Here is a 55,976-nt window from a genome sequence, read left to right on the forward strand (position 1 = left end):
TTGCCCTTAACACGATTGAAGAGGGAGTCTTCTGTCGGAAAATGATAAAATTCCGAACTTCTACCCACCGGAGACAGCCATATGAAAGGAGTTAAGGTCGCTGACCCTGTCGGAGAAATCCGAACAAGCAGTGATAATCCGGACCAGACGAGAGGGTCAACAATGTTTTTAAACTCCAAAAGTTGAGTTATGAGAACAGCGCCAACCACAATGGCTTTTGTTCAGGTGCAAAAGCCTCGGTGGTACAGACGGATTCTGCTTCGAATCCTGAATCATGTGCGGTTCCAAGACTTGTCTCTGAAACATTGTTCGTAAAACCTGCATCGTCAAAACAAGACGGCGCGCTGTATGCGTTTAGCGTAAAATCAATAATGACTCGTTCCTCAGCATCTGCCTCGTCTTCCACTTGAATAATAAATCCAGTGCTAATAATAAGCACGACAACAATCAATGCGATCCAGCTTTGTTTCATTTTTTATTCGCTTCCTTCCATGTTCGTCCAGATGACCTTCTCTTTAGTGTATAAGGCAAGCTCTGCAGTCGGCAACCCTTAATTTTCGTTCCTGTTCCGAAAAGAAAGTAAGATTATCTCACATCTTCATGTACGCACTTTAAAATCATGTGATATATTGTTACATAAACCTACAAGGCAATGAGGTGGAGTGGAGTGTCTTACAAAGACAAAAAAGTGATTACAATCGGAGTCGTCAGTGAACTCACCGGGTTGTCAGAGAGAAAAATACGCTATTATGAAGAACGAAAGCTCCTCTTTCCAGACCGTTCTAAGGGAGGCACACGTAAGTATTCGTTTTTAGATGTTGAACGCCTCGTTGATATTGCCAACAAAATGGAAGATGGCATGCAGACATTTGAAATTCGCAAAATGGAACAAAAAGCAATGAAAAAAGAAGAAGTGCGAAATCGGATGCTTAGAGGGCAGCTTAATGCAGCGTTTAATATGCGCAAGTAGAAAAGGCACGGACCTATTTGTAACAACAAATCGGCCTTTTTGTGTGTTATATTCCCGTTCGGGTTACGCCTCTGCTCCTCGTTTCGCCGGATTCGCTCGCGTCAGAACCTCGATCGCTGTTCCAAAATCTTCTTCCCTCAATTCTCATTTTTTTGCATGAGTTTTTCCTCTAATAAGCCACACTAACGATATTGAGACACTCGAACGGAGGGAACGTACATCATGAACAAAATGAGCAAACGAGTACTCGCTATTCTTATTCCAGTGCTTCTTATCGGTTTGGTCCTTACCGTCCTCCCTAAGGAGACATCCGCGCCAGATGAGGGACCCACCACTTCTTTGCATCATCATCCAGAACCACTTTCCCTTCAAGCGAAGGACAAGCTCGTGGCCGAGGATTTGGCAAGAACGACGACGTTGTTTATATCCACTCTTTCCGAACAGCTTAAAGCTTGGGGCGAGGACCATGATGGGAATTTGACCGAGGAATTCGCAAGTGAACTTGAGGAGCACCCACATATTACCGGATTTGCGCTTATGGACGGGGATGAGATGATACAAAAGGCAGGGTCAATTACAAAGGTAGACCGAAGCTTCCTTGTCAACCAGCATGAACAAAGCCTTTTTTCCAACCCGTACGAGAAAAACGATAAGCAAATGCTTTTAATGGCGGAGTCAATGGACGATGGCAAGATGGTCGTTGGGGAAATTGATTTAAGCTTTGTTCAATCCTATGTGACTGAGATGGCTGCGATTTCCGATAGCGGTGGAACCTTCTTTGTCTCGGGAGAGCAGCCACACATTAATTGGGAGACAACGTCTGATTTGCCTGAAGCGATTGAAAGGGAGACCGTTCCGGGGCTTGGATGGGACATCTTCGTTCAGTCCGAGGAACAACCCCCGGGTCCAGCCTTTAAAAATCATCAAGCGGTTGTGAAGCTGCAAGAACCTGAGAAGATTGGCGCCTTGCTCGCTGACCATGCAGGACTGACTCTCCTGTCAACTAACAAGCCTTACTTTGTTGTGGCGAGCCATAATCTGGAAGCCGAGGCACTCGCAGACGCCCTTTCTGAAGATGAACGCGTGCTTCTCGCTGAACCCAATTACCACTTTCATAACCAACTCATCACGGACAATGAGGAGGTGGCGCCCAATGACGAGTTCTATGACCACCAATGGAATCTTGAACAGATGGAAATCGAACCAGGCTGGAATCTTGCGGATGGCGAAGACACAACGATCGCCATTGTAGACACTGGCGTCGATCCTGCTCATAAAGATCTTGCCGACAAGATTGTCGATGGCTATAATGCTATTGATGATTCTGATGACTTCCAGGACGAGAACGGTCACGGCACGCATGTTGCAGGCATTGCCGCAGCGATGACAAACAATGTAGAAGGCATTGCTGGTGTTTCGTGGGCAAGCAAAATTATGCCGATCAAAGTCTTAGACGATAAAGGGGAAGGATCTTCCTTCTCTGTGGCAAGAGGCATTTACTGGGCTGTCGACCACGGGGCAGATGTTATTAACATGAGCCTCGGTGATTATTATCACTCGGAAGCGCTCTACGATGCCATTGTCTATGCACACGATCATGACGTGATCCTCATCACCGCTTCTGGCAATGACAACGTCAGCGATCCAATGTTTCCAGCAGTCTATCCAGAAGTCTTGACGGTTGCTGCGGTTGACGATATGCGAAACCGCGCCTTCTTTTCAAACTTCGGCATTCATATTGACGTCTCTGCACCAGGGGAGCACATTCCTAGCTCTTACTTGGACAACCAGTATGTGATCCTCTCCGGCACATCGATGGCCTCTCCTCATGCGGCCGGACTGGCAGCCCTCGTTCGCTCGCTTGAACCAGAGCTTTCCAATGAGGATGTGCTCAATTTGATTTGTGCCACCTCTTCGGAGCTTGGCCTAGAGGGCCATGATCCTTACTATGGCTTTGGAGAAATCGATGTAGAAAACACGCTCAAGCTGCTACAGGAGGATATGGAGGAATAATCTTTTAGAGAAAAAGGGGCTGTCCCATATGAGACAGCCCTTCAGTCGGTTTAGGAACGATCGACGTCGCCCGTCACGTTCTCCACCGCGACCTCCTCTGACTGTGTTTTGAGTTTGACGTCTCCGTTAATATCCAGCAGGTTCACAGCCCCACTCACGTTTTGCACGGAGGCTGACCCGTCGTATTGCTCTATGGCGATATCCGCCTCTCCCATCACAAGCGTTGCAGCACCTCCGGACTCACGCAACGAAAGCGAGCCACTCGTTTTGTGAACGTCAAGCGTCCCTTCGATCTGCTGAATCGTCGCCATTCCTGACCCTCCATCTGTAAAAGAAAGGGCTCCATTCAGGTTGGCTACCTCTGTGTCTCCCGAGCCGTGATAAAGCGTGACGCCCCCATCGACATCTTCAATCGTCAATCGACCCGAGCGATGCTCCACATCAACCGCGAGTGAAGCAGGCATAACGATTTCTACATCTATTCTGCCTTTTCTCGCCTCTTGCCCTTGACGAACCTCAGATATAACGACAATTTGGTCGCCTTCTTGCTCCATGTCGAAAACCATCTGTTCCTCACCGTAGCGAACCGCTTCTTCTTCATCCTTCGCCGTGGCACTCGACGTGGCCCTCGCCTGCACAGAGGTGACCTCATCGCTCCCCGTGATCGTCACACGGCCTTGGTCATGCTTTACCCTCAGCTCGTCTATGCCCTCCGCGGAGACTTCCATTTCCTCTTCGTACTCGTATGTAACCATATTACACGCAGCAAGCATGAACAACATAGCCGCGAGAACGGTTCCTTTTGCCCATCGTTTCATCCCATTTCCCCCCTCTTACTCCCTCTATAGTTTAGAGGGGAATGGTCAAAAGAAGCAAGCGATTCCTGATCTACGCCTCTAGCCTTCGTCTAAAGGGAAGGATGACTGCCGGCGGTTGCTCGTGGTGTCTATATTCTGTGGTGTAGCCTTCCTTCTCTCTTTTTAAAAACGTTTTCTTGCGAATCGGTCGTGGGGCTGACCAAGCAACAGAATCGAGGTTCTGCCAGCTGTCGTGGGTGATGTACTCCTGCTTATAATAGTAAGAGCGGCCACTTGGATAGAACTCACAGATGTATCTAACCGTTTGTTTTGTATGCATGAGCACACCCTCCTTTACCCGTAGTATGAACCGATAGTCTTCCTGATATAACTTGAACTCCTCTATGGCTTTCTTGACAGACGCTTTCAACACCTAGTAGGATAAAGAGGCATAGACTGATTCGGCCGCATGAAAATACTCAAAAAAGAAGTGATTCCTTTGTTCGATACGTTGAAAAATCGCTCCATATCTGACGATGACATTGCCAATTTGATTATTCCATCTGACAAAGTCGCACATGTCCAGCTGAACAACCCGCTTGAGCATGCCCTACTCGTCCTTATTAAATCCGGCTACACAGCAATTCCTGTTCTAGATTCTTCCTTTAAGCTTGCTGGGACCATCAGCAAGTCACTCATCCTTGACTCTCTCCTTGGCGTGGAGAATTTTGAGCTTGATCGCCTGTCTGAAAAAAAAGTAGCCGAAGCCATGGATGTCAATGCCCCTTGCATTTCGCCAGACGCCACATTCTCCAAAGCGCTCTCACTCTCCATCAATCATCCATTTCTATGCGTTGTCGACCATGAGCAAGCCTTCAACGGCATTTTAACGCGTAGGTCCATCCTTGCCCTCATCAGCAAACACCTTCATCAACACTAGAGAAGTGAGTACAGGCCACAAAGATCAACCATCTTCTGGCCTGTCTACTTTTCGTCATCAAAGAGCCTTTGAATTTGAGTTTTTCTCGCTTTAAACATGGTTTTCAAGCCACGTTCTATCAAACGAGCAGGCAGCTTAGAACGAAATGCAATTTCATCTGTGAGGACGATCTCTTCTCCCTCCCTGCGAAAACGATGCGTATGCTTCCAGTAGGAAAAGGGAAACGGAGGTTTTTTTGCTTCATCCGTAAAGAAGTAAGGCGCTCGCACGTCTGTAATCACTGAACTCCATTGAATGCGGAAAAGCAGGAGGTGAATACGAACGTTGACTTCCTCTTCCTCTTTCACTTGAACGGAGACCTTCGGAAAAGATTGCACCGCCTCCAAATTTGTCGGATCTGAAAAGAAATCCCACACTTGCTTCATAGATGCCTGAATTCTCGTTTCATATGAAAACACAAATGTATCCAATCGTCTCCCCCCTTACAAATACAGTTGAACGAGCATTCCTTTTAACTCCCCTATCTGTTCGAGAAGCTCAAGCTCGCTTTTTTGCTCGTCAAACACGTTCTCGGTTAAGGATAATAGCTCTTTATCCACCGTTTGAATCAGCGTGTATGGCTTATATCGTCCATCTCTGAAGCTTCCCGCCTTATCATCAAGCTTCAGTCCGAGCGTCACCGCTTCGTCCATGCAGCGCTTCACCATTTGTTTAAACGCATGCAAGTCCGCCGCGGTGCGTTTGCTCGCTAGACGCTTTCCCTGTTCTTCTAATGCGGACAGGTTTGCCTTTTGCTCCTCTCGCTTTGTGAGCTGTAAGGAGTGATTCATCGCCTCTCGGAACGTTGATGATGCTTGCGGCGCTATCGCCTTTGCCTTCGTCACCATCACAGGGTTCCCGCTCTGTCTCATACGATCTACGTCCACGGCTCTTCTCCTCCTTGACCTGATGCTTTCTCATTTTTCAAGATTCGTTTGAAACTTGCCTAATGTTCGGGTATTATGAGAGTATGTTACATTGATTCGTTTATGGAGGTGTTGACCGTGATTAATGATTCGCATTTATCCAACTCACACACTGTCTATCAATCTTGTATGGAGCAAGTAATCATGTGTCTATACGCGTATCACCGCGAACACCAAAGAGCTCCAACGATCCCAGAAATATCTGTCCGAACGGGCGTGCCCGAAGAATTAATTTTAGAAAGTATGGAATTCAGCCAAAAATAGCGTCTGCCAGCCAACCACGCGCGGCTATAAGCCGCGCGTGGTGAGTGATGAGAGCCCAGCAACATCTTCTACCGTCAGTTTCCCACTTGCGATGCCTGATCCACAATCGCCACAATCGCTTGCGCTGCTTTTTCCAGTTCAGCGATGGCGATCCGCTCGTTGGTCGTATGGATCTGCTCGTACCCAATCGCCAAATTGATCGTCGGGATGCCAAGCCCAGCGATAATATTTGCATCGCTGCCCCCGCCACTTGCACTTAGTGACGTCTTTAAACCAAGCGCGTGAAAAGCGTGTATCGCTGTCTGCACGACTTTTGCTTGCTCGCTTTCCTTATAGCCCGAATAGACCAAGTCGACGTCTACCTCGCAACTTGTCTTCATTTCCGCTGCTGCCGACTCAAATCCTTTTTTCATCGCTTCCACTTGCTTTGTGAGCTTGTCCCGTTCGAGAGACCGAGCCTCTGCCGTAATTTCCACATAATCACAAACAATGTTGGTTTGTGTCCCACCTTCAAAGCGACCGATATTCGCCGTTGTTTCGGAATCAATGCGTCCAAGCGGCATTTTCGAGACGGCTTTGGAAGCAACGGAAATCGCTGATATTCCTTTTTCAGGTTCAACACCAGCATGTGCCGTTTTCCCATAGACCTTCGCTTTCAGCTTTGCCTGAGCAGGGGCTGCCACAATCATGGCGCCCACGGAACCGTCACTGTCCAGCGCATAGCCATAATCGGCGACGATGCGCTCGCGCTCCAGCTGCTTTGCGCCTACAAGACCTGATTCTTCTCCGACTGTGATGATAAACTGAACCGTGCCATGCTCACGTTTCTCTTCATTAATCGTTCGAATCGCTTCAAGCATAGCAGCAATCCCCGCTTTGTCATCTGCGCCAAGGATCGTCCGTCCATCCGATGAAATATACGTTTCATCCAACTGCGGCTCTACCGCTTTGCCTGGAACGACTGTATCCATATGCGAGGTAAAATAAATCGCGTCTGCCCTCTCCTTTGTTCCTTTCCATGTGCAAATCAAGTTGCCGGCCCCGTGTCCGGTCGCCTCTGCGGCTCGGTCTTCATAGACGTCAAGGCCAAGGCTTGTGAACTTCTCTTTGAGAACGGCGGCAATTTCAGACTCAAACCCTGTCTCCGAGTCGATCTTTACAAGTTCAACAAATTCATCGATTAATCGTTGCCTATTCACTATTATCACTCCATTCTTCATCCACTTATTCTATCTCAAAAAACGGATGAAATCACGTTAGTCGCTGCTTTCACTTTCACAAAGTTCGATGAGCACTCCTCCTGAGAACGAAGGATGGATAAAGGCAACGGCGCGTCCGTGACTACCTAAAACAGCCTCGTCTGTTGTAAACCTGAGCCCTTGCTTGCTCAAAGCGGCCATTGTTTGCTTCAAGTTCTTCGTGGCATAAGCGAGGTGATGCAGCCCCTCTCCATACTTCTGCAAAAACCGCCACAGCGCTTTGTTCGACGGCAGCGGTTCAATCAGCTCAATCGAACAGCGAGAAGCTTGAAGAAATGTTGCACGAATGCCATGATCTCGCAACACAAACATCTCTGTCGCTTGTGCTTGAAACCGTTGTTCATACTTTGCGGTAGTGGTCTTTAAACAGGGAGAGGCAAACGCAATATGATCCAATTTCAATTCGTTCCCTCCAATAACTGTCAGAATTCCCCGAATGACCCCCCTTGTCCTGCGGTTCATTTTTATGTAAACTACTAAGAAGAAGTACTCAGGAGCGGGGAGGGGTATGCATGCCGCGCAAAATGCAGCGTGTGATTGTCTATATCATGATTGGAACAATTGTTCTTAGTGGAATCATGATGGGCTTTGTTGGCTTAGGTAGCGGGCTTTAAAAGGACTTTCCGAGAAACAAACCAGGTTGACGTGTCGTCAGCCTGGTTTTTCTAGTTCCGGAGTGGCGCTCACTCCTCGCCCAGAGAGTGTTCCTCCAAAAAGCCCGCTTCCAGACCTAGCGTCTTAAATGACTTCTCACTATTAACCACCAGTACTTTGGAGCCTATATCAACACGGTCGTATAAACGCTCCACGGTTGCGTTCGCTAACCTGATGCAGCCGGCAGAAGCCGAATAGCCGATCGAGCCGGGCCGATTTGTGCCATGCAACCCAAATGTTCGCCCGTCGGTTCCGTTGGCATCAAACCCAATCCACCTTGTCCCCAGTGGGTTCTTAGGATCCCCGCCGGCGATGTCCTTCTTTCTATAATACGGTTGTTCAGCCTTCACCACCACCGTAAATAAACCATCCGGCGTCTCATCCCCCTTTTTCCCTGTCGCCACCGGGTGCACTTCAGCGATATGTCCCGACTCAATCAATGCCAGTTGGTTGGTTTTCACATTGACAATAATCGTTGCTTCGTCCATCTGAAACTCATCAGGAAGGGGATACGAGGTAGTGAGCATGAGCAAAACCGTAAGCAAAAGTGAAAGACGCATCCTATAGGCTCTCCTTTTATAATGATACGTCTAGCTTTCGCTTGTTTGCCGCGTCTTATCCTTTTTGTTTGCCCACAACCGTTCCTTGACATGGAGGTATTGCTCAAATTCATGCATCATGTAATAAAGCGAAGAGCGCACTTCAAATTCCGTTCTTGTTGTAGGAAGAGGCATCTGCCTGAATTCTTCACGCATTTCCTCGAGCCTAAGCAAAAAATACGGGACAGAATTCGTTGGACTTACAGCGGTCGAAAGCTCCTCTAAGAAATCAGCCACCGACTTGCTTTGCGTCACCGCCTTACTCATTCGAGCCAAATAAGGCATCAGCCGCTCAATGATCTCAAGCTGTTTTTCACGCATGTGAAAGTAATGATAGTAGTGGTCTTCTTCGCGCAGCAAATGGTTGTTCAACGATCGCAACGCAAGGGCTTTGCCTCTCTTCAACTGATCATCCAGCTCCGGAATTTCCTCGCCGCTCCAGTCGCTTTCCCCGTTTCGAATAAAAACAGAGAGCTCCCTGAGAATGACTTGCATTTTTTCCTCAATGTCCTTTCGATACTGGCGCAAATCCCTTTCTACCGATGGCATATACAAGTTCATCAAGAGGGCCGTCCCAATACCAATCAAGATCAGTTGCAGTTCGTTCAGGAAAAAATGGACGGAAACGCCTCCTACCACGTATAAATGAAGGACAATCACAGAACTCGTCACAATCCCCTCTTTGGCACCAAGGGGAAGAACTGCAGGAATAAAACAGAGAATGAATAAGCCGAGCGAAAGCGGATGGTACCCAAAGATCTCAAAAATAATCGCGCTAAGCACTAACCCGACCATACAGGCCACAAATCGAGCCCAGGAAACACGCATTGAGTTTTTGCGTGTCACAGAAATGCAGAGAATGGCAATGATAGCAGCAGAGCTAGCGAACTCCAGCCCCATCCACTCAGCTACTGCAATAGCGATCGTAGCCCCTACCGCTGTTTTTAATGTTCGATATCCAATTTTAAATGGCATTCGCATTGTTTTCCAATTCTCCATAGTTTTCCTAAGTATAGCATGAACGCAAACAACCGAAAAGCAGAGGCGCCCTGCTCACGAGCGACAAGTTCTGGAGCGACGGCAGATCAAGTCCGAACTTGACTTGAACTGGCGGCGTGAAGAAACCTCGAGCGAGTGGGCGCCGGAGCTAGACAAACCGAAAAGCGCAGGCGGGTTGGTCAGAAGCGAGGATTTTGGAAGGCCTGACAAAAGAAATCCGATTTTAGATTTCGTTGTCAGGACTGAAAAATCTCGAGCTTCTACCCGCCGGAGCTAGACAATACCGAAAAGCAAAGACGGGTTGAACAGAAGCGCGAATTTTGGAAGGCCTGGACTAGAAATCCCGGTTTTGGATTTCGGGCCAGGACTGAAAAATCTCGACGCTTCTACCCGCCGGAGCTAGACAAAAAAAACGAACGACTAGTGTCGTTCGTTTTTTTGACGTTACATGTCGCCGTCGTCATCCATTTCACCATCGTCCATTTCATCGTCATACATTTCATCGTCCATTCCGCCGTCCTCTTCCGTCGGCGCTGTTGGCTCACCCGGTTCATCCATCTCGCCTTCTCCGCCACATGCCGCGAGAACACCTACACTCATCATACCAGCCATCGTTGAATACAGCAGTTTCTTTTTCATGTGAAACGCCTCCTTCTTAAGATTAGGATCTTTCTTACTCTATGGAATACCCTCTGAGCCTTGAGGAAAACATCCAACGCTTTATTTTAACAATTTTTGAGATTCTGCAAGGTTTTCATAGATTTTACGATGTCAGGACGAAATACTCGAGCTTCGATCCGCTGGAGGGGTAAATAAAGGAGACCCCACACCTCAGTGCAGGATCTCCCTCCGTTACTTACGGTCTTTGCGATCCTCTTCATCTTTCTTAGAATCGCTTACCTTTTCGTAACCATCCTCTTGCAGCTCACTTCGGACTTCTTCGTAGATTTCATCACGAAGCTCTTCTTTAAACTCATCGTAGACATTTTCACGAATCTCATCTTTGAACTCTTCATAGGTATTCCCGCGAAGGTCTCCTTTAATTTCTTCAGAGACTTCGTCTTTTAACTCGGCATACATGTCTTCACGTATTTCTTCTTTAATAGAGCTAATACGACGTGTATTCCGCTTCCTGCGCTCAAACTGAAAATCGCGCGACATCATGATAAAGACGGATAGGACCATGAACAAGAGAATAAATGAAAAGGGGAGAGCCGCTGTAATCGCTGCTGTTTGCAAGGCATCTAGTCCCCCGCTCCCACTACTTAACAGCAAGACTCCTGCCGTACCTGCAATCAGCGCCCCCCACAACACCTTGAGCTTAAATGCCGGATTGTCATTCCCAAAGTCCGTCATTGTTCCAAGCACGAATGTTGCCGAATCGGCTGAGGTGATGAAAAAGATAAAAATCACAATAAGACCGAGTATGCTCATAATCGTTGTCATTGGCAAATGGCCGAGCATCGCAAACAACGCGACTTCCTCATTCGTTTGGGCCACATTGGTAATCGAAGAAATGCCTTGTTCCAACTCAAAGTTCAAGGCGGTTCCCCCGAAGATCGAAAACCAAATCAATGCGAGCGCTGTGGGCACAAGCAAGACCCCAGCCATAAATTCCCGCACCGTTCTCCCTTTGGAAATGCGCGCAATAAACATGCCCACAAAAGGGGACCACGACATATGCCAAGCCCAAAAGAAAATCGTGTTCCCTGCTAACCAGTCTCCGTTATTAAACGTTTCTGTCCCCGTCGCCATCGATACAAAGTTTGAGACATACCCACCCAGTGTGTGCACGATGCTATTTAACACATAAAGCGTCGGTCCAAAAAATAACACAAACATCATAAGAATCAAGGCAAGGGTGAGATTGAGGTTTGTCAGCCGTTTAATTCCCTTCTCGATCCCAACAAGTGCTGATAAGATAAACAGCACCCCTACAACAGCAATAATAACAAGCTGGGTCCAAATGTTGTTTGGGATAGGACTAATATAGGAAAGCCCCCCTGAGATTTGCATTGCACTTAGCCCAAATGTCGTGGCGACACCGGCACAAGTCGCAATAACCGCTAAGATGTCAATGCCTCGCCCTGCCCAGCCATTTACCTGGTTCCCAAGCAACGGATAAAACGCGGAGCTAATGAGCGCCGGGCGGTTTTTTCGATACATCACATACGCAAGCGTCAGACCCACCACTGAAAACACGCCCCACGCGTGTAATCCCCAGTGGTAGACAGCATAGCGAAGGCCGGCTTCTGCCGCGTCTCGCGTCTCGGCCGTGTATTCTGGAGGAGGGTTTAAATAGTTCAACACCGGTTCTGCCACACCAAAGAAAACAAAACCAACGCCAATACCAGCAGCAAATAGCATCCCAATCCAAGATATGTAGGAAAACTCTGGCTCATCCTCTTTCTTCCCAAGCTTCAACCTGCCAAAAGGGGAGAGAATTAAAATAAAGCCAAATAACACAAAAAAGCTCAAAAGAAGCATGTAAAACCAACCAAACCGCTCGGTAATCCAATTTAGAGCCGAGCCAGAGGCAGTTCCTAGCGTGTCTGGGGAGACTGCTCCCCAGAGGACGAATAGCCCCATGAACGTCGCAGAAATAACAAGGACGGGATTCAACGCTTTGTTTTTTGTCGTTTCTTTCATAGATTGCTTCTGTCTTTTCCGCATCCTTCGCGCTCCTATTAAAAGACAGAGTTGCCCTTCTTTCCATATCACTTAGGAGAGTGCGTATTCTTAAAGATAACGATTCGAAGAGACAAACAGGTGAATAAGCCAGCTTCTTTTCCCGTTCATTATCAAACATTATTCAGCTCCGTGACTTCCCTGTCAACCCTATACTATGCAAAAAAGAGTCGTTCTATCCTCTCTACAGTGTATTCTCTTTCGCTTAGAACCCAAACGCCGTCAGCAAAAGGTGGATCAAAAACAGGAACCCAATCATGTACATCGCTGCAGCAACTTCTTTTTTCTTGCCGGCAAAAATGTGAAGAAGGGGATAGGCGACAAAACCAAACGCAATCCCGTCGGCAATCGAGTGTGTCAGCGGAATCAACGCCACGGTGAGGTAAGCAGGAAACCAGCTGAGGATGGACTCAAAGGAGATATTTCCCAAGGACCTCACCATCATTCCACCTACGATCAAAAGCACCGGTGCAATCGCACTGTCGGGAATCTGAGAGACAAGCGGCAACGCAAAGATTGTTAAAGCAAACAAGACCCCCGTCGTTAGTGAAGACAGCCCCGTTCTGCCTCCAGCTGAAATTCCTGCGGCCGTTTCCGCAGTGGCGATCGTCGGACTCGTACCAAACAAGCCGGAGCTCATCGCTGAAGCAGCACTTGCTTGAAGCGCCCGTTTCATTTTCTCATGCCGCTTCAAATCCGTCACATAACCGGAAATCAGTCCAATATTTTCAAAGGTAAGCACCATAGTCATCGCAAACACAGAGGTCCAAAAGGCAACTGTCCAGACATTGGTAAACGCCATTTGCCAGAACACGTCCCCGTACCCGCTAAAGGACAGGTTCACCGTTTCTTGCGCCGTCCCTACTCCAAGAATGTTTCCAATAAAGACGCCACAAACGATCGCCCAAAGAAAGTGACCTGGGACGTTGCGAACATACAGCCAGATCGCCAACGCAAACGTAAGTAGCGAAGCGAAGGGGAGCGGTTCCGAAAGCGTAGACAGCTGTACAAACGTATCTGGATTCGCTTCAATTAACCCTCCCTTTTCTAGACCAATAAAGGCAAGAAAAAATCCAATTCCCGCCGTAACCGCATGCTTCATCACATCCGGGATCGCGCGATTCAGCAGATCGGCAAGCTTTGTGAACGACACCACCGTAAAGAGAAACCCCGCAATGAAGACGACCGCGAGCGCCTCCTGCCAGTGCATCCCCGCTCCGTGCACAAAGGTAAACGTGAACATCGCGTTTAACCCCATCGCCGGCATGAGGATTATCGGTGCATTGGCATGAAACGCCATGATGAGACAGCCTACAAACGACGTTATAATGGTGGCCATGATCGCCCCTTCAAGAGGAAGGCCGGCATCCGCCAAAATCGCACTATTGACAGCGACAATATACACCGCTGTTAAAAACGCAATCACTCCAGAGGTGACTTCCTGTTTCACAGAAGTTCCGTGATTCTGAAGTCGGAAATACTGTTTTATATGTTCCACTTTTTTCACACTTTCAAACTAGCCCTCACCCACCCGGTGCTTTCGCACCATCACACATCGTAGCACAGCTCTTCACAGAACGAAAGCACGGCATTAAGCAGATGATAGGAACTCCCACGTGCGGGCATGTTATACTAGAAATACGCATCTTAGAAAGGGTGAGAGTATGGCGACACACAAGTTGGCTACGTTCGCAGGCGGATGTTTTTGGTGTATGGTCAAGCCATTTGACTCCTATGACGGGATTGAATCCGTGGTTTCCGGCTACACGGGCGGCCACACCGAGAACCCCACGTACAAAGAAGTGTGTAGCGAAACCACCGGCCATTTTGAAGCCGTTCAAATTACGTACGATCCTTCCGTCTTTCCTTATAGCAAGCTGCTAGAAACATTCTGGCAGCAGATTGACCCTACCGATCCCGGCGGGCAGTTTCACGATCGAGGCGACTCGTATCGCACAGCCATTTTCTACCACGACGAAGAACAGCGTAAAGAGGCCGAAGCCAGCAAGCAAAAATTGGAAGAAAGCAATCGCTTTGACAAACCCATCGTCACCCTCATTTTGCCGGCAGCTCCCTTTTATCCGGCAGAGGACTACCATCAAGATTATTATCAAAAGAACCCGTTCCACTATACGATGTACCGAAAAGGATCTGGCCGAGAAGCCTTTATACAAAACCACTGGAAGGAGTCGATCTAAATGGCTGAAAACAAAGACGCCCTCAAAAAAAAGCTCACGTCCATGCAGTATCATGTCACACAAGAAAACGGAACCGAACCTCCTTTTAAAAATGAGTACTATGACAATACCGAGGAAGGCATTTACGTCGATGTCGTCTCCGGAAAGCCGCTTTTTTCTTCTACGGACCAATACGACGCCGGGTGCGGCTGGCCGAGCTTCACGAAACCAATCGTCGACGAAGAAGTGCTGGAAAAAGAAGACCGCAGCCACTTCATGGTCCGCACGGAGGTTCGCAGCAAAGAAGCCGACTCCCACCTCGGCCACGTCTTCCCAGACGGCCCGGGCCCAGATGGCCTGCGCTACTGCATCAACTCCGCAGCCCTGAAGTTTATCCCGAAAGAGAAGCTTGCAGAGGAAGGGTATGAGGTTTACGAGAAGCTGTTTGACTAATGACTGAACACTTGAGGCATGATGCCTCAAGTGTTTCTTTTATTGATTTTGGTTCATGCTAAATTCTCGTTCAACCGTTCCGAGTCCTTCACACACATCCGCACTTTTTTCACGCACATCCCTCTCACGCATATCCGAGCCCTTCTTACGTACATCCGCCCCCCTCTCCCCCGCATCCGCGGGCTTCTCACGCACATCCATGCCTTCTCGTGCACACCCGAGACTCGTCGCCATTGATTTCGACATTCCCCTAAGAAAACCGTGTTCTTTCAACATTTTTCAATTGAGCTTTCCGAGGAATCTGGTATGATTAAAAAGGATACTATTTTGCTTTAAAAGGATGATGAAAATGGAAACGCGTACAGAGCGAGATACGATTGGTGAAATTGAAGTTCCAGCGGATCGCTATTGGGGAGCGCAAACACAGCGTAGCCTTGAGAACTTTAAAATTGGGACTGAAAAGATTCCAGTAGAAGTCGTACATGCCTTTGCTCAGCTGAAAAAAGCAGCAGCGGTTGTCAACGGTTCTTTGAAAGGACTTGACAAGAAAAAGGTCGAGGCGATTTCACATGCCGCCGATCGCGTGACTAGTGGCGAAATTGATGACCACTTCCCTCTTGTGGTTTGGCAAACGGGGAGCGGGACACAATCGAATATGAACATGAATGAAGTGCTTGCTTATCTAGGGACGGCTTACTTAAAAGAACAAGGCAGCGACCTCACTATCCACCCAAATGATGACGTCAATCATTCTCAAAGCTCAAACGACACCTTCCCTACGGCAATGCACGTAGCGACGGTCGTTTACGCTGAAAAGGAACTTTTGCCAGCGATTCGTCGTTTTAAAGGAACGCTTGAGGAGAAAGAAAACGCATTCCAAGACGTCGTGAAAATTGGGCGCACACATCTACAAGACGCTACTCCTCTGACATTCGGTCAAGAGATTAGTGGTTGGAAGCATATGCTCGCTACGTGTGAGACGATGATCAGCGAATCGCTTGAGCATGTTCGAGCGCTCACCATCGGCGGCACAGCTGTCGGGACAGGCCTCAACGCTCCGATCGGCTTCAGCGAAGAAGTGTCCAAGCAACTTTCCGAACAAACCGGTGCGACGTTTAAAGCGTCGAAGAACCACTTCCATGGCCTGACAAGTCATGATGAGCTTGTCCATTTTCATGGCGCTCTCAAAGGACTGGCTGCTGATGCCTTTAAAATCGCGAACGACATTCGCCTACTCGCAAGCGGTCCGCGCTGTGGAATTGGAGAAGTCCTGATTCCTGCCAACGAGCCAGGAAGCTCGATTATGCCGGGCAAGGTTAACCCTACGCAAAGCGAGGCGCTGACTATGGTGGCTGCTCAGGTGCTAGGCAATGACGCCACGGTCGGGTTCGCAGCAACGCAAGGACATTTTCAACTCAACGTGTTTAAGCCGGTGATCGTTTATAATGTGCTTCAATCAATGCGCTTGCTTGCGGACGGGCTGAACAACTTCCACGACAAATGCTTGATTGGGCTGGAAGCAGATGAAGAAAAAATGACGCAAAGCTTGAACGAGTCCTTGATGCTTGTGACGGCACTGAACCCGCATATCGGCTATGAGAATGCGGCAACGATTGCGAAGAAGGCTCATGCGGAGAATACGACGCTAAAGGAAGCAGCAATTGAATTCGGGCTGCTAACGGAAGAGCAATTTGACGAGTATGTCATACCAAAGGAAATGATCTCACCAAAATAAACTCAGGGGAGAGACTCGAATCCCACAAAAGAGAAGTGGTGTCGCCCTAGAAGACTAGGGCAACCCAACCGATTCATTATACATTGGGAAGTCCTACAGAAGATCAACCTCAAAAAAGCCATCGCCTGCTGTTTGTTATTAGTCTGCCACAGGCGATGGTTTTCATATATAGCATTACGGCAAGTTGTCAGCCATGCCATTTAAAACGTTACATTAATCCAAATTAGCTGTGTTAGCATTGTTTCCAGGAGGATTAACCCAATCCGGTGGACCACCTCTGCCTGGTGGTTTCACCCCACTTGGTGGGCCTCCCCCTCTTTTTGCCTCTACCACTTTCAAGCCTTGCCCCATATCAGAACCAAGGATGTAATTTTTGTGCAAAAACACCCCCCAAACGTTGGCAGATTCAGGAACATAGGACGCCATTTCCTTCGGATGATGAGGGTTGGTGATATCTACCATGCGAATACCGTCCGAGTAATGAGACAGATACAACGTGTTGCCTCTTACTTTCGGGTCGTGAACTGTGTAAGTGCCTGGCAAACGCTCATCAGGATCAATTTGTTCCGCTGAATTTTCCGTTTTGAAATCACTGATTAGTTTCGGATTGCTTTTATCCTTAATGTCATAGATGCGTGTATATCCCCAACCGCGTTCAAATTCCTCATCGGCCGGATCGGGATTGAATACTTCGCGTGTCTCAATTAAGATGTTTCCCCCTCGTGCGAGTGCGGCGGAGTGCGCTGCTCCTTGCACGTGACGCTCATAACTTGTGTTCCCTACAACCTCAGGATTTTCGGGATCACTGATATCCATGATAACTGTGCCAAGGTCCCAATAAGAGATGTAGGCGTATTTCCCTGATGGATCAGTAATCACACTGTGGGCAAAAGCGGTTCTGTTAGCCCCTTCATCATCCGTATAATTTAGACCATTGAAGTCTTCAGCATCGATTAACTCACGGGGATCCCAGTTGTACAATTCCTCAGGATTGGTGGGATCGCTGACATCGACGATGGAGAAGTCATGAAAGTCTCCCTCCGTATAGTAATCCGCGTAAATGTTTGCTGTAAGTAATAGTGCACGATTTCCCTGGGTTGTTAGATACAATTCATGTGTACCGGTAGCAACTTCTTCAGGCAGTGCGTAGTATCCCAGTTTTTGCGGCTCTTCAGGGTTGGTAACATCATATAGAACCGTCCCGCTTTGTTTTGTTTCATCCTGCGTGTACTTTTGAACGCTGACTACAGCCAGATCTCCCTGGAAATGAGGTGTATCGACACTCTTTACAATCACTTTCTCTTGCCAGGTACCAGGGATGTCATTGGCAAATACAGCCACTTCTTCAGGGTTTTCGGGGTCACTCATGTCAAACACCCGTACCCCTTCATTAGATCGGGCTCCTACGTGAGTTCCCAAGTAGGCGTAATCTTTATAAGCATACACATCAGCGGTCGTTACAGGAACTCCTTTAACTTCTTCCAATTCAACGGCCGCCTTTTCTTCCAGTTCAGCAATTTGTCCATTATTCGGTTTCACTTCCATTTTTGCTACTCCGCCAAAATTAGCTGGACCAGCCTCTACAGGTTTTGATAAACCTTTGGCATGTTCTTCAGGTCCAAGGTTACAGGCATAAGCAATAGGCGCACTGAACATCAAAGCCGCTAGTGAACCAACAACAAAAACACTCTTTAACGTTTTTTTCACCCAACCTTTCCCCTTTCAATCGTTATTAGACTGCAGCATGTAGACGCTTGTCCCAGTCTTCCCTTCATGATACATAGTGAAGGTAAGATTTAAAATGGTAAAAATTCAGTATTTTTATACCCGAAATATATTTTTTACGGTTATATAAACCCATTACTTTAGATTTATTTCAGGCAAGACGAAAAGAAAAACTTCAATGTCTTGGTTGTTTCGTGTTTATAAGGGTTTCACGGTGAGCTTAAAGCATCATCTACTTCGTAACCGTTTGTCATGTTTATGGCACTAAGGGGTTGACCAAAGGTGGGACACCCCTTAGTGTTTTTCCATTCAGTTAACGGGAGTCAAGATAGAAGAATCAAACATAAGGAGGTTGCATTCATGGATGTTTTTTCGCTTTCGCTGTATCTCACCTTCATCCCTGTTGGCGACTAATGATCATCATCGTCGTTAACATGAACAAATCCCGCAGTCCTGAGAAATAGCCGACGTTTGACATTAACCTAAGTTGCTAAGTTTATAGCGGGTGGCAGTGAACAATTCCTCACGCTTCGTATCATATAGCGTGGCGATTTTCTCTGCCAAATCTGAGCTCACATGCCGTTTTCCAGACTCAATCTGTGACATATACCCCGTTGAAATTCCCACTTGCTTGGCTGCTGCCTCTAGGCTGTACCCGTGTTGCTGTCGTAAGATTCGAATTTCATTCATGGTTACTCCTCCTTATGTTGGGCGTACTGACGTTCTATTATTCATTTTACTACGCATATTGCGTAAATAGCAATTCTTTTTGCGTATTTGAGCGAAATTTTACAAAATGAAAAGTATAATAACCGCATGAACGCTTTTCTAAGAAAGGATGAGCAGCGGTTATGTTTGCTACCCGGTTAAAAGAATGTCGCATTCAACGTGGACTGACGATGAAAGAGCTTGGGGAGGCCCTCAACATGTCCCCCTCCACCATTTCTGGTTATGAAACGGGCAACCGAATGCCCGACTTAAGTAGTTTAAAACAACTGGCAGACTATTTTCATGTAAGTACCGATTATTTAATTGGCCGGGCCCCCAAGAACAAGCAACCTTTCCTCTACGAAGAAACGATGTCCGATGAAGAACTTGAATTTCTAAGAGAATCCTTAGCGGCGTTCCGAAAGCACCGCCGCTAGAGTACCTCATCGTACGTATAGCGAACCACATACTTGTCCGTTCGCAACTTTTTCACTTCAACGAGTGGCCCAATTTCATAGCCATGTTGCCAGTTGTCCTCAAGCTTCGCCTTTAGGCAGCCTGCTTGAAATTTCGAACGAAATACTTCCTTATAGTATACCCAATGGGGCTTATACCTCTTTTTCATTTTAATATGAGCTAGCAGAGACTCGTGACTTCCGTCATGAGAGGGGCCAGCCTACTCTTCCTTTCTTTTTTGAATTTGAATCCTGTTTTCTTAAAGCCGAACATTGTGCTGCCAGCCAAAGGCCTTTCGATCTCAAATCATCCCTCCTGCCGACTATACTGTTGAAGCGGTTCCATTTCATCCTTATTCTCTGTTTTAGGCAAGCATCCATTCTTTCGACGTCGGCTTACATGTAGAAGAAGCTTACGCCCGTCGATCTCTGCGATGCTCTTCCATTTCCTCCACATTCGGCCAGCCTTTTCTCATGCCTGTCCCACAACAGTAGTTAGACTTCCCTTCTGCCTTTATTTTATCACAAGCCGAGACTACTCTCATCCTCTTTTTGACAGTAGTTTTCATTTGCTCCTCACTTGAAGAACAAACGAAGGTGGGAGAGGAAACATGGATGTGATAAAATAGAGAAAATAGGCAGTTTGTATAGAAAGGACGTTGGAAATGGCTGGACTAGAAGGAACTCTTTCTGAGCTTACAATTGAAAGCTCTTATTTAAAAGACACGATCAAACTTTCGGTCTACAAACCGGCAAACTATACGCCTTTAAAGAGCTATAGCCTCCTTGTTTGTCAGGACGGAAGCGATTATTTTCAACTCGGGCGCATCCCGCGCCAAGCAGAAGCACTCATAGAAGAGATGGAAATGCGAGAGTCTATCATTGTTGGCGTTCCTTATCCTGACGTCCAGACGCGCAAAACGTGGTATCATCCAGATAGCGAGCACGCAAGCGATTACCGACGATTCCTCGCTTGTGAACTTCTCCCTTTTCTGGAGAAGGAATTACCGACGGAACCACTCAGTAACGGACGCACACTTGCCGGGGACTCCCTTGCAGCTACGGTTTCCTTGCAAACAGCACTGGAATACCCAAGCTTGTTTGGTCAAGTGATCATGCATTCGCCGTATGTCAATGAAACGGTGAAGAGCGCCGTTCAATCGTACAATAAAAACGATTCATTGACGATCTACCATGTCATTGGCACAGAAGAAACCGTCGTCAAGACCACGGACGGAAGCAAAGAAGACTTCCTAACTCCGAACCGGGAGCTAAGAGCATTATTGGAAGAGACTCATTTCTCATACACCTACCACGAGTTTGAGGGAAACCATACATGGACGCATTGGCAAAAGGATTTGCCACGAGCGCTTAAGACCGTGCTGCCGTACGCGTAAAACGAAAAGGAGGCCTTTTTATGAACTACGGAATCGTATTATTTCCTTCAAAAGCAATGCAGGATGAGGCGAACGGCTACAGACGCCGATATGATGCACATTACGCAACGATCGAACCACATATTACTTTGAAAGAAAAGTTTGAAGTAAGTGATGACGCATTGCCGCGTATCGTACAAGCGATTCGTCAAGTAGCAAGCGACCACACACCGGTGCCCATTGACGTTTACAAGATTGATTCTTTTTACCCGTTATCAACGACCATTTTCTATAAAATTCGTGAAAACGAGGCATTAGTGTCGCTATATGAGGCTCTTCATAGGGAGCCATTCCCCACTGAACGGGAACACCGGGCGTTTATCCCTCACTTAACGATCGCCCAAAAGTTGACGCAGGATGAGCACGCGGATGTTGTCGGACAGCTAAAGATGAGTGACGTTGCACATAGCGAAACGATTGATCGAATGCACCTTTTGTACCAGCTAGAGAATGGGTCGTGGACCGTATATGAAACGTTCCTGCTTAAAGGAGAGAGCTGAACATGCACGCTGTCGTGGTCTCCAATGAAAAAGAGCGGAAGGATGCGTTTTCTGTCCGTCAACACGTTTTTGTAGAGGAGCAAGAGGTACCTCTCTCCCTCGAGCAGGACGCTTTTGACGCGACGGCAACTCATCTAGTGCTTTATGAGGGGGAAGTGCCGATTGGCGCGGGAAGGATCCGCTCTCTTGAGGGCTATGGAAAAATTGAGCGCGTCTGTGTCCTCGCTACCGCGCGCCATCAAGGGGCGGGACGAGCACTCATGGAAGCGATTGAAGCGGCTGCGTCCAGGAGTCACTCCTCTTGCAAACTAAACGCCCAGACCCACGCTGCTCGGTTTTATACAAAGCTTGGCTACGAAGTTGTCTCAGAGCCATTTCTTGATGCTGGAATTCCCCATGTAACGATGGTGAAAACGCTAAAAAACTCGACCTGAGGAGGTCGAGTTTTTCTTGCTCTATTTAGCTATTCTCCAGTTTCTTTTGCACGGAGGCCCGTTTCCCTTTCATTGTTGAAGCTTTGTCACGACGATCGTCAATACGAATAGTCGTCGCCACTCGCTCAGCCCCCTCTTCAAAAGGAACTTCGTGAATGGTTGCAATGACATCTAGCAGTGTCGATAGCTCTGCTTCAATGAGCGTGCTCATTGGCGTCATCTCATACGTCATCGTCCCCTCATAGGCCTCCAGCACTTTTTGTATGCGTGCTACATAAGCACTAACACTCGGGGAATTGGTGCCCACAGGGATAATTGTCACATCGGCAATCGCCATTTTCTTCCTCTCCTTTTTTACGAAGTCGAGACGCTTATGAACAAGCCTTTTGGAAAAGACCGCATAGCCAAGCTGGCGATACGAAGCTACTGCCGCAAGCAAATGCTTCCGGTCAGGCTCAGCGGTCGTCACATGACGCTGCAACCAAAACGATACGCGCAGCAAAAAACGATCCAGGCTTCTCCACCTCCCACTACGGCGAAATGGCCCGTATAAACCAACGGGAATGAGCGCCGCATACGACCCGATCGAAAGGGCCCAGCTCAGACCTTCCCTCGCTAGCAACAGCACAGCCGTCAGGCAGAGCACGCTAAGAAAATAGACAACGACAACGTTGGTTGAACAACCGCGGTTGGTGATCGCCGCTTGCTGGATGGCGCGTAGCCGCTCTTTTTTTACTCGCCCCTTCACGCTGAACACTTTATGTTCCGCTCCGTGAAACTGTTTGAGCGTGTGAGGAAATAGAAAATGTGTGCCAAACAACAAGTAAAATAGGCTATAGAAAGGGAGCCCGTCCCACGGAATCGGCAAAAATGGAGGAAGAACAATCGCTAGAATGACAGCGACAATCATCGCATTGAACCAAAGCGGAGCGGTCTTCGCCACAACCCAAAAAGCTTCGGCAAATGTCCCCCCACTAACGGGCTTGACCCACTCGTTGAGCTCTTCTTTATGATAGTAAGCACAAGCCAGATGGCCTTTTCCCATGAAAAAGACGCCGCCATTAAAAGACATTCCTCTAACGAACATGTTCTTCGCTAAGCGGCTCTGTTCGCACCCAATGGCTTACACCGGTCGCTTCGCCGAATTTCGGTGCCTCAAAGCGAGCATCTTCAAGGGTTAGTTCGCTATGGTTCGTCCACGTATGCAGCATGCTTACAGTGATTTCGTCATAGCTTGCGACCGAGTCAGGAACGAAGAGCTCAATTTTCCCTGTCGTTCCGTAGCTTTCATATTCATCTAACTCGGTCGGATACGCAAAAATAATGCCATTAGGAACAACCGTCCCACTATCTTCATGAATCACTTCTTCTCCCCTGTAAAGTTCTAAAGAACCGGAAGCAAGGGTGTCATCTTCGCTTATAGGAAACTCAACCCCGATGTAGTCTGTGCCATAAGCCCCTTCCTCAGGCAACTGGGGCCAGTTCCATTCAACGGTAAGTTGGGCACCGTCGTTTTCCACCTCGACAGCGGTGGACCACTCCATCTCTTCTTTCAACTGTTCGTTTGTCAACGTATCTTCTTGATTCAGATAATAAAAACCGCTTGCACCGATGACCACCATTAGTATCACAGGCAATATGAAAACCACCGCATGTTTTTTCACGCCAAAACACAAACTCCTTTATTCGCACAGCTCTCGGTACGCGAAGTGATTCGTGGGCCCCGTCCCTTTCCCAAGGGAGAAACCTTGAGAAATCGCTGTTGTGATAAAGCGTTTCGCGGTTTGCACCGCCGCTTCGGGGCTTGCCCCTTTAGCCAGTTCTGCGGCAATCGCTGCCGCAAAGGTACAGCCAGTGCCATGAGTGTTGGTCGAAGAAAGCCGCGGATTTCGTAATTCTGTCAACGTCTCTCCGTCATAATACACGTCCACAGCCTCGTCTCCTTCAAGATGGCCACCTTTTAGGACCACGGCTTGGGGGCCCAACTGCTGTAATTGTACAGCAGCCTCATGCATCTCCGCAACGCTTCGACATTCCTTTTGTTCAAGGATCTTCGCTGCTTCGCTTAGGTTCGGCGTAAACACCGATGTAAGAGGTAGCAGCCGCAATTGCAGGGCCTCCAGCGCTTTCTCTTGCAGTAGCGTAGAGCCACTTGTTGAACTGAGCACTGGGTCCACAACCACCTGTCCGACTTCAAATGTCTGAATCATCTCAGCAACAACCTCAATTGTTGCCGCATCCACAAGCATTCCTGTTTTCACGACATCAGCGCCGATATCTTCAAGCACCGCTTCGATTTGCCTCTGCACAAGCGCCGGAGCTAGAGGTTCAACACTTTTCACTCCGCATGTATTTTGGACCGTAATCGCTGTGATTGCTGTTGTCGTATAGACCGAGAGCTCCTGACAGGTTTTAATATCAGCTTGAATCCCTGCCCCTCCTCCGGAATCAGAACCGGCGATCGTTAGTACCGTTGGCATGGTCGATTCCCCTTCCTATGTGAAACGCTCTGGTCGAAAAGAAGTGAGCGGAACCGACGCCTGTTCTCCGCTGAGTTCTTCGGCAACAACTTTTGCCGTAATCGCGCTAAGCAGAATGCCGTTACGGTAATGACCACAGGCAAAGTAAACATTCGGTGCCTTCGTAAGGGGCCCAATAAACGGATAGCCGTCCTGAGTGGCAGGCCGAAGCCCCGCCCATGTATGGAACGGTTCACGCTCAGCAAGAAATGGCAAAATATTCGTGTTCCAGTTAATAAGACGCTGAATTCCCTTCTCCGTCACGTCCGTTTGAAAGCCGGCAATGTCTTCTGAAGCGCCGTTGACCAGCGTGCCATTCGCTTTAGGAACGAGATAGCCTTGGCTTGTGTACAAAATATGATTTACCTGCTCCTCTTGTCGTTCGTAGGCACAAATTTGCCCGCGGATGGGGAAGATGGGAAGGCTAAGCTCAAAGAGATCCTCCAACTCTTTGGCCCACGCCCCCGAGGAAACGATGAGCTGATCCGCCGTGTACTCGTTTTTGTTCTCCGCCTGCAAGAGAACCCCTTGCTCATACTGCTCGACGGAGACCGCTCCTAAGTTTTCTTCTATCCTTACACCATGTTGCCTGCACGCCTCTTCTAGCGCTTTCACATAATCAGGGGAATAGACGTGCGCTTCCTCAGGGTACTGAATCGCTCCAATAATGTCATCCGATAGATGGGGCTCTACTTCTTTAAGCGCCTGTTGATCAAGGACGTTCACAATCGCCCCGAATTCTTCCTGCCACGCCTTGCGCGTCTGCAGAGAAAGCAGATCGGCTGGATGATACACACAATGCAAACTGCCACTTTTTTCATACTCAAAGTCTAAGCCAGAGAGCTGTTTGACATCGTGCTGCCACTCCTCAAACAAGCGCAAACTCGCCAGACACAGTCTGAAAAAATCATCTGGATCCTCGCCAATTTCTGAGTACGGCGCAAGCATACCAGCGGCAGCACCAGAAGCCTGTCCGCCGCATGTATTTTTCTCAAGAATTGTTACGTCAAACCCTCGCCTCGTAAGTTCCAGGGCGATCGAGAGCCCGATGACGCCCCCTCCAAGTACCGCTACATGTTTCATAGTTGTCCCCTTCTATGTTGAAATCAAGTCTTCAAGCTGACTGCTCGCCGTCGCGTAGCGCTTTTTCGGAATACGGCCGGCTAAATAAGAAAGGCGTCCTGCCTCAATCGCAAGCTTCATCGCTTTCGCCATGCGAGCAGGGTCTTTCGCCTTTGCTACAGGGGTATTCATCAGCACGCCATCGACGCCAAGCTCCATCGCTTCCGCTACGTCTTTGGCTGATCCGAGACCTGCATCGACGATGATCGGCACGTTCGCCTCTTCTACAATCAAGCCAAGATTGTACGGGTTCAGGATGCCAAGCCCCGTCCCGATTGGCGAAGCCCCGGGCATCACCGCCGCAGCGCCGGCTTCCTCAAGTCGTTTGCAAAGAATCGGGTCATCGGAGGTATACGGGAGCACCGTGAACCCTTCCCCGGCGAGAACCTCTGTGGCCTTAAGCGTCTCCACTGGGTCAGGAAGAAGCGTCTTTTCCGATGCACTAATTTCCACCTTAATCCAATCGCTAAGCCCGCTCGCTCTGGCCAAGCGAGCGATACGAATTGCCTCTTCGGCCGTATGGGCTCCTGACGTATTCGGCAAGTATTGAAAACTCTTTCCTTCTAAATGCTGTAAAATCGCATCCTCACCTGGATGCTGCAAGTTGACACGGCGAATCGCGAACGTCAGGACATCCGCACCGGAAGCGATGATCGCTTCGTTTTGCACAAATGGGTTCGGATAACGCCCCGTCCCAATAAAAAAGCGCGAAGCCAATGGTGTCCCTGCTATGATGAGTGGATCGTTTGCCATGGTTCAACCTCCTCCTACAAAGTGAACAAGCTCGATTTTCATATGGTCTTGAAGCTCGGTCGATGCCCAATTGGCTCGATCGACAATTTGACCATCGACTTCTATAACAACAAGCTGAGGGTCCAATTGAAAATGACCTACCACTTCATCGAGCGTAGCGAGATCAAGCTCATACGCTTCCCCATTGACGATTAGCTTCATTTTTTCGCCTCCTTTATAACCGCAGCAAGCTCCGCGCTGACCGCGCGAACGTCTTCGGCACCCACAATTTCGCTTATCACGCAAATTCTCTCGGCGCCAGCATCTAGCACTTCCTGAACATTGTGCCGTTTGATCCCTCCAATCGCCACAAACGGGATCTGAATTGTTTTCTTTACTTCCTGAATATACGAGGTGGTCACCGGATCGACGACATCCTCCTTGCTTTGCGTCGAAAAGATCGGGCCGACCCCAATATAATCCGCCCCGTTCCGCTCGGCCTCTAGCGCTTCCTCAAGCTTATGAGTCGAGACGCCAATGATGGTGTCCGGCCCGACAATCCGACGAACTTCCTGCAATGGCAAATCATCTTGACCAACATGGACGCCGTCCGCGCCAACAGCAAGCGCCACGTCAATATGATCATTAACAATAAATGGCACATTATGCTTCGTCGCAAGCGCCTTAAGAGCTTTCGCTTTCTCCAATAGGACCTTCTTCGAGCTTTTCTTGTCACGGAGCTGGATGATATCCACGCCCCCAAGAATCGCTTCTTCCATAATTTCAGTAAGGGATCGTCCTGGATGAAACGCTTCCCCTGTAATTGCATATAAGCTGAATTCTCTCAAAAAGTATACACCCTTTCTTTTTAGCTTGAAAAGCGCAGGCGAGTTGATCAGGAGCGAGGATTTTGGAAGGCCTGCACCAGAAATCCCGACCTTGGATTTCGGGGCAGGACTGAAAAATCCCGAGCTCCTATCCGCCGGAGCTAGATCCAGAAAAGCGCAGGAGGGTTGCCCACCAAAAAAGCCACACACCACCTAGGGTGGAGTGCGGCCTTGTTCACACGTTCCGACTTCCCTACGCTGGCATCATCCAGATCAGGTGCAAGGGTATGATCTCAGCCCAGTTCCCATGGGCACCCCTAGTCTTGTTCTATAGTTTTAGTATGGCATAGTTTTGTGTTTATTTAAAGACAGAGAGCTTAGAACTTTAACAGTTAAGCTTTCAGGCGGGCAGTAATACGACGCGATAAACTGCCCTGCGCGACATCCCTATGTGCGCAGACTTGAGGTTCCAACAGCAGCCAATCTCCATGGACTGGCACCGCTTTTTAAGTACCCCTCTTTTCCCTATTGCGGCATAAACTTGGAACCAGCGATCCCCGGATTGGTCATTTCCTTTGGATCAAGAATTTCATTCAGCTCTTCTTCAGAAAGCATGCCGCGTTCAAGGCAAATGTCTCGCACTGATCGGCCCGTTTCCACTGCTTCTTTGGCAATTCGTGTCGCCACCTCATAACCGACGTGAGGATTGATGGCTGTGATCGTGCCAATACTTCCTTCCACAAGCCCTAGACAATGCTCCACATTAGCGGTAATCCCCTCAATCGCATAGGAACGAAAGACACCCATGCCGTTTTTCAGCACGGAGAGCGACTGCAGCAAATTAAAGACAAGCACCGGCTCCATCACGTTTAGCTCCAACTGCCCAGCCTCCGACGCTAGGCTGATCGTATGGTCATTGCCAATTACCTGAAAGGAAGCCTGATTGATCACTTCACACATGACAGGGTTGACCTTCCCTGGCATGATGGAAGAGCCCGGCTGACGCGGTGGTAGATTAATTTCGTTTAATCCCGTTCGCGGTCCAGAGCTCATCAAGCGCAAATCGTTCGCCATTTTGGATAGGTTGATCGCCAAAATCTTCAACGCACTTGAAAGCTCTGTGTACGCATCTGTATTCTGCGTCGCATCCACGAGATCATCCGCCGTTTTAAAAGGAAGCCCTGTAATCTTTGCTAAATGCTCAGCGACCTTCACAATATACTCCGGCTTCGCGTTGAGCCCTGTCCCCACCGCTGTCGCTCCCATGTTAATTTCAAACAGGTGAGTGGCTGACCGATCAATTCGCTTCAAGTCTCGGGTCAGCACACGACGGTACGCCCCAAACTCCTGGCCGAGACGAATGGGAACCGCATCCTGTAAATGGGTCCTCCCCATTTTTAAGATGCCATCAAATTCTCGCTCCTTGCTCTTCATCGCTTCTACCAGCTTACGCAGCTCCCCGGAGAGTGCCTGCGTCAAATGAATCGCGGCAATATGAATCGCCGTTGGAAAGGCGTCGTTGGTTGATTGCGCCATATTCACATGCGTGTTCGGACTTACCTTTAAGTAGTCCCCTTTTTCACCGCCAAGCAGTTCGATCGAACGGTTTGCGATGACTTCATTGGCATTCATGTTAAACGATGTCCCGGCTCCGCCTTGGATCGAATCGACAATAAATTCATCATTCAGCTTGCCAGCGATCACTTCCTCACTTGCCTCGACAATCGCCTCGGCTAGATGAGGACGAAGAACGCCCACATCCCGGTTTGCAAGCGCCGCGGCTTTCTTTACGTAGCCAAATGCACGAATCAACTCTGGATGAGGCGGGTACCCGGTGATGGGGAAATTATCCTTTGCTCTCATTGTCTGAATGCCGTAGTAGGCTGATTTTGGTACTTGTTTTTCTCCAAGCAAATCTCGCTCGATTCGATAGTCACTCATTCATTCTCGATCCCCTTTTTAACTCTTGCCTTTTCTATTTCCCAGCCCTTTGCTCACGCGCTTCTTTGGCAATCCAAACGGCTCCGTAGATACCTGCGTCGTTGCCAAGATGCGCAATTTTAAACTCGGCACTCTCCGCTACGCGAGGCAAGGCATAGTGTTCAAAGACTTCACGTAGTGGCGAAAGCAGCGTTTCTCCTGCTTTCGAGACGCCTCCACCAATGACAATCTTGCGCGGATTCAGCGCATTGCTCAAATTCGCAAGCGCAATTCCTAAATACGTCATCGCTTGCTGGACAACACCTTTAGCCAGCTCATCGCCTTGATCACAAGCGTCAAAGACAGCTTTTGTCGTTAGTTCCGAACGAAGCGTATGAAGCGTACTCTCTCGATTTTGGTCGAGAGCTTCTTTGGCTAAACGAACAATGCCTGTTGCGGACGAGACCGTCTCAAGGCACCCAAAATTCCCACAGTTGCAAGGAGCCCCGCCTTCAAAAACGGAGGTGATATGACCGATTTCTCCGCCCATTCCACTAGCCCCGTGCAAAATTTCGCCGTTGGTAATAATGCCTCCACCCACGCCTGTTCCAAGCGTGACAAAGAGAACTTCATCCGAACCATCCCCGGCGCCACGCCACTTTTCCCCTAGTGCTGCCAGATTCGCATCGTTATCAATCTTGACGCCAACACCTAATTCGACTTCAAGTTCTTCTCTTAATGGGTAGTCACGCCAGCCGATATTTACGGCGTGATAAATGAAACCGGTTTCCAATTCAATAAAGCCAGGGGCTCCTACGCCTGCCCCTACAATGACAGCACCCTCTTCAAGGTTCTCACGAATGCTCGCGGCAATTTCCTTTGCCACATGTCGCCCTTCATCCGCTCGATTGGTCGGTATCTCCCATTTCTTTAGGAGCTCGCCCTCTCCTGTTAAAAAAGCGAGCTTCACCGAAGTTCCCCCAATGTCCATTCCTGCATACCATTCTTGTTTACTCACACTGTTTCCCCCTAAGCCTGCCGGACCGTTGCGCCCTCCCGCCTGATGACGAGAAGAGCGTGTTGATATGTTTTTCCATCAATCATTCCATATCCATAAAGCTCGTTGATTTCTGCTTCCATCAGATGCACGTCCGTTAGCCGGTCCTTTGTATAAACAATCGTTCCATATGTCTTTATCAACTGCTGCACATCATAAAAGGTCTTCACTACCTTCACCTCTGGAGCCATTATAACAGCTTAAACATCGCAATTAAAAGAAAGCCTCCTAGCGGCAAAAAAGCAGCCACGTAGACATTTCGCACCCAAAGTACAATTGAATTATACAGCAAATATCCTAAAAAGACTGCCCCTCCGAAGAAAACAGTGACGAAAAGTGTAAAAAACGTACGATAGCCAAACATGCCCCACTGAACGCCCATAAAAAAGAACAGGATTCCGAGCACGAGGAACAACGGCTTGCCATAGGGCTGATAGCCTACCGATGGATGATACGAACGGACGCAGGCTATAATAAAAACGAACGACACTATAGCGAGAACAACCTCTAGAAAGCGAAACCCTAGCCAAGATGGGCTAATCGCCGCTAAAAACATCCCCACATACGAGCAGAGTAGAAATTGACCAACGACAATGCCCAAAGGCAAAAGCGGTGGTAGCAAGCGCATCGTGCCAATCACTCCTCCGAGCGTAATCCCTAGCGATACAACGAAAAACACCATGGAAACTAAAATCCACATGTTTTGCCCTCCTCTGGTCGCGGTATTGAACATGATGTGAACGGTTGTTTCATGTCTATGTTTTTACTTGAGGAAACAGGACAAGAATGCCAAGATTAATGAGAGAGAGAAAAGGAGTGAGGAAACTTGGCTAGAGATGTAAACGAAGTGATTGAGCGTGCAATCTACGGAACGCCTGAAACAAAGCCTGGCGAACGGCGGCTTTTTTTAACGACCATTTTAGAACGAATTCATGTGGCGCTCACATTGAAACAGGTACAAACAAGTGCCCCTTATGAGAAAGTGACGCACGTGATGAAAACAGAGAGCAACCTGCACCTTTATTTAAATGGAAACCTTGGCTACCAAGCATACGCGGACTATATGCAAGCGGCCAACCAAAACGGCATCCCTTTCACGGTCGTGACGCCTCATCAAGAGACGCCGTTCGGCCTTGTGCTCGCAAATACGTCCACGCCCGTTCATGTTAGCGATCCCTTCATTAAAGACGCACTTCATGAACAAGACATCAAGAATTTCTAAGGTGCTCCGCCTCAAGCCGCCTCCTTTGCATAGGGCGGCTTTTTTTCCAGTTTCAACTTGAACAAGAAAATGCTCCCTCGTTTTGGAAAGCAAAATTCTCAGCTTCTGAGCGACCCGTTACGCTTTCGAACGACCAGGGTGTTGCGGATGAATGAGAGGTGGTCTTCGGTTTTCCAACGGCATTGGCGCACGGATAGGGGGCACGCGCCTCTTTTAGACCAGGTCATTGCTCAAGCTGTTGCTCAATTTCTTGCTGAACGGTTTGGTAGTCCTCCTGATCTGGCTCCTGTTCCAGAGCGTTCGTCACTGCTTCGTGCGCAAGCTCCCACTCGTCAAGCTCTCCATAAACAAGCGAGAGATTATACCAGCCCTCATGAAAATCGGGACGGACCTCTGTGGCACTCTCCAAATGTTCTCGCGCCGATGCAAAGTCCTGGTCGAGCTCAGCATCAATATACGCTTGCATGAAGAGAAGCTCAGGCATCTCCCCCTCCTGCTCAAGCGCTTCGCTAACAATTGGTCTCGCCTCTTCGAACTGCCCCGCCTCAAAGAGCCTCTGCGCTTCAAACGCCTGCATCTGTGCAGAACTGCTGCTTGAGGTTTGTCCCCAAAAGATGAGTCCCGCAGACGCGATTATATATCCGAGGGTCGCAAGCAATGACCACAAGCGCCCAGGCTGCTTTTTTTCAGAAGGGAGGCGCGTCATACAAGAAGCAAGGAACCCCCCAATCAAACCACCGACGTGAGCCCCGTTATCAATCATTGGGACCATGAAGCCAAAAGCTAGATTAATCACAAGCAGCACAATCACATTGCGTCCAAGCGTGCGAAAGAAAAGCGAGCGGTGCTTCAAGCCAAAATAAAGCAAGGCGCCGAAACAACCAAAGATGGCTCCAGAAGCCCCCGCTGAAAGATTGTCGTTGAAGGCAAAGCTCACGATCGACCCAAAGATACCTGCAAGGAAATAAATAACGACAAACCGCCGCGAGCCATAAATTTGTTCCACCGCACTCCCTAGAAAGTAAAGCGCAAGTCCGTTCATAAATAAATGAAAAAAGCCAATATGTAAGAACATAGAGCTAACGATCCGCCACCACTCACCCTCTATCATGAGGGGGTTGTATTTGGCCCCATACTCAATGAGCGTTAACATGTTTTGGCTGCCGCCGTTTTGCTCAAGCACAACAAACATCGCCACCATCGCTAGGAGAATGACAAAGAGAGCCCGAGGCTTGCCGAAAAACAGCGTCTTCTTGTCTGTGTTTTCCCGACCTTTCCCTGCTGAGCGCACCTCCTGCCGCAGCCTGTGCACCTCTTGTTCCATCTCCTCCTCACTGAGAGAAGAGCGCAGATCTGGCAACTCATCCGCTGTCAGGTGCTGATCAGCAAGCTCTTTGTAGGTGCTTGCGTTCGAATGAAGCGCGATGTTTTGAACAGCATTTTTTTTATTGCCTATCTGAAAAGGAACAAGTGCACTTTCCCATTCATCCACCGGCGGGTAGCTCATGATGTAAATATTCTCCCCGCGTAGCTGCCAGACGCCAAGCTGCTTATACATCTTTTCAAACTGCTGTCTGGCATGACCGATGTCTCGTTTTAAACGATTTGCCCAATCCACTTCTGACTGAACCAAGCGAATCACTCTTCGTGGTTTTGCCGTATCATCTTCAAGCCAAACTTGAGTGGGATGAATAGCAAGAACACGGAACTTTTGATGACGCACATAGTGGTGCACAATTTTCCAGAAATAATAAGTATGTTGGATTGAATTCAAATTGATTGCCCCTCCCCATCTCTATGTATTATACCAAGATTGGCAAACGATGAAACGCTTAAGAGCCCTGACGATTGTCAGAGCTCTTTTTTGTTTAGCTCCGGCACCCACTCGCTCGAGGTTTCTTCACGCCGCCAGTTCAAGTCAAGTTCGGACTTGATTTGCCGTCGCTCCAGAACTTGTCGCTCGTGCCCAGGGCGCCTCTGCTTTTCTCTGTCTAGCTCCGGCGGGTAGAAGCTCGGGATTTTTCAGTCCTGGCAACGAAATTTAAAGGCAGATTTTTTTCCAGGCCTTCCAAATTCGCGCTTCTAGGCGACCCGCCTACGCCTTTCGGTTTTCTCCTTCACGCGGCGAACCTGGGAAGGCAAACAGAGACCCTACCAGCTGTTTTCGAAAAAAAGGAATACGCAAAAGCGTTGTAATCGCAAGCTTTCGAAGCAGCTGGTAGCGCAAAATAACGTTCATCACTCGGTACCTGTACTTCCAGAGAGCGAGAACAGCCACCCCGGCAGAAAAAATGGACAGAATTTGACGCATGATCGTCACCCCCGTCTTACTATGCGTGAGAGGGCTTGTTTTTATCCAAGGACCGAGGATTCCCCCTCTCAGGGCTTCCACTAAGGAGGGTACGGGAAGCACTGCTAATGCACGGTGCCGAAACGAGCAATCCGTCCTCCTTTCAAAGGGACGGCCTCATCCCGTAAAGCTGGCTTTCGCCGTTCCAGGGATCGTTCTCGACGTTCCACCGCTCACTCTCGGCGTTCCACGGCTCCCTCTCGGCGTTCCACGGCTCCCTCTCGGCGTTCCGCGGCTCTCTCTCGGCGTTCCGCGGCTCTCTCTCGGCGTTCCACGGCTCCCTCTCGGCGTTCCGTTGCTCTCTCTCGGCGTTTCGGTGCTTTCTCACACAAATACGAAAGTTCATTGCGTGACTCACTCTTCTATCCAACCTTAATCCCCAATGTACTTGCTGTAAAGCGTCCTCGCTCGCGTCAGATCCTCTGTCCCTTGGATAAGCACGCGCCCATCAGCAAATAGCACGAGGCGCTCGCCTTCCGAAAGGAGAACACGAACGAGAAAAGGGGTCTCGTGTACATCAGCGACCTGCGTGAGGCGCTTAGCCCACTTTTTCAAATCAAGCCGCTGGTTTCCGCGGATTTGCACCGTTTCTCGCCCGCAGAGAGTCGTTGCCGCTTCTTCTTCCTGACGAAGAGCCGGATACTCCTGCATTTGACACGTAGGGCAGTCCTTTTTCGGCTCCTTAAACGCGAGATTGTAGGCATGATTGTGCCAGATATCAACTGTTTTCAACGAGCGCGTGAGCTTGTCCTTGGCTTCCACGAAATATTTGAGCGCCTCCACAGATTGATAGGAAGCGACGATGTCAACAATGGGAGCGATGACACCAACTGTGTCGCATGTCTCCCCTTGCGTGTTGCCGCTACTAATGAAGCAGCGCAGACAAGGGGTTTCTCCTGGAACAAACAACGCGTTCATCCCCCGGGCACTTACCGCTCCTCCGTAACCAAACGGACGAGCCCATTTAAAGCAAGCGTCATTTAACAAAAAACGTGTGTTGAAATTATCGGTCCCATCCAAAACCAGGTCAACGCCTTCCATCAATCGTTCAATATTTTCCGTGGTCACGTCTTCCACCAAAGCTTCTATGTGAATGGATGAGTTGACCTTCTCTAGCTTCTCTTTCGCCGCAATCGCTTTTGGTGCAACAGCCTGCACATCGTGTTCATCAAAAAGCATCTGCCGCTGTAAATTGCTCGCCTCTACATAATCCCGGTCAACTAGGCGTACATGTCCGACACCAGCTCGAACCATGTGGTTCGCAAGCACCGTGCCCAGCGCTCCAACGCCAACGATGAGCACTCGTTTTTCGGCGAGAAGTTCTTGACCCGCTTCCCCAATGCCACTAAAAAGCATTTGCCTTGAATAGCGCTCTCTCTCCATCACCTAATCCCCCTTACTTCTCTCACACATTAGAAGCGCGTCCCAACGATGGCGCCAAGAAATGCTCCTGCTAACGTACATGTTACATTTACGAAGTCATTATTGACAAATGATCGTCCTTTGACTCTTTCACTCGGGACCCCGCAATGAGTCGTTCGCTCGGTGAATTGTCCACATACCGGGCAACGGTAAACCACTTGTAGACTCGCTCCGACCAGCGTATCGACGAGATTGGCGAGAAACCCGATAGCCGTAAAAACCATCAACCAGATATGGGCGCCAGAGAGTGAGCTCCACCAAAGCATAATGGCGATCGCTGAAATGAGAAAGCTGCCAGCAAACGCTGCCGCTATCCCAAGGCTAGTGACCGCTCCCGAGACTCCACGAGAAACGCGCTTTCGAGTGAGAATATGAAATGGCCGTTGTCTACTTTTTGAACCGATCTCAGTGGCCCATGTATCCGCTGTCGCGGCGGCCAGACTACCGACGAAGGCAGAGGTCCACATAAGCGAAAACTCCGGCCAAATCCAGACGAACAATGCGCAAAGAGCGGCTGGCCCTCCATTGGCCAACACTTGCCAGGCATCACGTTCCCCTCCTTTTTCAGTCACTGCCTCTCTGTTACTTATGTCACTTTCTCTGCCGCCCCAAAAGGCAGAACTCCCAAAAAAGACCGCCAGAAGCACAAGCCCGCCAATGCCGAGACCTAGAGCAATCAATACACCAACAATGATCGCCGCCCACATGCCAGAGAACGTAAGCGTTTTGTGGCGGCGGCTAAAAATGGCCACCATAAGCACACCAAGAATGAGGACCCATTCTATCATAAGAGGTCCGCCTGATCATAAAGGATGGTATCAATGATTCGATCATGGTCTTCGGTTGGGAGTCTCTCAAAAAGCTGTTCCGTAAAACAAAGCGCGATCGTACTCCCCTGGTAATGCTGAAGGTAGCGATCATAGAATCCGCCACCGAGTCCTAAGCGCTCTCCGCCTTTTGTGAAAGCGACACCTGGGACGAGCATGAGATCAAGCTCCTCAGGGCTAACCGTCTGGCAGCGAGCAGGGATTGGCTCTCTAAGGTCGTAGGAAGAGTATTCTAAATCATCCCACTTCGTCACTTTATAGAACTGCATTGTCTTCGATTTCATATGTATTCGTGGCATGGCCACCAGCTTGTCCGCTTCCCAGGCTCGCTCTATGATTGGGTGTGTTTGGACCTCAGGAAAGCGAGCCATCGTTACACCAATCGAGCGGGCGTGGTGCCACTGCGGAACTTGCACAAGCAAAGCAGTCACGTCTAGAGAGCGCGCCTCATACTCATGCCTTTCCATTTCCATAAGACGCTTTCCTACCTTGTTCCGTAGCTCTTTCTTCGTTTCCACTGTTCTTCACCCCGTTCGTCGTCTCCCAATGTCCAGCTGCGGCGGGAAGGAGCTTCGAGATTTTTCGCCCTGCCAACGAAACCCAAGTTCGGGATTTCTTTTGTCAGGCCTTCCAAAATCCTCGCTCCTGAGCGACCCGCCTCCGCTTTTCCTGATCCAGCTGCGGCGCCCACTCGCTCGAGGTTTCTTCACGCCGCCAGATCAAGCCAAAACCGGGCTTGATACTACCGTCGCTCCAGAACTTGTCGCTCGTGTGCGGGGCGCCTCCGCTTTTCAAATAAAAAAATAAGCAGCGGAAAGTCCGACTGCTTACTTAGTTTCGCGATGAAGTGTGTGACGCTTTAAGCGCGGGCTATATTTTTTAAGCTCAATTCGCTCTGGGTTGGTTCGCTTGTTTTTTGATGTGATGTACGTACGATCACCTGTTTCCGTACAAGCCAGTGTAACTTGAACACGCATCTTTATCCCTCCAAATTCGGATTCCATACCCATCTATGATAGCAAGATTTTCGAGGGAGTTCAAGTTCTTTTTTCTCAAAGTCCACTGGAACGCCTATAGGCTTCACTCAAATAGCTATGGGCTTCCTGTACAGAAGTGAGCTGCTCGCCAGCAAGCATCCAAGCATGGCCCTTCGCCTCTTGCTCCGGCGCAAGCGTGAAACTTGCTGTAACCATGCTCTCAATGGTCTGGGCCGAAAAAGGAGCAAAAAACAGGCGTCCTTCTTCTGCGCACCAATTTTTCTCTAAGCTTCCTGCACCGTATTGCAAGTGCGTTGTCGTCGGCATATGTACGGAGAACAGAGCAAAGCTCTCCTCAAGATGATGAATGAGTGCTCTTTCAGCAGGCGCATAAAAGGTGACCCCTTCATAAAACTGCGGATTTTGCTGATGCATGAGCAGCTTGATCCTCTTTTCTTCCCTTGACTGATTTTTAATGGAGAGCTCGCGCACAAAACCAAGCCCGGTGGCGTCCTTTCGGTCAAAACTCGTTAGCAGCAAATCCCACTCCTTATGATAAGCTTGACTGACAACCGCTGTGGGCGTCTCGGAAAACGCGGGGCTTACGACCCAAGAGGAATCGCCAACCCAGGATGCTCCCCCTTTCTGCCAAACCCCTAGCTGAACAGGCGGACTGCTCCCATTGGTTTTAAGTCGAAGTCTAGCGTCAATGTCAACAGAAAGTGAAGAAGAAGTGGTTAATTTTTCAGAAAGTCGATTCGATAATCCCGGATTCATTTTCATATATAGGCTCTCCTTTGGATGATGTTTGATTGCACATTCGAAAGTGGTGGACATAGGTTGTCCGAGTCGATTCTTTGAGAGCGAGAAGGCTTCGTATTGTTGCCTGGTGCTTAGTTAAAAGCATACCGTCTTTCGCAGCTTCTCACAAGAAGTGGAAATTGTATGTTTTTGTAGAATCACCAACCGCCGCCCGTGATCGGGGATTTGCTTCTTTTATCAGCTTCTTAGGTCTAAACTATCAGTCGATGTGTCTCTTTTTGTCAGAAACTAGGGCTTGTCGCTAGATTTTCCGATTTTGAATCGAAAAAAGGCTTAGATGATGTATAATACATAGATAGGTTTTTTAGATTTAGGAGTGGGAGGGGAACGTGATGGAATGGACATTAGCCATTTTATTTGGTGCTGCGATGTTACTGCTCATTCTGTCGTTTTTTAAAACAGAAAAGCAAACGAAAGCAGAAGAACAAATTGAACAGTTATCCATTTCCTTTATGCAGGAAGTGTATCAGCTCAAAAATCAGATTCGAAACATGGAGCTCGACGCCGAGATCGCTGCCGGAGAACCGGGGATTCAAGGCCGCTCCTCCTCACAGCAGAAATTGCTTCGTGAGGTGCTTGATTTGCACAAACGGGGGTATTCCGTTGAAGGCATTGCGACGGAGACAAAACTTACTGACTATGAGGTCGAGCGCTTGCTTACACCTTATGTGGAACTAAACCGAGACAGAAAGAAGGCTGCCAATGACGCCTAAAACGATGCGCAGCTTTGCAGGAGGTCTTCTCGTTGCGGCAGGAGCTCTTGGGGCAACGTACTATTATTCAGGGGACGAGCAGGCAGAAGCACTTACTGAAGAAGAAATGAGAGAACAGTTGATACAATCAGGGTTCACTGTGCAAACAGAGGAAGAGCGACAGGAAGACATTTCAGACGCAGTGAGTTTGGCGGAAGAGGAATGGGCGGAAGCGAATGACGATGACGATAACGACAATGAAATCATTTACCGAACCATTATTACGGTTACAGCCGGGATGACAAGCATTGATGTCGGTGAACAGTTGGAGACGGCCAACATTATCGACGATGCTTATGACTTCTTTGCCGAGGTGGAGGACCGAGGCCTTGCCAACGATATTCAACCACAGACCGTTCAAGTTGATAGCGACATGAGCCTTGATGAGGTCGTTTCCGAGTTTTTCTAAAGTCATTATTCGACAGGAACGACCAAGGTTCCTGCCTATTCCTCAAATTTTTTTAAAGCCGAAAAGCGGGAGCGGGTGGCCCACCGGCCGGAGCTGGAAAAAAGAAGGTCGACGTCCTTTAATTGGGACGTCGACCTTCTTTATACGATGCTTAAAACTGTATAATCCCTATTAAAATACCGGCAATGACTAGTAAAATACTGAACCCCCACATCCAGAAAAAGGAATAGCGAATATGTTTGCCCATCTCTACACCAGCGAGTCCAATGCCAAGCCAAAGTGCTGGGGAAAACGGACTAACAAACGTGCCAATGATATTGCCGATCAGCATGGCATAGGCTGTCGACATCGATTCAATCCCGTTCGCAGAGGCAATCCCGTCTACAATAGGGAGAAGAGCGAAATAGTAGGCATCCGTGCTTGTAAGGATATCGAGCGGAACACCGATCAAGCCAACTCCTATATGGATGTACTGCTGAGCCACGGCAGGGATCACAGCAATTGAGTCAAGCGCAATCGCTTCGAGCATCCCGGTTTCGCGGATCATCCCCAGGAAAACTCCTGCAGCCAGAATCACAGCCGCCATTGAGAGGGCATTTGGAGCATGGTGCTTCAGTCGTCCCATCTGTGTGCTAACATCTGGATAGTTAATAAGGAACGCAACTCCGAGCGCGACCATAAATATTAACCCCGCATCCCATTCACTAAAAACAAGCATAAGAATCACACCAAGAAACAATAAAAGATTCACCCACATCAGCTTTGGTCGCAAGAGTTCATCGCTATGATCAACCGCTGCGGCCGCTTCTGCGTCTGGGTTCTCTTTAGGCATTTCGGACATGTCTCCGGATTCTATTCCTTTCTTAATGCGTCTCTTTTCACGTACCCCTAAAAAAACCGCTAAAAGAATCAACAAGGCAAACCCAATCCCTTGAATGGGGATGAGCGGTTGCCACACATCACTAGGATCCATGGAAAAGACCGAAGCAACTCTTCCCGTTGGCCCTCCCCACGGCACCATATTCATAATCCCGGCACTCAAACAAATCAGTAGCATAAGCAAGTAGGGACTCATATGCAGTTTTTTATAAAGTGGAAGAAGCGCAGGAATCGTGAAGAGGAACGTCGTAGCCCCTGCTCCGTCCAGCTGAGCAAACGCTCCCACAATGGCCGTCCCGACCGCTACCGCTACGACGTTCCCTTTTGTTAGACGAATCATGCCGGAAACAAGCGGATTCAAAAGTCCTGTGTCTTGCATGACACCAAAAAATAGAATCGCGAAAATAAACATTACAGTCACGCCCATCACCGAATCAATCCCGGACGCAAAATACTCACTAACTTCTTCCATCGAAGAACCAACCGCAAGCGCTCCAATAATCGGAATAATCACCATCCCAACAATGGGACTGATCTTCCCCCACATAAGAAGCGCGACAATAGAAATAATCACCGCTAGTCCGACGATTGTAAGCATACTCATAACAAAACCCTCTTTCTCTTGATGACATACGCTAGGATGTCACTTCTTAAAAATGAAAGCCCTTTCTCTTTGTAGGTACTTTACATGATAAGAGCGAACGGGTTCAATTTTTGTTCATAAAGAGCATTAAAAATGATAATGTATGAGTTTCAGGACTAAAAAACACGAACGGAGAAATCCTCCATTCGTGTTCTGTATGACCTATTATTCTGTTGCTTCCTCCAAATTGCTCACGTCTTCTAGGATTGTATCGACTTCCTCTGGACCATTGCGCTCTTCTTTGAGGCCGAAGTAGCTATCAAGGAGATCCTCGCCGATCAATTGTGGGATCGCCATTGAACCAGTTGGTTGGTTCGCATTCATCCCCGGGGCGACGATCGCAAAAGCAATTTCCGGATCATCAAAAGGGGCGTAGCCGACGAGCGTCTGGTTGTGGGCCTCATAAATCTCGTTCTCCCCATCACCAGGCGTTGGAAAGACCAAGGTCGTCTCTGCCGTCCCTGTCTTAGCCGCGAAGCCTCCTGGCACATCTACGTCCATATTTCGCGCGGTCCCTCTTGAGCCGGTCACAACTTGACGTAAACCATCCTGCACCATGGAGATATGTTCACTTGACATGTCTATCTGGTTAAGCATCTCAGGCTGCTTTACTTTCTCAACAACATAGTCGTCACCATTGTTGGACGGTTCGAGGATTTCCTGTACGAGTCTTGGCTTCATGCGAACGCCATCGTTGGCAATCGTACTTATATATTGTGCAAGTTGCAAGGTAGAGTACGTGTCATACTGACCAATGAACAAATCCATTAACTGACCAGGATCTGAAGTTCCTCCAGTAACACCAGTTGGTGCTCCAGGTAAGTCAACATACGGGTCTACACCAAGACCAAATTGAGAGAAATAGTAACGTGCTTCATTGTAAGCATCTCTGATCGCGTTCAAATCGGTAAACGGCTTTGGATTGTTCCGATCATACGTATAATCCATCATTCGCATCGCTATATAAAACATATACACGTTAGAGGATCGCTCAAGCGCTGACAGGTAATTTACAGTGCCCATATTGCTTACAGATGCTTTATCATCGGTGTCAGGAAATTTCAGAGGCTCGTCGTAAATTGTCTCAGCTGGACTCATCATCCCTGTTTGAAACCCTGTCAGAACGGAGGCGCCTTTAATGGCTGACCCCATTTCATACGTATTATTAATGGCTCCAATTTCATTACTCGTTGGATCTTCGCCAACCGCGTCGAGGAACCCACTCATCGCAAGAATATCTCCCGTTTTCGGATTCATCGCAATCGCGTACGCTTGGCTGTCACGAATGTAGCGACCAGAATTTGAGCGCACAATGTCTTCCACGGCCTCATCCAGCAGCTGTTGATACTCCATATCGATGCTTAGCCTTAAATCCGAACCCCGGCTGCCTTCTTTTCCATTATTAACGGTTTGCCCCTCGCCGCTGGAGGTAGTCTCTACCTCCGCTTTGACTCCGCGTAGAACATCTTCGTATTGCGCTTCTAAGTAGCTTGTGCCGACTAGATCAGAACGCTCATAGCCCTGGGAAAGATAGGCGTTGATCTGATCTGCAGGAATCGGACGAACATTGCCGAACAACCCACGCAGCGTCTCTCCATACGCAAACGAGCGTCTGGAATCACGCGTAATGTCGATGCCTGGAAGCTGATCTAGATGCTCGCTGACACGATGGGATTCTTCTTCGTTTACGGCTCGTTTAATATGTTGCGGGGAACCAGCATAGCCTTTGGACATTTGCGTGAAAATGGCCATAACGGTTTCCTCTTCCTCGGGAATCTCATCAAGCAAGCCCTCGTCGATGTGGTCCATAATAAGCTGATACTCACTCTCACCCTCTTCTTCTGGATCAAGGTGACTGATGAGTGCCTGGCGTTCTTCTTGCGTGTGCGTCGCGTACCAATATTCCTTGCGATCCCGCTCACGCAAGTTTTCGGTGTCCATCTCTATCAGGTTGTCTAATTCCCTAGCAATTTCAAGCATCTCGTTAGAACTCGTACCCTCCGCTGGGTTGGTGTATGTAATCGAAAGTTCCATTTCATTATCAACCAGCGTGTTGCCATATTGATCAAGCATTTTGCCGCGTGGGGCATCGAGGCGCGCTGTCTGCGTGGACGTTTCGTTCAGCTCTTCCTCATAATTCTCCCCTTGAACAATTTGCACTACTCCAAGACGTAAAATAAGTGCAGAAAACAGCAAAAAGACAATCAAAAAAAGGATATTCAGCCGTACCGACACATGTCGTTGTTTCTTTGGTTTCTTTTTCCCCAAAATGTGCCCTCCTTTTACATTCTATGTACATACAAGAACAGACACCCAAAAAACGGATGCCTGATGATTGTTAAAAGGAAATACCCGCGATGCCGTTGCTTAGAATGTTTCATGAACCTACACTCGTAGGTGGGTGTTCGCAAATGCCTTTTTTCAGCGTCCATTTCGATCAATGGCTTGCTGGCACAGCATTAATATAGAACTCCCTTTGTCACATTCAAGGTTCGAAACATCATAACGCTCACGAACACGGCAGGTGATTCAATCTATAGTATAATACGGACACCTTTCTTTGTCAAAGCGCTAGACCGTCCCTCCTGTTCCTTTTTCTGTTTCGCCCTGGTTGGCATAATTGATCGCTTCATCGTCATCGTCAGGGGCACCAAGGTGAATTTTGCGAACAAAAAAGTAAATCCAGAAATGCCCCGACCCGACCACGAGTAAAATCAGAGGGATCACCTTTTCTTCAGGAAAAGCGGTCACAGCAGCAATAAAGATGACAATCGACATGATGCGTCCAGCGTTGAGAAAACATTCGCGCACCACAATGTACTCCACGCGAAGCTCGCCCGCCTGGTGGCTCCTTCCGATCACATCAAATGTAAGTGAAATGTAGGGGATCAAAAGCGCGGGATAGGCAATTGATACGAGTACGCCGTAGCTAATGAGCTTGCCGAAGTTTAAATCAAAAACAAGCAGGAAAATGGCCCCGTACAGAAGTATGCCACCGAAGAGAATTGCCTTTTTCCGGTAAATGGGCTTCAGCAACCTCGTTATCAGATAGTAACAGACCAGCTGAACGCTTGATGTCACAAGACCATATGTACCAAGCGCCAACTCATTGTTTGTCACAACATAGACCCAGACGACAATCACAAACACGAACGTCCCTTCACGGAGCCCCTGAAAAAAATGAGCGTGCAACACTCGCCTCCAGTTCATGTTTTTTTTCCGTTCCTGAATCACCGTTCGAATATGAAATTGACCTTTGGCATTGCGCTTGGTCAGGGCTGTCGTTAAAAAGACGGCCACTAAAAACAAGACGAGAGAGATGCCAAAGATAACAAAATAGCCGCTGAAATTGTTCATTTTGGTAATCAAAAGCCCCGCCCCAAAAGGGCCTAGCATACCGGCAAAAGAAGTGAGCAGACCTAGAAAACCATTGAAAAAATCTCTTGTATCCGGCTCTGTCACTTCAAACGTAAGCACATTAAACGCAAGCCAGTAGCACCCGATCCCCATGCCAAGAAGTGCTCCAAGAAGAAGCAAAAAGGAGGAGGCATTTTCCCCCACAATCAGAACCGTGATATAAAAAAGCGAGAGCAAGCTAACACCAATGCGCAGGACAATGACGCGGTCGACCCGTTTCGTTAGCTTCCCCGCAGCAACGAATGCAAGAGGTTGAAACATCACAGACATTAAATTGTACAAGGCGAGGTCGAGAAATTCCCCTGACTGCTTCCATAAAAAGACGTTCACGAAGGTGTTCGACAAAGCGACGCTCATGGCATACAGACCACCAATGATTAGGAGTAGCCGCAGATCTTTGGATACCTCCACTTCGCCCAATACCTTTTTGACAACATTGCTTTGCACGACCTCACCACCTTATTTGGTAGTGTGTCTTAACAAAGTGGAGCTATTCACAAATCCGAAAAGCGCAGGCGGGTTGGTTAGGAGCGAGAATTTTAGAATAACTAAAAAAAGATGCCCCAGTCCAAGGGCACCCTTTATTCAATGACTTATTTTGCCGCGTCGTAACGCTTCGCCACTTCGTCCCAATTCACTACGTTCCAGAACGCAGCGATGTAGTCTGGGCGACGGTTTTGATAGTTCAAGTAGTACGCGTGCTCCCATACGTCTAGGCCAAGCACTGGCGTTTTGCCTTCAGATAGAGGTGTGTCTTGGTTCGGTGTGCTCATGATTTCAAGCTGACCGTTGTTCACAACGAGCCAAGCCCAGCCAGAACCGAAGCGACCTTTGGCAGCATCGGCAAATGTTGTTTTGAAGTCTTCAAGGCTGCCAAATGTAGACTTAATTTCTTCTGCAAGAGCACCTGTTGGCTCTCCGCCACCTTGTGGGCTAAGGATTTGCCAGAAAAATGTGTGGTTTGCATGGCCGCCGCCGTTATTACGGACAGCTGTGCGAATGTCTGCAGGCACATCCTCCAAATTGGCAACGACATCCTCTACGCTTTTGCTCGCCAGGTCACTGTGGCCTTCAAGAGCGGCGTTTAAATTTGTCACATATGTGTTGTGGTGCTTTCCGTGGTGGATGTTCATTGTTGTTTCGTCAATGTGAGGTTCGAGTGCGTTTGCTGCATACGGTAGTTGTGGTAGTTCATAAGCCATGGTTAGAATTCCTCCTCAGAAAGATAAGTATCATTTTCATACTTTCGAAACATTGACGTTTCGAAAGTGTGAATAAAGCGTACCAAATATTTCATACGCTTGCAACTGATAAGCGCTGCGCCCTATAGAATGGCTTCCCTTTTTGAAAAACTTTAAACCTATTCTAGCTGTAAAAGGTAGAGTCCTGACCAATTCGTCTCCTCTTTTCCAATATTGAAAAGCGCAGGCGGGTCGCACAGAAGCACGAACTTTGAAAGGCCTGTACTAGAAGTTCCATCCGGGCAGGACTGAAACATTCGCTGGTTCTACCCGCTGGAGCTAGACAACTTGACAAAAAAAAGACACTTCTAATGAGTGTCTTTTAAAACGGAGGAAGAGGGATTCGAACCCCCGCGCGGTTTAACCCGCCTGTCGGTTTTCAAGACCGATCCCTTCAGCCAGACTTGGGTATTCCTCCAAATTGGATGTTAGCTAGCAGTAAGATGTTAAAAAGTTCTTTTCTACCTTGCTACTTCCCGCCTCTAACTTCTAAAATGAGTGGACCCTGTAGGACTCGAACCTACGACCGATCGGTTATGAGCCGAGTGCTCTAACCAACTGAGCTAAGGGTCCCTATGTGATCAATGGGGCGACTGATGGGAATTGAACCCACGAATGCCTGAACCACAATCAGGTGCGTTAACCACTTCGCCACAATCGCCATAATTATTCTTATGTAAGAGTTGGTAGCGGCGGAGGGGATCGAACCCCCGACCTCACGGGTATGAACCGTACGCTCTAGCCAGCTGAGCTACACCGCCAAAAAGTTTTGCCTGATGAAGCATCGCAAAGACAAGAATTATATTACCATGCTTTAAACAACTATGCAATAGGTCCTTCTGAAATTTTAAGACCTATTATGGAACGTAGCATGAAGGAAGAAAGAGTGGGCGCAACAAGAATTCGAAAAGCGTAAGCGGGTCGCTCTGAAGCTAGACAATACCAAACAGCGCAGGCGGGTCGAACAAAAGGGCGAATTTCGGAAGGCCTGCTACTTAAAATCCCGGCCTTGGATTTCGGGGCAGGACTGAAAAACCCCAAGCTCCTCCCCAGCGGAGCTAGACAAAAAGAGAGCAGGCTCACCCTACTCTCTCCCCCTTAGTGATCCTCATCAATGACGGCTTCGGCAATATTCACCGAATGGTCACCGATCCGCTCAAGGTTTGAAATAATGTCGACAAAAATGATTCCCGCCGCGCCGCTACACTCGCCTTCGTTCACCCGAGCGATGTGTTGCTTACGAAGCTTGCGTTCCATCTTGTCAATTTGCTCTTCTTTCTCAAGAACATCATGTGCTTTATCTAGATCGCCTTCTTCAAGTGCGTGAATGGCCTCCTGTAGCGTAGACGACGTTAACTCAAACATTTCATTCAAATCGTTAATAGCAACGTCGGAAATATGCACTTTGTTCGCTTTCTGATAATCCTTTAATTCGACAATGTTCTCCATATGGTCACCAATTCGCTCAATATCACGAACAGCGCTTAGGAGTGTGGAATGCAAGTCCGAATCGTGTTGCGAAAGGGAGCGGGACGATACTTTTACAAGATAATCGGTTATTTCTTTATCCAAATTATTAATGGCTTGTTCGTACTGGAGAGCGACTTCTGCATCCTTCTTATCGCCGCTTCTCATATAGCGAATCGCTTGTTCTAACGCCTTTTGCGAGTAACCCGCCATATGAAGCACCTCTTGCTTCGCTTGACCGAGAGCAATGGCCGGCGAGTTGCCGATAAAGCGCGTATCGAGATGTTTTGGTTTGTAATCCAGCGCAAGTTCTTCCCCAGGCACTAACTTTGTAACAATGAGTGCAAGCACTGCAATGAAAGGGAACTGAATAATGACATTGGCCGTATTATAAAGCCCGTGTGCCACCGCTATTTGCATAGGCGGGTTTAAATTAAGTTGTACAGCCAAAAACTCAATGACATTCCTGAAGATCGGAAACACAAGCATCACGAGCGTGACACCAATCAAGTTAAACATCACATGCGTCAGAGCTGCCCTCCTCGCAGCGACACTAGCCCCGATCGCCGCAATGACGGCTGTAACCGTTGTCCCAATATTGTCCCCAAACAAAACCGGAAGTGCCACGGCCAGATCAAAAGCTCCTTGATTAAAGAGCTGCTGCACGAGACCAATGGCGGCAGTTGAACTTTGAAACACTACAGAAAGGATAATTCCAGCGATAATGCCAAGTAGTGGGTTTTCGCCCATTGACACTGTTAAATCAGCAAAAGCCTGCATTTCAGTTAAAGGACTTAGCCCATCCCCTATCAATCCCAATCCATAGAAAAGACCACCAAAGCCAAAAAATACTTGTCCATAATTATTCACTTGTTTTATCCTAAAGAAAAAGAGCATAAAAGCACCGAGAGCCATAATGGGCAAACTGATCGCTTGCATGTCAAGACCGATAATAAATGCAGTCGCGGTCGTTCCGATATTGGCACCCATAATGACACCAATCGCTTGACGTAAGGTCATAAAGCCAGCATTCACGAGTCCAATCGTAAGCACGGTTGCTCCCGTACTGGTTTGAAGCAAGATTGTCGTGAGCATTCCGGCTAACACACCCATAAATGGGTTGGTTGTAAACCGGTCAAGCAAATCACGCAACCGGTCACCGGCGGCTTTTTGAAGTCCGTCCCCCATGTACTTTATGGAGAAAAGAAAGATCCCTAGACCCCCTATAAACGTGAACAGCACTTCTTGTAACTCCACAAACCTTCATCCCCTCATAGAAAACAGTTTTTTACTCTTTTCGACATCCCTCAACATTACTTGCCGAGTCTATTATTAATCAAAGGTAAAGTGTTTGTAAACAGCCTTTTTTAATCCTGAACAGTTTTTTTTCATATCAACATAAAAGCGCTTGTATTCCTTATGAATCACGTTAATTGACGGCTTTTGTTCGGATAAATACGTCTGACCGCTTCCGACTCATTCAGCGTTGCACTTAGCTTGTACCACCACTCGTTTCTTCATGCTTCCTTCTTCAAGTCTCAAAACCAAAAAAAAGAGCAAGTGATGGGCTTCACTCGCTCGCCGTCTCTTCGGTTTTCTTTACAAGAATTCTCGTCCCGTCCACTGAGATCACTTCAATTTCTGTCTCAGCAGGGATCCACTGGCCTCCACTTGTGGCACTATAAGGCTTGTTGTCAATTTCCACTGTGCCCGTTGGTCGAAATGGATTCAGAGTCTTTCCTTTCTTACCGACCAGTTCTTTATAGTCTTCATTCATGGAATTGTAGCCTTTCTCCGAGGTTAACTGATCTTTAAGAACCATCTTCGACCACATGTTTCGGTGCGGAAACACTTTCAAAAATAAGAGCGCTAATAGCGCACCTACAAAAACACCCATGGCTACCAATATGCTGTAGATCAGGGTTGGTGCTGGAACCGCAAGTCCGATAATCATGAACACAATTCCAATAATGGAGATGGTTCCTTCAGAGGTCACATTTCCATCAAAGATGATCAGAGCCAGCCCAACGACATAGAACACAATGACCCATGTTCCTACATCCCCATTCAAATGGTGGATGAAGTACATAGACATGAGCCCCATCCCAAGCAGAGCAAAAATTCCACGCGCGCGCACCATCAACTCGCCAAGTAAGAACATCGTCCCAAGCGTGACAACGAGGAACCCGACTGGTGCCGCATTTAACCACTCCAACATGATAAAGCCTCCTTACTTGTACGTTCTCTTTGAGTTACGTACCCGCCTTCAAAAAGGTTTCACTAAAAACCGTTCCCGATCCTGTTAAAAAAGAGAGAGGTCCCCCTCCCTCCCATTATGAACGAAAAAAGTCTCGAATGGAATCAAAAAGCCGTCTTAAGCTGTCAAGAAAGCTTTGAATAAACCCTTGTGCTTCCTCGCTTTCAAGGTATTCCCCGAGGTTATCACGTACATTTGAAATTTGATTCTGCACTCGTTCCCAATCAATATCGATCTCTTTCATGCGCATAAACAGCGACACAAGCCCGTTTAGCTCCTCTTCCGATAACGTAATCCCCAGCTCTTCAGCAAGGCGCTGAATCAACTCCCGCATTTCATCCTCGGAATCAATGTTGGTTTGGGCCACCTCTTCCTTGATACGGGTCATAAGTTCGGTTGCTTCCTTCTCGCCGATCGAATCGCCAAGGTTCCCGGTTTTGACCATCTCTTCCGCCGCTACGTCCTTTTGCTCCTCGGGAATGTCAAAGTCAACAGCTTCTTCGTACGCTTTAATGACTCCCGTAAGCGCCCCTGTTCCCGAAACTGAAAACGGTGCGGTCACATACACGTCGGCATCCTCGACACCAGCCGTAATCAACGCATTGGCATACATCGCGTCGGAGACCCAGTTGATATTGTCACTCGTTACATCGATTCCTGTTCCACTTTCGGCAATGGTAATCTTAGATGAGGAAAGAGCTTGGTTGCCAATTTGCTCCGGGCTAATGTATTCGCCGAGGTAGAGATACTCTTCATCGTTGGTGACTGTGAGAATCTCGGCTTCCGATTCAACAACATCCATTCTTTCCAGTATCTCTTCGCGCTCCCTCGGAGATAAATCATCCCCTAAGGTCACCACCACTTCTCCAGGAACAGCCTCCGCCTTCGCTGTCTCGGGGACTACAACAGCAGGAAACATGAGCATAGCAACAAGCCATGCAGCCATCCATTTTTTCCATGATTTTGATTCCACCATAGGATCTCTCCTTTTTAAAAACCTCTCCACATAGATAACCGCTTTTGGCGTTAAATGAAAAGGGATAAAAGTCCTATTATCGTCACGAATGCTTGACTCTTCGTACCGGGACCACCCATGTGGTCAGAAGAGCAAGCACCGCTATGGCGAGACTTCCAGCGCTCAGTAGACCGTGAGCGTGATTCATCCACTGCTCATAGACAACCGGAGCCAGAGCAATACCTGCAAAACGTACAATGGAAAGAAACGACAGGGCCGCATTTCGTACCGAGGCATCGGCTTTTTGTGATATAAACGTACTGGACGTCGGCATGGCCATACCGGTGCTCACAGCACAAAGAGCGAGAATGAACATAAGCAAGACATTCCCCCCTTCAAGAAAAAGCAGAGCGGTCGCTCCAGCCAAAAGAGCCGAACTTAGAACAAGCATTTGTGAATACGAAATTCTCACCCGTTCTACGATTTTATGACTACGAGCAGAAACCAGCGCCATGACCGAGAGCGGTAGTGCTAAAAGGATTCCTTTACTGGCAGGAGAAAATGCTTGCATCTCGAAACTATAAGAGGCATAGAACAGAAGCCCATATAAAACAAACAGCACCGCTGCACTTAACACAAAGGCCGGTAAGCAAACCATCAATTGAGCCTTTCTCATTTTTTCCTTTTTCCTTATCGACTTTTTCCTCTCCCGGCTTGGCGGTTCACTTGGAAGATAAAGCAGCACAAATACAAAAGCCATGAGGGAAACAGCAAGGAAAACCACAAAGCTGTAGGTCCAGCTAAGATACAGAAGTAGGCCTCCAATTAACGGACTTAACGCTTTGGCAAGAGCATTGGCAAGCTCCACTTGCCCAAAAACCACTTGCTGGTCTTCCTTTTGAAACTGCTCTGGCACAAGCGTCATGGCAAGCGCGGCAAGACTTCCCGCGCCAATCCCTTGGACGATGCGCATAGAAAGAAACCAGAGATACACACTGTCCGCATCAAAAAAGCGTGTAAGTCCCGCGCCTAGGCTACCTACCACCACAAACAATGTCCCGAGAAGAGAAGCCTTGCGCATCCCTCTTCGCCTAGCCACCAATTGCCCTAAAGGAATGGCGCAAATTCCAGAAAACGTAAAAACGCTAAGAAACCAAGCTGCCTGCCCTTCGGTTAGAGCAAGCGAGTGCTGTATGCTTGGCATAATTGGTACGAACATTGCGTTGCCAATCACAATCATCGTCGGCAGCACACAGATCGCCACAAGCTTTTTATACTCATGCATCGAACCTTCACCACTTCTCGCATAAAGACGTACGTCATTTCATATCCTTAAAGTAGTGTATATAATGTCGCTCAAAACCATTCGTCAAGGATAAGGAGGGACAGGCTTGAAGCGAATGATAGCGATCATCGTCTCGTTGACCATTACTCTTGGTATCTACCATGACTTAACAACTGGCACCCTTGCGCAAGAACCACATACAGAGGAAACATCCGTTGCGAACGAGGAGCGCAATGAGGAACTGAACGATTCGCCCGCTTTGAGGGAAGGACTTTCATACCAGGAAGTGATCATCCAACCGGGACAGACCGTCCTGTCTGTTGTTGAACACTTGCACTCCTCACAGATAGAAGCCTCCATTGATACAATTATTGAAGATTTTCGTACGTTGAATAATGGACTTGAACCAAACGAGATACAAATCGGTCAAACGTATTTGTTTCCGCAATATGAAGAGTAAGTAAATTTCCTTGCCATTCTTCCCTATTCATTGATAGAATAAGTATGACCTCCACAGGAGACTACAGACAGGCAAGAGCGCCTCAAAGGAGCGATAGGTCCATGACCGAATTGGTTCACCGTACGAATACCCGACCCGTCAAGGTTGGTAATTTGACCATTGGTGGCAATGATGAAGTCGTTATCCAAAGTATGGCGACGACAAAAACGCACGACGTAGAAGCGACGGTCGCTGAAATTAACCGTTTGGAAGAAGCAGGATGTCAAATTGTTCGTGTCGCATGTCCAGACATGCGGGCTGCTGAAGCGATCGCAGACATTAAAAAGCAAATCAACATTCCACTCGTTGTTGATATTCACTTTAACTACAAGCTCGCGCTTAAAGCCATTGAAGGCGGCGCAGATAAAATCCGCATTAACCCAGGGAATATTGGGAAACGAGATAAAGTGGAGGCTGTCGTTAAGGCCGCCAAAGAAAAAGGCATCCCCATTCGTATTGGCGTGAATGCGGGGTCCTTGGAACGCCATCTTCTTGAGAAATATGGCTACCCTACTGCCGATGCCATGGTGGAAAGTGCCTTGCATCACATTAAAATTCTTGAAGACCTAGATTTTCATGACATTATTGTGTCAATGAAAGCCTCAGACGTTCACTTGGCGGTAGAAGCGTATGAAAAAGCGGCGCAAGCATTTAGCTACCCGCTTCACTTAGGAATCACTGAGTCTGGGACGCTATTTGCTGGAACGGTAAAAAGCGCTGCGGGTCTTGGAACACTCCTAAATATGGGCATTGGCAATACGCTCCGTGTTTCTCTCTCCGCTGATCCTGTAGAAGAGGTAAAGGTGGGCCGCGAGCTTTTGAAATCATTTGGCCTTGCCTCCAATGCAGCAACATTAATCTCCTGCCCAACATGCGGGCGGATTGAAATTGACCTGATCAGCATTGCCAATGAAGTTGAGGAATACATCTCAACTGTTAAAGCACCGATTAAAGTCGCGGTCCTTGGCTGTGCTGTGAACGGTCCCGGGGAAGCAAGGGAAGCCGACATTGGCATCGCCGGCGCGCGCGGAGAAGGTCTCTTGTTTATGAAAGGTGAGATTGTCAGAAAGGTTCCGGAAGAAACCATGGTCGAGGAACTTAAAAAAGAAGTCGATAAGTTAGCCGAAGAACATTATGCAAAGCAGCAGCATGAAGCTCAGCTTAACTAAACGAACTGTTTTAGGCAGGTCGACAGAAGCGAACCAAAAAGCCGACTCTTCATGAGCCGGCTTTTTCTAGCTCAGGCTGAAAGGAACGCGCCTTCGCTTTTCGACTGATCCAGCTGCGGCGGGTAGAAGCTCAAGATTTTTCGCCCCGATAACGAAAACCAACACCGTGATTTCTTTTATCGGGTCTCCAAAATTCTCGTTCCTGACCAACCCGCCTCCGCTTTTCGGTTTGTCTAGCTGCGGCGGGTAGAAGCTCGAGATTTTTCAGTCCTCCCCTGAAATCCAAAACCGGGATTTCTAGGGCAGGCCTTCCAAAATTCTCGCTCCTGACCAACCCGCCTCCGCTTTTCGGTTTGTCTAGCTGCGGCGCCCACTCGCTCGAGGTTTCTTCACGCCGCCAGATCAAGCCAAAACCAGGCTTGATTCTGCCGTCGCTCCAGAACTTGTCGCTCGTGTGCAGGGCGCCTCCGCTTTTCGGTCTAAAAATACGGGGAGAAGAGAATGGTGCTTACGATGGAGACGGCGCCAATGGAGATGGCCCAGATGCCAAGCGCTCGCGCTCCTCTCGTCAGCGTCACGACGCCGCAAGCAATGCCGGCAATCCCAAGTAAAACAGGTAAAAAGAAGAGAGATAAAAGCGAGAGAACGATGGCAAAGGTACCAATTCCCTTCCCTCTTGAGGTTGGGCTTAATTCATCCTCGTGTTGTCCGTTCTCCTCCTTACCAGATCTCATTCCATTCAGCGCAGGAAATTCTGCCGCCATTTCTTCATTATTTATTCGATCGTTTTTACCGGAGGCCACATACTCGCTTCCCTTCTCTTCATCATGCCCTTCAACATGGGTGTTTAAAAAGGTGAGCGACGGATCGTCTTCGTCCACCAATTGTACCGGTTTGTCCTTGGATTTTCTTTCGGCTCGGTTCTCTGTCATCTACCTTGCCTCCTTTCTATAGATACATTTAGTGTGTGTGGAAAGCCGTTCATTTAGTGGTGACAATGTTTGCATGTACGAATTAGAATTTGATAACGAGGTGAGCGTATGAAAAAACGGCTTGGTCTTGACATTGACGGCACCATTACCGACCCAGCGACCTTTATCCCTTATTTGAATCAACACTTTAATCAGCACTTAACATTCAATGATTTGCTTGAATATGATTTAACGACGGTTTTAAAAATCAGTGAGATGGAATTCTCCAAGTGGATGGATGAACATGAGCCGACCATTTACTCCAATGCTGAATTTGCCAAAGACGCAGAGGAAACACTGCGCGAGTGGAGCAAAAAGCATGACTTGGTTTTTATCACCGCACGTCGCAAACACCATGAAGAAGTCACCACCGCCTGGTTCAACGAGCGATCGCTTCCTTTTACACACATCGAACTCGTCGGAGGCCACAATAAAATCGAAGCCGTCAGGGAGCAGCAGGTGGATGTGTTCTTTGAGGACAAGCACGATAACGCTGTAGCGATACACGAGGAGTTCAACATTCCCGTCATTCTTTTTGATACCCCGTACAATCGAATGCCTGCCCCTGAGGGCGTGATTCGGGTAAGCGGATGGAAGGAAGCAAGAGAATGGGTCAACAAGTGGCTTCTTGCCACTACCAAACCCTAAAGTAATGTGCTGGCGACCGATCCGCACATTTATCCACCCTAAACGAGCCAAAGACACCGATTCCCGGTGTCTTTGGCTTGCCTTATTTTTCAGCTAGACGGAAAGTATGGCAACATGTCTCGGCGCTTTTCTTCGCTTTGTCTTCATGCTTCACTGACAGCTCGGAGCTCGCCTCCGTATCAAAATCGATATGCGCATGGGCATCAATTTCAACAAGAATCTCATCAGCACCACAACGGTTCCCCGATTTCCAGAACGTACAGTTCGCAACATTGCATTTCACCATCGTTTTGCTCACAAAATCCCCTCCCTGAGAATAGTGTGAGCCAATCGCTAAGGGATATGAGTGGAAGTCCGTGGCATGTCCTTAACTGGGGTCCGAAACTTTTACAAGCTGCTTCCCTAGGTTTTCGCCCGAAAAGAGCCCGAGAAACGCTTCTGGAATCGCCGTAAATCCCTCGTGAATCGTCTCTTCAAATTTCAACTCGCCTTTTGAGACAGCACTTCCAAGCACTTTATACGCTTCGTCATACTGCTTCGCAAAATCACCAACAAGAAACCCTTGCATCTTTGCACGCGCCTTGATAAGAAAGCCCTGCACACGTAACCCTTTATCCAACTCCCCTTCCTCAAGATTGTAGGAGGAGATCGCACCGCAGACGGGGACGCGAGCGAAAGTGTTTAGCTGTGGCCAAACAGCATCAGAAATGTCACCGCCAACATTCTCAAAGTAGACATCAATGCCATCAGGACACGTTTTTCTTAGCTGTCCGAAGACATCGCCGTTTTTGTACTCAACAGCACCATCGTAACCAAGTGTTTCTGTGATGTAGGAGGCTTTTTCTTTTGAACCGACAATTCCGATCACGTGCGCCCCCGCTTTTTTTGCGAGCTGACCAGCAACTTGACCAACCGCTCCCGCTGCCCCAGAAACAACCACCGTCTCTCCCTCTTTTGGCTTGCCAACGTGCATCATCCCGAAATAAGCAGTTAATCCGGGCATACCAAGTACTCCAAGAGCGACGCTCGGACTTAGTCCGTACGTGTCAACTTTGCGAACCCTGTTTGCCTCGACTACATTGTACTCTTGAAACGCAAGGTTTCCAGTCACCAAATCGCCCGTTGCAAGTTTCTCATCGTTTGATTCAACCACTTGCGCAACCACGCCACCGTTCAGCGGCGTACCTACTTCGAAAGGCTCTACATATGAGGGACCCTCTGACATTCTTCCGCGCATATACGGGTCAACAGAAACATAAAGCGTTCTCAGTAATACTTGATTCCCTTTAGGGCTTGCGACTTCTACTTCCTTAAATTGAAAGGTGTTCCCATCTGGTAGCCCATTTGGTCGTTCCTGTAAGATCAATTGCTGTTGCTTCATCATGATTTCGCCTCCTACGCTTTGTCTGCATTTCTATTCCCTTCCCTTTTTCTTAACAAACACGAAAAGAGCGGGTCCCTAAAAGGATCAGCTCTATCGTTCCACATTTTGACAATTTTCGCATGTACCGTAAATTTCAAATTTATGACCTGTTACTTGAAAGTCCGGAAATTCGCCTTCAATCGAAGCATCCATCGGACAAGAATGAAAGTGTTTGGTCTTTCCACATTCTAGGCAAATCAAATGATGATGGTGGGAAGCTGTTTGACAGCTAAAGCGAAAGCGCTTTTCCCCCTCCAGCTCTGTCGTCTCAAGAATATCAAGCTGTGCGAAGAGAGACAGATTCCGGTAGATCGTGTCAAAGCTTAACCCCGGATGCACATCCTGCATGGCATCAAGAACATCTTTGGCTGCGAGATAACGCGCGTCTCCCGC

The 55,976-nt window shown here is 48.3% G+C and carries 64 protein-coding genes, 4 tRNA genes, 1 other RNA gene, 1 pseudogene and 1 riboswitch (1 of these 71 running past the window's edge); of the genes and pseudogenes, 17 read left to right on the top strand and 53 right to left on the bottom strand.

Features of this window, described 5'->3' with window-relative positions; genetic code table 11:
• Positions 1-187 precede the first annotated feature (187 nt).
• Positions 188-472, bottom strand: a complete 285-nt coding sequence (locus AVZ68_RS00005) for a hypothetical protein (RefSeq protein ID WP_059102505.1) — start codon at positions 470-472, stop codon at positions 188-190.
• A 195-nt stretch (positions 473-667) separates the two neighbouring features.
• Between AVZ68_RS00005 and AVZ68_RS00010 the strand changes: the two genes are divergently transcribed.
• Both AVZ68_RS00010 and AVZ68_RS00015 read left to right on the top strand, forming a co-directional pair.
• The gene (locus AVZ68_RS00010) at positions 668-970 is read left to right on the top strand and encodes a MerR family transcriptional regulator (RefSeq protein ID WP_059102506.1); all 303 of its coding nucleotides are present in this window, start codon (positions 668-670) and stop codon (positions 968-970) included.
• A 222-nt stretch (positions 971-1,192) separates the two neighbouring features.
• Positions 1,193-2,983 carry a S8 family peptidase gene (locus AVZ68_RS00015; RefSeq protein ID WP_059102507.1) on the top strand — a complete coding sequence of 597 codons (1,791 nt, stop codon included), beginning with the start codon at positions 1,193-1,195 and terminating at the stop codon, positions 2,981-2,983.
• A gap of 50 nt (positions 2,984-3,033) precedes the next feature.
• On the opposite strand, the gene AVZ68_RS00020 is transcribed toward AVZ68_RS00015, so the two are convergent.
• Together AVZ68_RS00020 and AVZ68_RS00025 are read right to left on the bottom strand one after the other, a co-directional pair.
• The gene (locus AVZ68_RS00020) at positions 3,034-3,801 is read right to left on the bottom strand and encodes a DUF4097 family beta strand repeat-containing protein (protein WP_059102508.1); all 768 of its coding nucleotides are present in this window, start codon (positions 3,799-3,801) and stop codon (positions 3,034-3,036) included.
• A 70-nt stretch (positions 3,802-3,871) separates the two neighbouring features.
• On the bottom strand, positions 3,872-4,120 hold the full coding sequence (locus AVZ68_RS00025) for a hypothetical protein (protein ID WP_059102509.1): 249 nt from the start codon (positions 4,118-4,120) through the stop codon (positions 3,872-3,874).
• Positions 4,121-4,249: 129 nt separating this feature from the next.
• Between AVZ68_RS00025 and cbpB the strand changes: the two genes are divergently transcribed.
• The gene (cbpB, locus tag AVZ68_RS00030; protein WP_059102510.1) at positions 4,250-4,720 is read left to right on the top strand and encodes a cyclic-di-AMP-binding protein CbpB; all 471 of its coding nucleotides are present in this window, start codon (positions 4,250-4,252) and stop codon (positions 4,718-4,720) included.
• A gap of 44 nt (positions 4,721-4,764) precedes the next feature.
• Here cbpB and AVZ68_RS00035 read toward each other — a convergent pair whose 3' ends face one another.
• The 4 genes from AVZ68_RS00035 to AVZ68_RS00050 form a co-directional block, all read right to left on the bottom strand.
• Positions 4,765-5,190: an SRPBCC family protein gene (locus AVZ68_RS00035; protein WP_059102511.1), complete on the bottom strand. Its 426-nt coding sequence runs from the start codon at positions 5,188-5,190 to the stop codon at positions 4,765-4,767.
• A 12-nt stretch (positions 5,191-5,202) separates the two neighbouring features.
• Positions 5,203-5,646: a YaaR family protein gene (locus AVZ68_RS00040; protein ID WP_059102512.1), complete on the bottom strand. Its 444-nt coding sequence runs from the start codon at positions 5,644-5,646 to the stop codon at positions 5,203-5,205.
• 377 nt (positions 5,647-6,023) lie between these two features.
• On the bottom strand, positions 6,024-7,151 hold the full coding sequence (locus AVZ68_RS00045; protein WP_059102887.1) for a M20/M25/M40 family metallo-hydrolase: 1,128 nt from the start codon (positions 7,149-7,151) through the stop codon (positions 6,024-6,026).
• A gap of 54 nt (positions 7,152-7,205) precedes the next feature.
• Positions 7,206-7,610, bottom strand: coding sequence for a VOC family protein (locus tag AVZ68_RS00050; RefSeq protein WP_059102513.1), 405 nt, complete (start codon positions 7,608-7,610; stop codon positions 7,206-7,208).
• A gap of 110 nt (positions 7,611-7,720) precedes the next feature.
• On the opposite strand from AVZ68_RS00050, the gene prli42 reads away from it, so the two are divergent.
• Positions 7,721-7,822, top strand: a complete 102-nt coding sequence (gene prli42 / locus AVZ68_RS20075; protein WP_157404535.1) for a stressosome-associated protein Prli42 — start codon at positions 7,721-7,723, stop codon at positions 7,820-7,822.
• A 69-nt stretch (positions 7,823-7,891) separates the two neighbouring features.
• Here prli42 and AVZ68_RS00055 read toward each other — a convergent pair whose 3' ends face one another.
• The 5 genes from AVZ68_RS00055 to AVZ68_RS00075 all read right to left on the bottom strand — a co-directional run bounded on the left by AVZ68_RS00055 (position 7,892) and on the right by AVZ68_RS00075 (position 13,646).
• On the bottom strand, positions 7,892-8,422 hold the full coding sequence (locus tag AVZ68_RS00055) for a L,D-transpeptidase (protein ID WP_059102514.1): 531 nt from the start codon (positions 8,420-8,422) through the stop codon (positions 7,892-7,894).
• A gap of 30 nt (positions 8,423-8,452) precedes the next feature.
• On the bottom strand, positions 8,453-9,436 hold the full coding sequence (locus AVZ68_RS00060) for an aromatic acid exporter family protein (RefSeq protein ID WP_082676246.1): 984 nt from the start codon (positions 9,434-9,436) through the stop codon (positions 8,453-8,455).
• 468 nt (positions 9,437-9,904) lie between these two features.
• Positions 9,905-10,099 (bottom strand): hypothetical protein, encoded by a 195-nt coding sequence (locus tag AVZ68_RS00065; protein ID WP_059102516.1) that lies wholly within the window; start codon positions 10,097-10,099, stop codon positions 9,905-9,907.
• A 213-nt stretch (positions 10,100-10,312) separates the two neighbouring features.
• Positions 10,313-12,133, bottom strand: a complete 1,821-nt coding sequence (locus AVZ68_RS00070) for a BCCT family transporter (protein WP_059102517.1) — start codon at positions 12,131-12,133, stop codon at positions 10,313-10,315.
• Positions 12,134-12,353: 220 nt separating this feature from the next.
• Complete coding sequence (locus AVZ68_RS00075) at positions 12,354-13,646, bottom strand: NCS2 family permease (RefSeq protein WP_437182663.1); 1,293 nt, start codon at positions 13,644-13,646, stop codon at positions 12,354-12,356.
• Positions 13,647-13,812: 166 nt separating this feature from the next.
• Here AVZ68_RS00075 and msrA point away from each other — a divergent pair, with 166 nt between their 5' ends.
• Both msrA and msrB read left to right on the top strand, forming a co-directional pair.
• Positions 13,813-14,346, top strand: coding sequence for a peptide-methionine (S)-S-oxide reductase MsrA (gene msrA / locus AVZ68_RS00080; protein WP_059102519.1), 534 nt, complete (start codon positions 13,813-13,815; stop codon positions 14,344-14,346).
• Positions 14,347-14,778 carry a peptide-methionine (R)-S-oxide reductase MsrB gene (gene msrB, locus AVZ68_RS00085; RefSeq protein WP_059102520.1) on the top strand — a complete coding sequence of 144 codons (432 nt, stop codon included), beginning with the start codon at positions 14,347-14,349 and terminating at the stop codon, positions 14,776-14,778.
• A 39-nt stretch (positions 14,779-14,817) separates the two neighbouring features.
• Here msrB and AVZ68_RS00090 read toward each other — a convergent pair whose 3' ends face one another.
• Entirely contained in the window at positions 14,818-15,024 is a 207-nt protein-coding gene (locus AVZ68_RS00090; RefSeq protein WP_157404536.1) for a hypothetical protein, read from the bottom strand.
• Positions 15,025-15,127: 103 nt separating this feature from the next.
• Here AVZ68_RS00090 and fumC point away from each other — a divergent pair, with 103 nt between their 5' ends.
• Positions 15,128-16,513, top strand: coding sequence for a class II fumarate hydratase (fumC, locus tag AVZ68_RS00095; protein WP_059102522.1), 1,386 nt, complete (start codon positions 15,128-15,130; stop codon positions 16,511-16,513).
• Between the two features lie 213 nt (positions 16,514-16,726).
• Here the strand turns inward: fumC and AVZ68_RS00100 are convergent, their stop codons facing one another.
• Both AVZ68_RS00100 and AVZ68_RS00105 read right to left on the bottom strand, forming a co-directional pair.
• Positions 16,727-18,220: an LVIVD repeat-containing protein gene (locus AVZ68_RS00100; protein WP_245628025.1), complete on the bottom strand. Its 1,494-nt coding sequence runs from the start codon at positions 18,218-18,220 to the stop codon at positions 16,727-16,729.
• Positions 18,221-18,715: 495 nt separating this feature from the next.
• Positions 18,716-18,928 carry a helix-turn-helix transcriptional regulator gene (locus AVZ68_RS00105; RefSeq protein WP_059102523.1) on the bottom strand — a complete coding sequence of 71 codons (213 nt, stop codon included), beginning with the start codon at positions 18,926-18,928 and terminating at the stop codon, positions 18,716-18,718.
• Between the two features lie 161 nt (positions 18,929-19,089).
• On the opposite strand from AVZ68_RS00105, the gene AVZ68_RS00110 reads away from it, so the two are divergent.
• Positions 19,090-19,383 carry a helix-turn-helix domain-containing protein gene (locus tag AVZ68_RS00110; RefSeq protein WP_059102524.1) on the top strand — a complete coding sequence of 98 codons (294 nt, stop codon included), beginning with the start codon at positions 19,090-19,092 and terminating at the stop codon, positions 19,381-19,383.
• Here the strand turns inward: AVZ68_RS00110 and AVZ68_RS00115 are convergent.
• Complete coding sequence (locus AVZ68_RS00115; RefSeq protein WP_059102525.1) at positions 19,380-19,571, bottom strand: hypothetical protein; 192 nt, start codon at positions 19,569-19,571, stop codon at positions 19,380-19,382. The two genes, AVZ68_RS00110 and AVZ68_RS00115, sit on opposite strands and share 4 nt — an antisense overlap.
• 495 nt (positions 19,572-20,066) lie before the next feature.
• On the opposite strand from AVZ68_RS00115, the gene AVZ68_RS00120 reads away from it, so the two are divergent.
• From AVZ68_RS00120 to AVZ68_RS00130, 3 genes are read left to right on the top strand one after another with little or no spacing between them, the layout of a single operon-like run.
• Positions 20,067-20,798, top strand: a complete 732-nt coding sequence (locus AVZ68_RS00120) for an alpha/beta hydrolase (protein WP_059102526.1) — start codon at positions 20,067-20,069, stop codon at positions 20,796-20,798.
• Positions 20,799-20,818: 20 nt separating this feature from the next.
• Positions 20,819-21,337: a YjcG family protein gene (locus AVZ68_RS00125; RefSeq protein WP_059102527.1), complete on the top strand. Its 519-nt coding sequence runs from the start codon at positions 20,819-20,821 to the stop codon at positions 21,335-21,337.
• A 2-nt stretch (positions 21,338-21,339) separates the two neighbouring features.
• Entirely contained in the window at positions 21,340-21,771 is a 432-nt protein-coding gene (locus tag AVZ68_RS00130; protein ID WP_059102528.1) for a GNAT family N-acetyltransferase, read from the top strand.
• 25 nt (positions 21,772-21,796) lie between these two features.
• Here AVZ68_RS00130 and AVZ68_RS20985 read toward each other — a convergent pair whose 3' ends face one another.
• From AVZ68_RS20985 to AVZ68_RS00185, 12 genes and pseudogenes are all read right to left on the bottom strand, one after another.
• Entirely contained in the window at positions 21,797-22,108 is a 312-nt protein-coding gene (locus AVZ68_RS20985; RefSeq protein ID WP_059102888.1) for an MTH1187 family thiamine-binding protein, read from the bottom strand.
• 132 nt (positions 22,109-22,240) lie between these two features.
• Positions 22,241-22,858: pseudogene (locus AVZ68_RS20990) on the bottom strand (DUF1385 domain-containing protein); the annotation flags it as partial.
• Positions 22,848-23,435, bottom strand: coding sequence for a hypothetical protein (locus AVZ68_RS00140; RefSeq protein ID WP_059102529.1), 588 nt, complete (start codon positions 23,433-23,435; stop codon positions 22,848-22,850). The gene AVZ68_RS00140 and the pseudogene AVZ68_RS20990, both read right to left, overlap by 11 nt.
• An 18-nt stretch (positions 23,436-23,453) precedes the next feature.
• Positions 23,454-24,251 carry a bifunctional hydroxymethylpyrimidine kinase/phosphomethylpyrimidine kinase gene (gene thiD, locus AVZ68_RS00145; protein WP_059102530.1) on the bottom strand — a complete coding sequence of 266 codons (798 nt, stop codon included), beginning with the start codon at positions 24,249-24,251 and terminating at the stop codon, positions 23,454-23,456.
• A 15-nt stretch (positions 24,252-24,266) separates the two neighbouring features.
• A complete protein-coding gene (gene thiO, locus AVZ68_RS00150; protein WP_059102531.1) occupies positions 24,267-25,373 on the bottom strand; it encodes a glycine oxidase ThiO in 1,107 nt (368 codons plus the stop codon).
• Between the two features lie 12 nt (positions 25,374-25,385).
• Entirely contained in the window at positions 25,386-26,165 is a 780-nt protein-coding gene (locus AVZ68_RS00155) for a thiazole synthase (RefSeq protein WP_059102532.1), read from the bottom strand.
• Positions 26,166-26,168: 3 nt separating this feature from the next.
• Positions 26,169-26,366 (bottom strand): sulfur carrier protein ThiS, encoded by a 198-nt coding sequence (gene thiS / locus AVZ68_RS00160; RefSeq protein ID WP_059102533.1) that lies wholly within the window; start codon positions 26,364-26,366, stop codon positions 26,169-26,171.
• Positions 26,363-26,992 (bottom strand): thiamine phosphate synthase, encoded by a 630-nt coding sequence (gene thiE, locus AVZ68_RS00165; RefSeq protein WP_059102534.1) that lies wholly within the window; start codon positions 26,990-26,992, stop codon positions 26,363-26,365. Before thiE ends, thiS begins: the two co-directional genes overlap by 4 nt.
• 212 nt (positions 26,993-27,204) lie before the next feature.
• A riboswitch (TPP riboswitch) is annotated at positions 27,205-27,300 on the bottom strand.
• A 196-nt stretch (positions 27,301-27,496) separates the two neighbouring features.
• On the bottom strand, positions 27,497-28,912 hold the full coding sequence (aspA, locus tag AVZ68_RS00170) for an aspartate ammonia-lyase (protein WP_059102535.1): 1,416 nt from the start codon (positions 28,910-28,912) through the stop codon (positions 27,497-27,499).
• Positions 28,913-28,946: 34 nt separating this feature from the next.
• Positions 28,947-29,882 carry an ROK family glucokinase gene (locus AVZ68_RS00175; protein ID WP_059102889.1) on the bottom strand — a complete coding sequence of 312 codons (936 nt, stop codon included), beginning with the start codon at positions 29,880-29,882 and terminating at the stop codon, positions 28,947-28,949.
• Positions 29,883-29,920: 38 nt separating this feature from the next.
• Entirely contained in the window at positions 29,921-30,118 is a 198-nt protein-coding gene (locus AVZ68_RS00180; RefSeq protein ID WP_059102890.1) for a YqgQ family protein, read from the bottom strand.
• A 20-nt stretch (positions 30,119-30,138) separates the two neighbouring features.
• On the bottom strand, positions 30,139-30,648 hold the full coding sequence (locus tag AVZ68_RS00185; protein WP_059102536.1) for a hypothetical protein: 510 nt from the start codon (positions 30,646-30,648) through the stop codon (positions 30,139-30,141).
• A gap of 126 nt (positions 30,649-30,774) precedes the next feature.
• Between AVZ68_RS00185 and AVZ68_RS00190 the strand changes: the two genes are divergently transcribed.
• Positions 30,775-31,170, top strand: a complete 396-nt coding sequence (locus AVZ68_RS00190; RefSeq protein ID WP_059102537.1) for a YueI family protein — start codon at positions 30,775-30,777, stop codon at positions 31,168-31,170.
• 223 nt (positions 31,171-31,393) lie between these two features.
• On the opposite strand, the gene AVZ68_RS00195 is transcribed toward AVZ68_RS00190, so the two are convergent.
• The 8 genes from AVZ68_RS00195 to AVZ68_RS00235 form a co-directional block, all read right to left on the bottom strand.
• On the bottom strand, positions 31,394-32,944 hold the full coding sequence (locus AVZ68_RS00195) for a rhomboid family intramembrane serine protease (RefSeq protein ID WP_059102538.1): 1,551 nt from the start codon (positions 32,942-32,944) through the stop codon (positions 31,394-31,396).
• 321 nt (positions 32,945-33,265) lie between these two features.
• The gene (gene yqgO / locus AVZ68_RS00200) at positions 33,266-33,481 is read right to left on the bottom strand and encodes a protein YqgO (RefSeq protein WP_157404537.1); all 216 of its coding nucleotides are present in this window, start codon (positions 33,479-33,481) and stop codon (positions 33,266-33,268) included.
• A 142-nt stretch (positions 33,482-33,623) separates the two neighbouring features.
• Positions 33,624-33,866 (bottom strand): hypothetical protein, encoded by a 243-nt coding sequence (locus tag AVZ68_RS00205; RefSeq protein WP_059102540.1) that lies wholly within the window; start codon positions 33,864-33,866, stop codon positions 33,624-33,626.
• A 26-nt stretch (positions 33,867-33,892) separates the two neighbouring features.
• Positions 33,893-34,903 (bottom strand): ThiF family adenylyltransferase, encoded by a 1,011-nt coding sequence (locus AVZ68_RS00210; RefSeq protein ID WP_059102541.1) that lies wholly within the window; start codon positions 34,901-34,903, stop codon positions 33,893-33,895.
• A 29-nt stretch (positions 34,904-34,932) separates the two neighbouring features.
• Positions 34,933-35,730, bottom strand: coding sequence for a DUF92 domain-containing protein (locus AVZ68_RS00215; RefSeq protein WP_059102542.1), 798 nt, complete (start codon positions 35,728-35,730; stop codon positions 34,933-34,935).
• On the bottom strand, positions 35,727-36,287 hold the full coding sequence (locus AVZ68_RS00220; protein ID WP_157404538.1) for a 5-formyltetrahydrofolate cyclo-ligase: 561 nt from the start codon (positions 36,285-36,287) through the stop codon (positions 35,727-35,729). The genes AVZ68_RS00215 and AVZ68_RS00220 overlap by 4 nt, the downstream gene beginning before the upstream one ends.
• Before the next feature lie 309 nt (positions 36,288-36,596).
• Complete coding sequence (gene rpmG, locus AVZ68_RS00230; RefSeq protein WP_054712094.1) at positions 36,597-36,746, bottom strand: 50S ribosomal protein L33; 150 nt, start codon at positions 36,744-36,746, stop codon at positions 36,597-36,599.
• Positions 36,747-36,821: 75 nt separating this feature from the next.
• The gene (locus AVZ68_RS00235) at positions 36,822-37,529 is read right to left on the bottom strand and encodes a hypothetical protein (protein ID WP_059102545.1); all 708 of its coding nucleotides are present in this window, start codon (positions 37,527-37,529) and stop codon (positions 36,822-36,824) included.
• 371 nt (positions 37,530-37,900) lie between these two features.
• Here AVZ68_RS00235 and AVZ68_RS00240 point away from each other — a divergent pair, with 371 nt between their 5' ends.
• Together AVZ68_RS00240 and AVZ68_RS00245 are read left to right on the top strand one after the other, a co-directional pair.
• Positions 37,901-38,281 (top strand): hypothetical protein, encoded by a 381-nt coding sequence (locus tag AVZ68_RS00240; RefSeq protein ID WP_059102546.1) that lies wholly within the window; start codon positions 37,901-37,903, stop codon positions 38,279-38,281.
• Positions 38,271-38,729 carry a hypothetical protein gene (locus AVZ68_RS00245; protein ID WP_059102547.1) on the top strand — a complete coding sequence of 153 codons (459 nt, stop codon included), beginning with the start codon at positions 38,271-38,273 and terminating at the stop codon, positions 38,727-38,729. Before AVZ68_RS00240 ends, AVZ68_RS00245 begins: the two co-directional genes overlap by 11 nt.
• A gap of 151 nt (positions 38,730-38,880) precedes the next feature.
• Here AVZ68_RS00245 and AVZ68_RS00250 read toward each other — a convergent pair whose 3' ends face one another.
• The 13 genes from AVZ68_RS00250 to AVZ68_RS00305 form a co-directional block, all read right to left on the bottom strand.
• Entirely contained in the window at positions 38,881-40,206 is a 1,326-nt protein-coding gene (locus tag AVZ68_RS00250; protein ID WP_059102891.1) for a CitMHS family transporter, read from the bottom strand.
• A 210-nt stretch (positions 40,207-40,416) separates the two neighbouring features.
• On the bottom strand, positions 40,417-42,519 hold the full coding sequence (locus AVZ68_RS00255; protein WP_059102548.1) for a peptidoglycan D,D-transpeptidase FtsI family protein: 2,103 nt from the start codon (positions 42,517-42,519) through the stop codon (positions 40,417-40,419).
• Between the two features lie 77 nt (positions 42,520-42,596).
• Positions 42,597-42,781, bottom strand: a non-coding RNA gene (ssrS, locus tag AVZ68_RS19535) — 6S RNA.
• Between the two features lie 41 nt (positions 42,782-42,822).
• A complete protein-coding gene (locus tag AVZ68_RS00260) occupies positions 42,823-44,115 on the bottom strand; it encodes an MFS transporter (protein ID WP_059102549.1) in 1,293 nt (430 codons plus the stop codon).
• A gap of 146 nt (positions 44,116-44,261) precedes the next feature.
• Positions 44,262-44,870: a superoxide dismutase gene (locus AVZ68_RS00265; RefSeq protein WP_059102550.1), complete on the bottom strand. Its 609-nt coding sequence runs from the start codon at positions 44,868-44,870 to the stop codon at positions 44,262-44,264.
• A 367-nt stretch (positions 44,871-45,237) separates the two neighbouring features.
• A tRNA-Ser gene (locus AVZ68_RS00270) sits at positions 45,238-45,327 on the bottom strand.
• 81 nt (positions 45,328-45,408) lie between these two features.
• Positions 45,409-45,482: transfer RNA gene (locus tag AVZ68_RS00275), tRNA-Ile, on the bottom strand.
• A gap of 12 nt (positions 45,483-45,494) precedes the next feature.
• A tRNA-His gene (locus AVZ68_RS00280) sits at positions 45,495-45,570 on the bottom strand.
• 23 nt (positions 45,571-45,593) lie between these two features.
• Positions 45,594-45,670, bottom strand: a tRNA-Met gene (locus AVZ68_RS00285).
• Positions 45,671-46,007: 337 nt separating this feature from the next.
• Positions 46,008-47,633, bottom strand: a complete 1,626-nt coding sequence (locus tag AVZ68_RS00290) for a Na/Pi cotransporter family protein (RefSeq protein WP_059102551.1) — start codon at positions 47,631-47,633, stop codon at positions 46,008-46,010.
• Positions 47,634-47,946: 313 nt separating this feature from the next.
• Entirely contained in the window at positions 47,947-48,594 is a 648-nt protein-coding gene (locus tag AVZ68_RS00295; protein ID WP_157404539.1) for an NfeD family protein, read from the bottom strand.
• 115 nt (positions 48,595-48,709) lie between these two features.
• The gene (locus AVZ68_RS00300) at positions 48,710-49,609 is read right to left on the bottom strand and encodes a DUF1002 domain-containing protein (protein WP_059102552.1); all 900 of its coding nucleotides are present in this window, start codon (positions 49,607-49,609) and stop codon (positions 48,710-48,712) included.
• A gap of 82 nt (positions 49,610-49,691) precedes the next feature.
• Entirely contained in the window at positions 49,692-50,873 is a 1,182-nt protein-coding gene (locus tag AVZ68_RS00305; protein WP_059102553.1) for an MFS transporter, read from the bottom strand.
• A gap of 115 nt (positions 50,874-50,988) precedes the next feature.
• On the opposite strand from AVZ68_RS00305, the gene yqfZ reads away from it, so the two are divergent.
• The gene (gene yqfZ, locus AVZ68_RS00310) at positions 50,989-51,333 is read left to right on the top strand and encodes a protein YqfZ (RefSeq protein ID WP_437182670.1); all 345 of its coding nucleotides are present in this window, start codon (positions 50,989-50,991) and stop codon (positions 51,331-51,333) included.
• Between the two features lie 101 nt (positions 51,334-51,434).
• Positions 51,435-52,541, top strand: a complete 1,107-nt coding sequence (gene ispG, locus AVZ68_RS00315) for a flavodoxin-dependent (E)-4-hydroxy-3-methylbut-2-enyl-diphosphate synthase (protein WP_059102555.1) — start codon at positions 51,435-51,437, stop codon at positions 52,539-52,541.
• A gap of 479 nt (positions 52,542-53,020) precedes the next feature.
• Here ispG and AVZ68_RS00325 read toward each other — a convergent pair whose 3' ends face one another.
• Complete coding sequence (locus AVZ68_RS00325) at positions 53,021-53,473, bottom strand: hypothetical protein (protein WP_059102557.1); 453 nt, start codon at positions 53,471-53,473, stop codon at positions 53,021-53,023.
• Between the two features lie 108 nt (positions 53,474-53,581).
• Between AVZ68_RS00325 and AVZ68_RS00330 the strand changes: the two genes are divergently transcribed.
• Positions 53,582-54,160 (top strand): 5' nucleotidase, NT5C type, encoded by a 579-nt coding sequence (locus tag AVZ68_RS00330; RefSeq protein ID WP_059102558.1) that lies wholly within the window; start codon positions 53,582-53,584, stop codon positions 54,158-54,160.
• Between the two features lie 82 nt (positions 54,161-54,242).
• Here the strand turns inward: AVZ68_RS00330 and AVZ68_RS00335 are convergent, their stop codons facing one another.
• The 3 genes from AVZ68_RS00335 to AVZ68_RS00345 form a co-directional block, all read right to left on the bottom strand.
• Positions 54,243-54,458: a DUF1540 domain-containing protein gene (locus tag AVZ68_RS00335; protein ID WP_245628027.1), complete on the bottom strand. Its 216-nt coding sequence runs from the start codon at positions 54,456-54,458 to the stop codon at positions 54,243-54,245.
• Positions 54,459-54,527: 69 nt separating this feature from the next.
• Complete coding sequence (locus tag AVZ68_RS00340) at positions 54,528-55,547, bottom strand: NADP-dependent oxidoreductase (RefSeq protein ID WP_245628039.1); 1,020 nt, start codon at positions 55,545-55,547, stop codon at positions 54,528-54,530.
• Between the two features lie 87 nt (positions 55,548-55,634).
• Positions 55,635-55,976, bottom strand: the 3' portion of a protein-coding gene (locus AVZ68_RS00345) for a Fur family transcriptional regulator (protein ID WP_059102559.1). It continues 84 nt past the right edge of the window; only the last 342 of its 426 coding nucleotides appear in the window; its start codon lies off the right edge, out of view; the stop codon is at positions 55,635-55,637.

Source organism: Shouchella shacheensis, assembly GCF_001484965.1.
Lineage (GTDB): Bacteria > Bacillota > Bacilli > Bacillales > Bacillaceae_D > Shouchella > Shouchella shacheensis.

Coding starts and splice junctions, on each gene's coding strand:
- AVZ68_RS00235 (WP_059102545.1), bottom strand. CDS start 37,529: ATGAAAATGAATCCGGGATTATCGAATCGACTTTCTGAAAAATTAACC.
- AVZ68_RS00115 (WP_059102525.1), bottom strand. CDS start 19,571: ATGAAAAAGAGGTATAAGCCCCATTGGGTATACTATAAGGAAGTATTT.
- rpmG (WP_054712094.1), bottom strand. CDS start 36,746: ATGCGTGTTCAAGTTACACTGGCTTGTACGGAAACAGGTGATCGTACG.
- AVZ68_RS00185 (WP_059102536.1), bottom strand. CDS start 30,648: ATGTGGATTTTAGTTTCCATGGTGTTTTTCGTTGTATCGCTAGGGATT.
- ispG (WP_059102555.1), top strand. CDS start 51,435: ATGACCGAATTGGTTCACCGTACGAATACCCGACCCGTCAAGGTTGGT.
- yqfZ (WP_437182670.1), top strand. CDS start 50,989: ATGATAGCGATCATCGTCTCGTTGACCATTACTCTTGGTATCTACCAT.
- AVZ68_RS00020 (WP_059102508.1), bottom strand. CDS start 3,801: ATGAAACGATGGGCAAAAGGAACCGTTCTCGCGGCTATGTTGTTCATG.
- AVZ68_RS00245 (WP_059102547.1), top strand. CDS start 38,271: ATGACGCCTAAAACGATGCGCAGCTTTGCAGGAGGTCTTCTCGTTGCG.
- AVZ68_RS00295 (WP_157404539.1), bottom strand. CDS start 48,594: ATGTTGGAGTGGTTAAATGCGGCACCAGTCGGGTTCCTCGTTGTCACG.
- AVZ68_RS00155 (WP_059102532.1), bottom strand. CDS start 26,165: ATGGCAAACGATCCACTCATCATAGCAGGGACACCATTGGCTTCGCGC.
- AVZ68_RS20985 (WP_059102888.1), bottom strand. CDS start 22,108: ATGGCGATTGCCGATGTGACAATTATCCCTGTGGGCACCAATTCCCCG.
- AVZ68_RS00330 (WP_059102558.1), top strand. CDS start 53,582: ATGAAAAAACGGCTTGGTCTTGACATTGACGGCACCATTACCGACCCA.
- thiD (WP_059102530.1), bottom strand. CDS start 24,251: ATGCCAACGGTACTAACGATCGCCGGTTCTGATTCCGGAGGAGGGGCA.
- AVZ68_RS00070 (WP_059102517.1), bottom strand. CDS start 12,133: ATGCGGAAAAGACAGAAGCAATCTATGAAAGAAACGACAAAAAACAAA.
- cbpB (WP_059102510.1), top strand. CDS start 4,250: ATGAAAATACTCAAAAAAGAAGTGATTCCTTTGTTCGATACGTTGAAA.
- AVZ68_RS00300 (WP_059102552.1), bottom strand. CDS start 49,609: ATGGTGGAATCAAAATCATGGAAAAAATGGATGGCTGCATGGCTTGTT.
- yqgO (WP_157404537.1), bottom strand. CDS start 33,481: ATGCGTCAAATTCTGTCCATTTTTTCTGCCGGGGTGGCTGTTCTCGCT.
- AVZ68_RS00130 (WP_059102528.1), top strand. CDS start 21,340: ATGCACGCTGTCGTGGTCTCCAATGAAAAAGAGCGGAAGGATGCGTTT.
- AVZ68_RS00005 (WP_059102505.1), bottom strand. CDS start 472: ATGAAACAAAGCTGGATCGCATTGATTGTTGTCGTGCTTATTATTAGC.
- AVZ68_RS00175 (WP_059102889.1), bottom strand. CDS start 29,882: ATGGACATTGGGGGAACTTCGGTGAAGCTCGCTTTTTTAACAGGAGAG.
- AVZ68_RS00250 (WP_059102891.1), bottom strand. CDS start 40,206: ATGCTTACAATCGTCGGACTAGCGGTGATTATTTCTATTGTCGCGCTT.
- AVZ68_RS00025 (WP_059102509.1), bottom strand. CDS start 4,120: ATGCATACAAAACAAACGGTTAGATACATCTGTGAGTTCTATCCAAGT.
- AVZ68_RS00305 (WP_059102553.1), bottom strand. CDS start 50,873: ATGCATGAGTATAAAAAGCTTGTGGCGATCTGTGTGCTGCCGACGATG.
- AVZ68_RS00065 (WP_059102516.1), bottom strand. CDS start 10,099: ATGAAAAAGAAACTGCTGTATTCAACGATGGCTGGTATGATGAGTGTA.
- AVZ68_RS00325 (WP_059102557.1), bottom strand. CDS start 53,473: ATGACAGAGAACCGAGCCGAAAGAAAATCCAAGGACAAACCGGTACAA.
- AVZ68_RS00105 (WP_059102523.1), bottom strand. CDS start 18,928: ATGAATGAAATTCGAATCTTACGACAGCAACACGGGTACAGCCTAGAG.
- aspA (WP_059102535.1), bottom strand. CDS start 28,912: ATGAGTGACTATCGAATCGAGCGAGATTTGCTTGGAGAAAAACAAGTA.
- prli42 (WP_157404535.1), top strand. CDS start 7,721: ATGCCGCGCAAAATGCAGCGTGTGATTGTCTATATCATGATTGGAACA.
- AVZ68_RS00205 (WP_059102540.1), bottom strand. CDS start 33,866: ATGAACTTTCGTATTTGTGTGAGAAAGCACCGAAACGCCGAGAGAGAG.
- AVZ68_RS00090 (WP_157404536.1), bottom strand. CDS start 15,024: ATGTCGAAATCAATGGCGACGAGTCTCGGGTGTGCACGAGAAGGCATG.
- AVZ68_RS00210 (WP_059102541.1), bottom strand. CDS start 34,903: ATGGAGAGAGAGCGCTATTCAAGGCAAATGCTTTTTAGTGGCATTGGG.
- msrB (WP_059102520.1), top strand. CDS start 14,347: ATGGCTGAAAACAAAGACGCCCTCAAAAAAAAGCTCACGTCCATGCAG.
- AVZ68_RS00060 (WP_082676246.1), bottom strand. CDS start 9,436: ATGCCATTTAAAATTGGATATCGAACATTAAAAACAGCGGTAGGGGCT.
- AVZ68_RS00125 (WP_059102527.1), top strand. CDS start 20,819: ATGAACTACGGAATCGTATTATTTCCTTCAAAAGCAATGCAGGATGAG.
- AVZ68_RS00120 (WP_059102526.1), top strand. CDS start 20,067: ATGGCTGGACTAGAAGGAACTCTTTCTGAGCTTACAATTGAAAGCTCT.
- thiS (WP_059102533.1), bottom strand. CDS start 26,366: ATGAAGCTAATCGTCAATGGGGAAGCGTATGAGCTTGATCTCGCTACG.
- msrA (WP_059102519.1), top strand. CDS start 13,813: ATGGCGACACACAAGTTGGCTACGTTCGCAGGCGGATGTTTTTGGTGT.
- AVZ68_RS00015 (WP_059102507.1), top strand. CDS start 1,193: ATGAACAAAATGAGCAAACGAGTACTCGCTATTCTTATTCCAGTGCTT.
- AVZ68_RS00240 (WP_059102546.1), top strand. CDS start 37,901: ATGGAATGGACATTAGCCATTTTATTTGGTGCTGCGATGTTACTGCTC.
- AVZ68_RS00265 (WP_059102550.1), bottom strand. CDS start 44,870: ATGGCTTATGAACTACCACAACTACCGTATGCAGCAAACGCACTCGAA.
- AVZ68_RS00055 (WP_059102514.1), bottom strand. CDS start 8,422: ATGCGTCTTTCACTTTTGCTTACGGTTTTGCTCATGCTCACTACCTCG.
- fumC (WP_059102522.1), top strand. CDS start 15,128: ATGGAAACGCGTACAGAGCGAGATACGATTGGTGAAATTGAAGTTCCA.
- AVZ68_RS00215 (WP_059102542.1), bottom strand. CDS start 35,730: ATGATAGAATGGGTCCTCATTCTTGGTGTGCTTATGGTGGCCATTTTT.
- thiO (WP_059102531.1), bottom strand. CDS start 25,373: ATGAAACATGTAGCGGTACTTGGAGGGGGCGTCATCGGGCTCTCGATC.
- AVZ68_RS00110 (WP_059102524.1), top strand. CDS start 19,090: ATGTTTGCTACCCGGTTAAAAGAATGTCGCATTCAACGTGGACTGACG.